Genomic DNA, 55,934 nt, shown 5'->3' on the forward strand with positions numbered 1-55,934 from the left:
GCGCAGCTTGGTGCCGTCCCGCCAGGCGGACCAGATCGCGTGCAGCGCGGAGACGAATTCGCGCATCCGGCGGGCCGGGTGGCTCCACGGCATGCTGAACCGCTTCTCGATGTGCGGCTGGATCTGGGTGCCCAGCCCGAGGATGAAACGGCCCTTCGAGTACGCCTGCAGGTCCCAGCCGATGTTGGCGACGATCATCGGGTTGCGCGCGAACGCCACCGCGATGTTGGTGCCGAGCTCGAGGCGCGACGTGTGCTCCGCGGCGAGCAGCAGCGGCAGAAACGGGTCGTGGCTGGTTTCGGCGGTCCAGCCGCCGTCATACCCGCGCTGTTCCAGGGCGGCGGCCGCGTCGGCCACATCGGCAAGCCGGTTGGGGATGCCCCCGTCGATCTTGAGGCGGGCGGCGTCGGCCATGCGGGTAACTTTACAGTAAGCAATCCAGTATGTGACCCTGCTGATCTAGCTGCGCGACCGAAGCCGCACGAGGGTAGGACGGAAGCATGACAAAACCGCCGGACTGGGCGGAGACGCTCGAGGATCTCGATCGCCGCCGTCAGCATGCGTTGGCCATGGGCGGGCCGGAGCGGCTCGACAAGCACCGCGGCAAGGGCAAGCTCGACGCCCGCGCGCGAATCGAGCGGCTGCTGGACCCCGGCACGTTTCGCGAGCTCGGCATCCTGGTCGGCGGTGAGATCGCGGCCGACGCGCTCGTGGTGGGCTCCGGGTTGATCAACGGCTCGCCGGTGATGCTGGGCGCCGAGGACTTCACCACGATGGCCGGCAGCATCGGGCCAGGCGGCAACTCCAAGCGCTACCGCATCGCCGAACTGGCACTGCGCGACAAGATTCCGCTGGTGATGCTGCTCGAGGGCGCGGGCTTTCGCCCCACCGGCGGGCACTACGGCCGCACCCCGACCGACCTGCTCGCCCAGGCGCAGTGCTCGGGCCGGGTCCCGACCGTGGCCGCCGTGCTCGGCCCGTCGGCCGGGCACGGCGCGCTGGTGGCCCCGGTGTGCGACTTCCGGATCATGAGCGCCCAGGGCGCGATCTTCACCGCCGGGCCGCCCGTCGTCAAAGAGTCGACGGGAGAAGACATTTCGAAGGAGGACCTGGGCGGGCCGGACGTCGCCCTGCCCAGCGGGGTGATCCACAACGTCGCCGAGGACGACGAGGCCGTGCTCGACGACATCCGCCGCTACCTGTCGTACTTCCCGCCCAGCGCCTGGTCGTACCCGCCGTCGCTGCCCGCCTCCGAGGCCGCCGGGCTGCGGGGCACGCCGGAGCTGCTCGACATCGTCTCCCGCGACAACCGCCGCGTCTACGACATGCGCGCGGTGCTCGACGTGATCTTCGACAGCCCGGACTGGTTCGAGGTCCAGCCGCGGTTCGGCAAGTCGATCATCTGCGCGCTGGCCCATCTCGGCGGCCACCCGGTCGCGGTGGTGGCCAACCAGCCCCAGGTGCTCGCCGGGTCGATCGACGCCGACGCCGCGGACAAGGCGGCGCACTTCATCATGGTGGCCGACTCGTTTCACCTGCCGATCGTCTTCCTCGCCGACAACCCCGGCATGCTGCCCGGCAGCCGGTCGGAGCGCAGCGGCGTGCTGCGGGCCGGCGCGCGCATGTTCGCCGCCCAGACTGCGGCGACGACCCTGAAGCTGCACCTCACGCTGCGCAAGGCGTACGGGTTCGGCTCGATGGTCATGTCGCTGCTGGGATTCGACCACCAGGTCGCGACGTTCGCCTACCCCGGCGCGACGATGGGCGCCATGAGCGCGGCGGCGCTGAGCCGGGCGTCGCACGCCGGCGAGGACCTGTCCGCCAAGCTGCGCAACGCGGAGCTGCAGGCGTCGTATCGGTCGGCCGAGCACATGGGCTTCGACGAGCTCATCGACCCCCGCGAGACCCGGGACGCGTTGCTGGCGTCCCTGCTTCGCGGCCTGTCCAGCCGGCAGGCCGCCGCCGAGCCGGTGAGCCGAACCGTCATCATGCCGTAGGTTCTGCGGCGAGCAGACGCAAAAGCTCCCGAAATACGGCGTTTTTAGGTGCTTTTGCGTCTGCTCGCCCTATATGCCGCGACCACCGGCTCGAGCTCGTCGGGTGTCGCCCCGTGCAGGATCACCGCGTCGGCGCCGTAGTCGAATTCCTTGCGGATGCGATCCACGCACTGCCGGGCGGACCCGGTGGCCGAGGGTTCCAGCCATTCGTCGGGTATCAGCGTCGCGATGTGCTCAATCTGCTCGGGTGTGGCCTTGTGATCGATCCCGCCCGCGATCGACGTCACCACCGGGTCTTCGCGGAAGCGTTGCAGCACAGCGGGATCCCAGTTGTTGGTGCGCACCATCAGGTCGCCGTACCCCTGTAGGTAGGTGGCCAGGCGCGCCACGGTCTTCTTCAGCCGCAACGGCTCGGGAAGGTGATCGCCGACCGTGGCGAAGCAGGACCAGACCCGCACGCTAGCGGGATCGCGGCCCGCCTTTTCCGCGGCGGCCTTCACCGTTTTGACGCAGCGCTGCAACGTCTCCGGCGTGAAGTAGGTGTGCAGGATGACGTCGTCGAAAACGCGGCCCCCGAGCGCGAGCGTGCGCGGCCCGAAGGCCACCAACGCCAGGCGAATGTCCTCGTCGAAGTCCGGGTCCAGAAACAGGATTGGGTACTTGCCCATCGGGCCGTCATGGTTGAAGATCACCTCGCCGCGCCAGAGCCGGCGCATGACCTGCGCCCAATCCTCCATCTGCGCGGTCGTCACCGCGGGGATGCCGAACGCCCCGTAGATCGCGGCGATGCCGCGCCCGATGCCCAGGGTGAAGCGGCCGCCGGAAAGTCGGTGCATGGTGGTGGCCCACGACCCGGTGATCAGCGGATGACGGGTGTTGTGATTGGTTGCGGCGGTGGCGATCTGCATCCGGGTGGTCACCGCGCAGGCGGCGCCGACGAGCGACGAGGCCTCCTTGACGTTCCAGCGCTCGGAGATGAACGCGGTGCCGAAGCCCAGCTCCTCGCCCCGGCGCGCCTCGTCCATCAGGGTCGCCGGCCCCTCGCCCCCGGCCCCGGCCAGCAGGTAGTAGCCCAATTCGTCGAGCGCGCGATCGCTCAATTCCAAACCCCTTGCCGGTAGCCGCAATTCCAGACCTCGGTGATCCTGCCGTCGACGACGCGGAACACCTCGATGCTTCCGACGTTGGTCTCGGTCCCGTCCTTGGTGGTCATCGCCGAGTCGTAGACGATCCCGACGTGCTCGCCGTCGTCGCCGGCGATCACGACGTTCAGGTCGAAGCGCAGCGCGTCGAACATCTCCCAGAGGTCCCTGACCCGGTCGACCGCCTGCTCGCGGGTCAGCGTGTGCGCCTCCCCCACCTCGTGCCGAATCACGGTGTCGGCGAACAACTCCCCGGCCAGGGCGAGATCGCGTTCGTTCCAGACCACCAGGTTGTACAGCTCGACCACCTCGCGGGCGGTGCGCGCGGCCGCGCTCACCGTGCCACCTCGCGCAGGAATCGCTCGGTGACCCGCTGCACCCGCCGGGAGAACACATGACCGACGTGGCCGCCGTCGTACCAGTACAGCTGGCCGTCCCAGCGTTCCTGCAGCGCGATCGCGGGCTCGCGCATCGCCATGCGGTCGTGCCACGCCCCGACGATGAGCCTGCGCTGCGGTGGTGGGGCCGGGTCGACGGCGAGCGGGTCGATCACGGAAGTCAGCTTCGAGACCTCCGGGGACCCCAACAGCTCCCGGAACCCGTTGCGGGACGGCCCCCACCGCCCCAGGTGCCGCGCGATCATCGCGTTGAGCCCGAGGATCGGGGTGTACAACGCAACCGCGTCGATCTCCCTCTCCAGATGGGAAACCAGCGCGGCGACGGGCGTGCCCATCGAAATCCCGGCCACCACAACGGCGCTGGCCTGCGGCTGCGCCCATCGCACCACGGCGCGCACCTCTGACACCGCGCGCATCATGCCGGCGACGTTGCCCAGCGGGTCCACGTCGGGGTAGGCGGGCCATTCGCGGCGCCGGCAACCGTGACCGGGCTGCACCGGCATCGCGACGTTGAAGCCCAGCTGGTGATGTATCCGGCCGATCCGGGACAGCACCAGGTCTTCCGTGCCGCCCTGACCGGCGCCGTGCACCCAGACGAGCCAGGGCCTCGGGCCGTCGCGGTGCCGACACACGTGCACCACCGCCCGCGCCGGGCCACCGAGCCCGTCGGCCTCCAGCGTCGTCGGCAGCTGCGGGTCGTGTTCGAATTTCATCCGCTCGTAGGCGAGCCCCGCGATGCGCCGCCGCCGTAACGACGTCACCCGCAACGGTTTCGGCTCGGCATGCGCGCGATCGATGCCCAGCTCCGACAGCTCCTGCGCCGCCGCGGTGCATGCATCAACCGGTCGCAGCGCAGCGGGGGCTCCGCCCAGCAGCGAAAAGCCGCTCAGGACAAGTTCGTCCAGCATGACCTCACCGAACTGGCGCAGCCCGCGCGGCGACGCCGGGGCCCAGCCGGTCGATTCCCGGAGGCCGGCCACCGTGCGCGGCAGCAGCATGCCCAATTCGCGGGCTACGAGACCCAAACCGTTCAATGCCTCAGCCGCCATCACCACTGAGCTTGAGGATGGTTCGGGTCAGGTGCAGGGTCTTGATCCGCCAGTCGCCGTCGCGCTTCTCGTAGGTCTCGTGATAGTGGCCGGCGCCGTGCAACTCGTGGCCGTCGCCGAAGACGATCCAGTCCTCCATCGCCCAGACGCCGGTTGCGGTGGTGGCCGAGGTCAGGGTGATCTCCGGGGTGTGGCAGTGGTGCATGGTGGCCGCGCCCTCGAGGCCGCCCAGCACCATCGGGACGAAGTTGTCGACACCCTCGAGCGGCGGCGCCGTCTGCGGGTCGGCCCCGCCCGTGGAGACCGCCATGTCGAGGTAGACCACCACGTCGGCGGCGAAGACGGAGCGCCAGCCCTCGATGTCTTTGGTGTCCAGAAACCGGCAGTAGCGAGCCTTGAGCGCCCGGATCGCTTCCAGCTCGTCAGCCGCTGTCGTCATCTCTCTCCTTGCCGCGCACCGACCGAACTGCTGAAATCTATACTGTAACGGCCTTAGTATCAACGACCACGGGAGGCGCCGGCGTGAAAGTGCCTTTCACCTGGAAGGTGACCGGGTGGTTCATGGTCGGGTGGTCGCCCGAATTCCCGGTCGGCGAGGTGCGCCCGCTGCACTACTTCGGCGAGGACCTGGTGGCCTATCGGGACGAGCACGGCGAACTGCACGTCCTCGAGGCGCACTGCAAGCACCTCGGCGCCCACATCGGCCACGGCGGCAAGGTGGTCGGCGACTGCGTCGAGTGCCCGTTCCACGGGTGGCGCTGGGGCCCCGACGGAACGAACCGATACATCCCCTACCAGCCGGACCGGCCCAACCGCGGGCTGCGGCTGCGGGTGTTTCCCGTCCGCGAGCAGTACGACTGCGTGTTCGTCTGGCATCAGCCCGACGGCAAGGAGCCGCAGTGGGAAATGCCGGACATCTTCCGAAAGTTCCCCCAGTTCGAGACCGACCCGGCCGCCTATTACCGGGCATATCCGGAGTTCTCCCGGCGCGCGGAGCGCGAACCGGTGCACCCGCAGATCGTCGCCGAGAACGCCCCCGACAGCGCGCATTTCGAGTACGTGCACCACGCCACCGTGACGCCCAGGGTGCTCGACTGGCGGATCGTCGACCACGAATGGCAATTCGTCGCGGGCTGGCCGGACGCGCGCAGCGACAACCCCGAGGATCTCGCGTTGCGGTTCCACAGCCACCTGTTCGGGCTGGGCGGGGCGATCAGCGCCTTCGAGGGTGCGCAGAATCATCGGCTGATCTTCACCTGCACGCCCGTCGACGACGAGTGTTCGGACCTGTTCTACTCGATCTGGTGGCCCCGGACTCCCGGCGACACCGCCGAGGTGCCCGACGGCAGGCTGCGCGAGCTCATCGAAAAACAGTTCCTGTCCACCGTGTTCGACGATCTGCAGATCTGGCGCTACCAGCGGTACGTCGAGCATCCGCCGCTTTCTAAGGTCGACGCGAAAGGCTATATGGCACTGCGTAAGTGGGCCACCCAGTTCTACGAAGTGCCGGCATGACGGCACTCGAGGACTTGGTGGCGCCCGGGCACACCGCGATCGTCACCCAGGAATGCCAGGGCGCGGTCGTCGGCCCGCACGCCGGGCTGGCGCAACTCGCCGAGGAGGCGCGCCGCGTCGCCCTCCCCAACATCGTGCGGCTGCTGCCGGCGGCGCGGGCGGCCGGCGTGCACGTCGTGCACTGCCTGGTGCAGCGGCGCCCCGACGGGCTCGGCTCCAACCACAACGCCAAGATTTTCGCGCTCGGATGCGGTGAAGTGGACATCGTCCCCGGCACGCCGGGAGCGGCCGTGCTTCCCGAATTGGGTCCCGAGCCAAACGATCTGGTGTTGAGCCGGTGGCACGGCGTCGGGCCGATGGGCGGCACCGACCTCGACGCGGTGCTGCGCAACCTCGGGGTGTCCACCATCGTGGTCGTCGGTGTTTCGCTGAACATCGCGATACCGAACGTGGTCATGGACGCGGTCAACGCCGCCTACCGCGTGGTCGTGCCCCGCGATGCCGTCGCCGGCATACCGACCGAGTACGGCGAGGCCGTCATCGCCAACACCCTGTCGCTGCTGGCGACCATCACCACGACCGACGACCTGCTGGGAGTATGGCAATGACCGACACCGCGACACAATTCACGGTGCCCGCCGTCGCGAAAGCCGTCGCGACCGCGATTCCCGATCGCGAGCTGGTGATCCAGGGCGAGCGGCGCTACAGCTACGCCCAGCTGATCGAGCGATCGAGCCGGCTCGCCGCATACCTGCACTCGCGGGGACTGGGATGTCACACGGAGCGCTCCGCGCTCGCCGGCCACGAGGTCGGCCAAGACCTGCTCGGCATCTACGCCTACAACGGAAACGAATTCGTCGAGGCGTTGCTCGGCGCCTTCGAGGCCCGGGTCGCGCCCTTCAACGTCAACTTCCGGTACGTGAAGAGCGAGCTGCAGTATCTGCTGGCGGACTCGGGGGCGACCGCGCTGATCTACCACTCCGCCTTCGCGCCCCGCGTGGCCGAGGTGCTTCCCGACCTGCCGCAGCTGCGCGTGCTGATTCAGATCGCCGACGACTCCGGCAACGACTTGGTTTACGGCGCAGTGGATTACGAGACCGTCATCGCATCCAGCCCGCCCTCGCCGCCGCCGGTGCAGCATTCGCCCGACGACCTGTACGTCCTGTACACCGGTGGCACCACGGGGATGCCGAAGGGTGTGCTGTGGCGCCAGCACGACATCTTCATGACGTCGTTCGGCGGTCGCAACCTGATGACCGGCGAGCCATTCGGCTCCGTTGACGAGATCACCGCGGGGGTCGTCGCGGGCCCCGGCGCCAAGCTGATGATCCTGCCGCCGCTGATCCACGGTGCTGCTCAGTGGAGCGTGATGATGGCGATCACGACAGGACAGTCCGTCGTCTTCGGCTCCGTCGTCGATCATTTGGACGCGGACGACGCGGTCCGCACGATCGAGCGCGAGCGGGTGTCCGTGGTGACCGTCGTGGGTGACGCGATGGCGCGACCTTTGGTGGACGCCATCGAGAAGGGCACCGCGGACGTGTCGTCGGTGGGCGTGGTCGCCAACGGCGGCGCGTTGCTGACCCCGTATGTGAAACAGCGCCTGATCGAGGCGCTGCCCAACGCGGTCGTCGTCGACGGAGTCGGATCCTCGGAGACCGGAGCCCAGATGCATCACCTGTCCGCATCGGGGGCCGTGTCGACCGGAACCTTCAACGCCGGACCGGACACCTTTGTCGCGGCCGAAGACCTGTCCGCGATCCTGCGGCCGGGTCACGACGGCATGGGCTGGCTGGCGCAGCGCGGCTTTGTTCCGTTGGGCTACAAGGGCGATGCGGCCAAGACCGCCGCGACGTTCCCGCTGATCGACGGCGTGCGCTACGCGGTCCCCGGCGACCGGGCCCGCCACCGCGCCGACGGCAGCATCGAGTTGCTGGGCCGTGACTCGGTGACGATCAATTCCGGCGGCGAGAAGATCTTCGTCGAGGAGGTAGAAACGGCGATCGCGTCGCATCCCGCGGTGGCCGACGTGGTGGTCGCCGGGCGGCCGAGCGAGCGGTGGGGGCAGGAGGTCGTCGCCGTCGTCGCGCTGGCCGAGGGCGCCGACGCCAGCGCCGACGAGTTGGTCGCGCACGCCGCCCAGTCGCTGGCGCGCTACAAACTCCCCAAGGCGATCGTGTTCCGCCCGGTCATCGAGCGCAGCCCGTCGGGCAAGGCCGACTACCGGTGGGCGCGCGAGCAGGCCGTGACCGGGTGAAGTACCAAGGCCGCGTCGCCGTCGTCACCGACCCATATTGTCTACTGTAAGAATTACAGTACGATCTTACGCATGGTGACGACCAACGCGCACACTGCCGCCCCCGCCGGCGACGAAACCGTCAGCCTGCGCGACCCCTACCCGTTCTTCGCCCACAAGCGCAGGCAGGGCGGCGTCTTCCGGGGCACCCTCATGGACTACTCGAAGACACCCGAGTCCCTGATGCCCAAACGGGAGTACTCCGCGATGTCGTTCAACGCGGTCAACACGGTGTTCCGCGACGGCCGGGTGTTCAGCTCGGAGCCCTACGACAAGACGATCGGGCTGTTCATGGGTCCCACCATCCTGGCGATGGAGGGCAAGAAGCATCGCGATCATCGCAACCTGGTGTCCGCGGCGTTCAAGTCGAAGGCGCTGGCCCGGTGGGAGCCCGCCATCGTGCGGCCGGTCTGCAACGCGTTGATCGACGAATTCATCGACGCCGGCCACGCCGACCTGGTCCGCAATTTCACGTTCGAGTTCCCGACCCGGGTCATCGCGCGACTGCTGGGTCTGCCCGACGAGGACCTGGGGATGTTCCACACCCGCGCCGTGGAGCTGATCAGCTATCACGTCAACTATGAACGGGCCTTCGAGGCGTCGGCGGTGCTCAAGGACTACTTCGTCGAGCAGATCGAGCAACGCAAATCCAAACCCACCGAGGACATCATCGGCGACCTCGTCACCGCCGAGATCGACGGCGAAAAGCTCAGCGACGAGGCCATCTACTCCTTCTTGCGCCTGCTGCTGCCGGCCGGGTTGGAGACCACCTACCGGTCCTCGGGAAACCTGCTGTATCTGCTCCTCACCCATCCCGACCAGTTCGCCGCGGTGCAGGCCGACCGCGGACTGATCCCCCAGGCCATCGAGGAGGGGCTGCGCTTCGAGACGCCGCTGACCACCGTGCAGCGGTTCACCACCGAGGACATCGAGGTGGAAGGTGTTGAGATTCCGGCGCGCTCGGTGATCGGCGTGTGCATCGGCTCGGCGAATCGCGACGAACAGCGTTGGGAGCGTTCGGAGGAATTCGACATCTTCCGCAAGCACATGCCGCACATCTCCTTCGCGGCCGGCGAGCACACGTGCCTGGGCCTGCACCTGGCGCGGCTGGAAACCCGCGTGGCACTGGAATGCCTGCTGAATCGGTTGACCAACGTCAACCTGCTCACCGATGACGATCCACACATCCACGGGCAGCCCTTCCGTTCGCCGACCGCGCTTCCGGTGACGTTCGACGCGAAGTAGGGTCCGGGAATGGTCAAGGTAATGGAGGGCTTTCGGGTCCTCGAGCTGGCGCAGTTCACGTTCGTCCCGGCGGCGGGGGCCATCCTCGCCGACTGGGGCGCCGACGTCATCAAGGTGGAGCACCCGCTGCGCGGCGACACCCAGCGCGGCTTCCTCAACATGGGTGGCATCCAAGTCGACCCGGACCGGCATCCGCTGATGGAGCATCCCAACCGGGGCAAGCGCAGCGTCGGCATCGACGTGTCGACGCCGGGCGGCCAGGAGGTGATCTACGAACTGGCCAAGGCCTCGGATGTGTTCCTCACCAATTACATGCCGGCGCAACGGCAGAAGCACAAGTTCGACGTCGAACACATCCGCGCGGTGAACCCCGACATCGTGTATGCGCGGGGTTCGGCGTACGGCGACAAGGGCGCCGAGCGCGACGTCGGCGGCTACGACGGGACCGCGTTTTGGACGCGCAGCGGCATCGGGTACGCGCTGACACCAGAGGAGCTGGGCGGCGCACTGGGACAAGGCATTCCCGCGTTCGGCGATTCCATCGGCGGCATGTTCATCGCCGGCGGCATCTCGGCCGCATTGCTGCACCGCGAGCGCACCGGCGAGGCCCTCGAGCTGGATGTGTCGCTGCTGAGCACGGCCTGGTGGGCGGCGGGCGCCAGCGTGACGCAGGGCATGGAGACCGGCGAGGTCATGCGCACGTTCATGCCGGGCTCCGCTGCCGCGATGTCGGTGAACCCCTTCATGGGCAACTACGAGACCTCCGACGGCGGCACGATCAACCTGTGCATCATCAGCCCGACCGGGTTGATCCGCGACACCTTCGAGCACCTCGGCATCCCCGAGGCCGCCGACGATCCCCGTTTTTCGGAGGTGCTGCCGTTGATCCAGAACGCAGCAGCTGCCGCCGAACTGATCGCGAAGGCCTTCGCCGCCAAGCCCTTTGAGTACTGGCGCCAGCACCTGAAATCGATGAAGGGCCAGTGGGCGCCGTTCCAGAGCCTGCTCGACCTGGCCGACGACGAGCAGGCCATCGCCAACGACATGATCAGCGAGGTCGAGCTCGCCAGCGGCGGCGCACCGTTCAAGGTCGTGCGCGGTCCGGTGCAGTTCAACCACGAGCCGCTGGTGACCACCAGGGCGCCGCAGGCCTCCGAGCACACCGAGGTCGTCCTGATGGAGCTGGGCATGGACTGGGATCGCATCGCCGAACTCAAGGAATCGGGAGCCATAGCGTGAATGACGTCGCCATCATCGGCGTGGGACTGCACCCGTTCGGCCGCTTCGAGGGCAAGTCCGCGATGCAGATGGGCGTCGACGCGATCCTCGCCGCGGTCGCCGACGCCGGCGTCGCGTGGCGGGACATTCAGTTCGCCACCGGCGGCAGCTGGACGGTGGCCAACCCCGACGCGATCGTCGGCATGGTCGGGCTCACCGGCATCCCGTTCACCAACGTGTTCAACGCGTGCGCGACTGCCGCCAGCGCGGTGAAGGCCTGCGCCGACGGGATCCGGTTGGGCGACTACGACATCGGCATCGCCATCGGGCTGGACAAGCACCCGCGCGGCGCGTTCACCGAGGATCCGGCGCTGGTGGGGATGCCGCGCTGGTACGCCGAGAACGGGCAGTATCTGACCACCAAGTTCTTCGGCATGAAGGCCAACCGCTACCTGCACGAGCACAACATCTCCGCCGAGACGCTGGCCAAGGTCGCCGCCAAGAACTTCCGCAACGGTTCGCTGAACCCGAATGCCTTCCGCCGCAAGCCGATCCCCGAGGATCAGATCCTGAACTCGCCGATGCTCAACTACCCGCTGACCCAGTACATGTTCTGCGCGCCCGACGAGGGCGCCGCCGCCGCGGTGATGTGCAGGGCCGATATCGCGCACCGCTACACCTCCAAGCCGGTATACCTGCGGGCGGTGGAGGTGCGCACGCGCCGCTACGGCGCCTACGAGGTCAACACCACCTTCGCCCCGGTCGACGAGGACGTTGCGCCGACCGTGTACGCCGCACAGGCCGCGTTCGAAAAGGCCGGCGTGGCACCGGAAGACGTCGACGTCATCCAGCTGCAGGACACCGACGCGGGCGCCGAGGTCATCCACATGGCCGAGTGCGGATTCTGCGCCCACGGCGATCAGCAGAAGCTGCTGGCCGACGGCGCCACCGAGATCGGCGGCGCGATGCCCGTCAACACCGACGGCGGGCTGATCGCCAACGGCGAGCCGATCGGCGCCTCCGGGCTGCGCCAGATCCACGAAATCGTCCGCCAACTCCGCGGCGAGGCGGGCGACCGCCAGGTTCCCGGCAATCCGACGGTGGGGTTCACCCAGCTGTACGGGGCGCCCGGCACCGCCGCGGCGACGGTGTTAACCACCTGACGTCGCCGAGCGTGAAACTGTTGCGACGACAAGCCGATTCCGTCGCAACAGCTTCACTTTCGGCGTCAGGAGGTTTTCGCGTAGGCCGGCTTGCCCAGCCCAAGCGCGTACTGGGCGATCATGTTTCGGAACACCTCCAGCGTGCCGCCGTAGATTCCCACCAGGGGAGCGAACCGGTAGGCGTATTCGGCGCTGCCGTCGTCGGCGGCCCCCTCGGCGCCGAACGGCAGGGCCGACGCGGCCCCGAGTATGTCCATCAGGTCGGGCGAGATGTCCCGCATCGTCTGCGCGATGGCGACGCGGCCGTAGATGTTCGGGGAGGAAAGTGCCGCCTCCAGTCGGGCGACGCTGCGGCCCAGCCGGTAGGCGACCGATCTGTCGTCGACGGGCCGGCGGCCGGCGGCGTCGGGCCGCGTCACCCGCGCCACGGCGTTGTCCACCGCCTCGGCCAGGGAACCGGCCTGGTGCATCATGATCGACGCGTCCTGCAGGCCGTCGGGCGCGGCGGCGACGGCGCCGTGCTCGGTGTTGAGCGGCTCGCGCAGCACGGTCCAGCCCGCGTTCACGTCGCCGAGCCGGTACTTGTCGTCGACGCGGACGTCGCTGTAGTAGACGATGTTCGTCCGGTCGCCGTCCACGGTGCGGATGCCCTGGATTTCGATGCCCGGGCTGTCCAGCGGCACCAGAAACATGGTCAGGCTCTTGTGTTTCGGCGCGCCCGGGGCGGTGTTGGTGATCAGGAAGACGTACTGGCAGTTGTGCGCGCCGGTGGTGAACATCTTGGAGCCGTTGATAACCCAGCCGGATCCGTCGCGCACCGCGCGGGTCTTGCAGGTGGCGACGTCGGAGCCGCCCTCGGGTTCGGTGTAGCCCAGACAGAGCCGGACCTCGCCGCTGAACACCTTCGGCAGCACCTCGTCGCGGACCTCCGGTGACCCGAACTTCGCCACCGAACGCGCCACCATCGCGGTGGTCCCCCACGTCACCCACGGCACATGCGCCCGGCGCTTCTCCAGCTCCCAGATGCGGCGCCGCACCCGGCTGAACCCGCCCTCGGATTCGGGCTTCCACTCCTTTTCCAGATAGCCCGCGGCGCCGAACTTCAGGTGCAGACCCTCGTCGAAGTTGTCGCCGGTCTCGCGGTCTCGTCGCCTGACCTCCTCGGTCATGTGGGTATCCAGAAAGCTCCGCGCCTCGTCGCGGAAGGCCCGATCCGCGTCGGACAGCTCGACCCGGGAGAAATCCATGTGTGGTCCCTGTCTACTCGGCGCTTTCGCGGGCGGTCACGAGTTCGGCGACCCGTTGGGCGGTCGCGCCCGGGTCGCCGGCCGCCAGCGGCCATCCCCTGGCCCGCACCAGATAGGCCGTCGCGGCGGCCTCCGACGAAACCCCAAGCCCGCCTTGGATGTGCACCGCCATGGTCGCGGCCTTGGCGGCCTCCTCGGCCATGAACACGAACGCCGACGGCGCCAGCTCGGGTCGTTCGTCGGACTCGTTGTCCAGGAACCAGGCGGCGCGCCGGGCGAGGTTGCGCCCGCCCTGGACGGTGATGGCCATGTTCGCCAGCGGGTGCGATATCGCCTGCAACGTCGAGATGGGTACGCCCAGTGTGTAGCGCGTCTTGGCGAACTCCGCGGCGATGGTCATGGTTTCCTCGACCAGGCCGACCAGCGCCGCCGCGGTCAGCAGCCGCCATTCGTCCAGCGCGCGTTGATAATTCGCCGTCGCGTCGGGGCCTTCGGCGATGACGGTCCGGCCGTCGGCGGCGGCGGGGTCCACCCAGGCCATCGGCAGCCGGCCGATGTTGTCGACCTTGGCCGGGCGGGTTCCGAACGTCAAGCGCACCACCTGGTCGCCGTCCCGGACGATGATGTGGTCGGCGATCGACCCGGTCGGTATCAGCCGGGCACCGGGTGCATCGTCGAGCCGCGCGTCGAGCGCGGCGAGCTGTTCGCCGTTGGCCACCCCGGTGGTCTCGGCGCCCAGCGCCCCCAGCCGGCCGAGCAGCCGCGCCGCGCACACGTGGTCGATCCACGGCACCGGCGCCAGCGACCGGCCGACCTCCTCGGCCACCAGGGTGAGGTCCACCAGCGTCGCCCCGTCACCGCCGCACGACTCCGGCAGCGCCATCGTGGTCGCACCCATCGCGCACAGCCGCTCCCACAGGCTCTTGTCGAAGCCGGAAGGCTCTGCGGCACGGACGGTTTCGATCGGGCAGTGGGTCTTGAAGAATTGCCGGTAGGCGTTCTGCAGGTCCACGTGGTCGTCGGACAGGCTGTAGTCCAGCCTGCGCAATTCGAAGCGGTCCATGGTCAGTGCTCCCGTCCGAAGAAGAAGTCCCGCGCGTTGTTGTGCAGGTAGTTGTCCAGGATGTCGGCCGGCAGGTCCAGCGCGCGGGCCTCGGGTATCACGCGGCGCATCCGCAGCACCGGCCAGTCGGACGCGTAGATCACCTTGTCGGGCCCGCGCGTGCGCATGTAGTGCAGCAGGCTTTCCGGCAGCCGCTTCGGCGACCACGCCGACGTCATCAACCGCAGGTTGGCGTACTTGAGCAGCAGCCGGATCGCGACGTCCCACCACGGGTCGGCGCCGTGGATCATGCACAGCTTGAGTTCGGGAAACCGCACGCACACCCGGTCGAGATGCATGGGGTGCTGGACCTCCCCGGGGATCGGTGGCCCGGGGATGCCGGTGTTGATGCACAGTGGCAGGTCGATCTCCGCGCACTTGGCGTACAGCGGATAGTAGACGGCGTCGCTGGGCGGATACTGGCCATCGCCCCAAAAACTCGGTCCCACTACGGCATACGCGACCGGCAGGTCGCCGACGATCGCGCTCAGCTCGCGCAGCGGCCGCACCGGGCGCAGCAGGTTGACCCCGCCCATGGCCAGCGCGAACCGATCCGGCTTGGCTTCGACGAACTTGCGCGCGGTGGTCGACGGGTTGGTCAGCGAGTCCATCAGAATCGCCTTGCGCACGCCTTGTTCGTCCATCTCGTCGAGCAGCTCGGACAGGTCGACCGGCGCGAACATCGACTCCGGCCCCTTGAAGTAGTCGTCGCGGACCTTGAGCATCCAGGAGGGCTGGGACTCGGCCTCCCCGAAGTGTACGTTGACCAGGCAGTCGATGGCTCCGGTGCTCATGACACCTTCTCTTCGGCTTGTTCCCGGGCCCAGCGGTAGTTGGGCTTGCCGTTGCCGAGCCGCTGAATCTGCTCGACGAAGATGAACGCCTTGGGCGCCTTGAAGTGCGCAAGCCGGGAGGTGCAGAAGCTGTACAGGGCCTCTGTGGTGGGCTCGGCGCCCGGGTGCGCCGCGATCAGCGCGACGACCTCCTGGCCCCACCGTTCGCTCGGCCGCCCCACCACGAGGGCGTCGGCGACACCCGGATGCGCGCGCAGCACCTCCTCGACCTCCTCGACGAACACCTTTTCGCCACCGGTGTTCACCACCAGCGAATCGCGGCCGAAAAGCCGGATGGTGCCGTCCTTTTCGAGCGACGCCCGGTCGCCCGGGATCACCACCCGCCGGCCGTCGATCTCCGGGAAGGTCCGTTGCGTGCCCTCGGGGTCGCTGAAGTATCCGAGCGGAATCCGGCCGGTCCTTGCGGCCCAGCCGATCTCCTGCTCGCCGGGTCGCAGGAACCGGCTGCGGTCGGCGGAGACGACGGTGGCGCCGGTCCTGGGCTCAAAGGTCTCGCTGGCATGTCCGCCGCGGCTGTGCCCGAACGCCATGTTCCCGGATTCCGACGAACCGTAGCCTTCGATGATCGTGATGTGCGGCAGGCATTCCATTAGTGCCCGTTTGTATTTCGCGTTGGTCGCCGCGCCGCCGGTGCCGATGGCGTTCAGCGCCGACAGGTCGTAGGTGTGCGCCCGCAGTTCTGCGACCAGCGGGCCGGCGTAGGCGTCGCCAACCATCGTCATCATGCCCACCCTTTCCCGCTCGGCGGTTTCCCACACCGACCGGACGTCCAGCTTGTGGCGGTCGTCGTAGAGCACGACCGGCAGGCCGGCGCAGAGCGCAGCGAACGCGGTCCACATCCCGGCCGCATGCATCAGCGGCGAAACCGCGAACCAGGGTGGGCCGCCGCCGCGGACCTTGTCGTGGATCTCGGTGACGCTGTCGTGATCGGCGCCCACCATCGACGACACGTACATGTCGCTTTGGCGCCACAGCACGCCCTTGGGGCGTCCCGTCGTTCCGCCGGTGCACATCATGATCAGGTCGTCGGGCGAGCCCGCCAGGTCGAGGTCGGCGGCGCCGGCCGCCAGGGCGTCATCGATACAGATGGCCCCCGGTAACTCGGGGGCGCCGCTTTCGTCGTCGACGGACACCAGCAACTCGGTCCCGTTGGGCGGCAACACCTCCGCGAACCGGGCACCCAGCGAGCGGTGATAGATGATTCCTCGGGGGCGGATGTAGTCGAGCAGGTCGCGGATCTCGCGGACCGAGTAGTGGTGGTTGACGTTGACCGGCACCACGCGCGCCTTGAGGCATCCGATCAGCATGTCGGGATACAGGTCGTTGTACATGATGAGTGCGACCCGGTCCTGCCCGCATTCCCAGCGCTCGAGTTCCTCACGCGACGCGTAAACGCCGAATCCCTTGTCGATGAGGAAGTTTGCCAGCCGGTTGGTCCGTATCGCCGATTCGGCGAAGGTGCTGCGCCGGTTTCCGCAGGCGGTCATCAAGCGGTCGGGAACGACATCGGCGATGGCGTCGAGGACTGCGCCGACGGTCCATTCACTCACGGTCTGGGCCGCCTAGGCCGGCACCGCGGCTTTGACGCCGAGGAGGTCCAAGGCGTTGTCGCGCATGATTTTTCGAATGTCGGTTTCGCTGAATCCGGTGAGTTCCTCGGTGAACGACACCGGCGACTCGAGGCCCTCGCCGTGCGGCCAGTCGGAACCGAACAAGATCTTGTCGACGCCGATGACGTCGGCCAGCGCCCGCAAATCGTCCTCGTAGTAGGGGGCGATCCACACGTTGTTGCGTAACTGCTCCACCGGGTCCTCGGGGAACAGCCGCGGGTGGTTGTTGGCCGCCTTCTTCAACCGCTTGATCAGCCGGTAGACGAAGTACGAGCCGTTCTCGATGCTGACCGCCTTCAGTTTCGGGTGACGCGTGAACACGCCATGCGCGATCATCGAGGCCATCGTGTCGTGGATCGCGCGGTCGTCGACCAGTATTTGCTCCAGCGGATCCGATCCGCCGAACGCCTCGAACGTCGACTTGCCGCCCCACATCCCCGCCAGCTGTAGGTAGCCGCTGTCGCTGAGGTGGAATCCGACCGGGACGCCGGCCTCGGCCAACCGGGCCCAGACCGGATCATGGCTGGGATCGCCCAGCGAGCGCGGCTTGACCACGCCGGGTACCGGCGCCGGGCGCACGAGCACGAGTTTGGCGGAATGCGCCAGCACGTAGTCGATCTCGTCGACGGCCCTGGCCGGATCGGCCAGCGAGATGATCGGCGCGGCGATGATCCGATGGTCCGGGCGGTCGAACCCCCAGTCCTCGTCCAGCCACAGGTTGAACGCGTGCACCGAGGCCATCGTCGCGTCGACGTCGTGCTTGAGCGCCTCCTCGACACCGCAGCCGAACGTCGGCAGCATGAACACCGTCTCGATGCCCTGGGTGTCCATCACCCGGACGCGCGCGTCCCGGTTCTGATACTCCGGGTGCTCCGCCAATCGCTCGACCTTCATCAGGGAGGCCGGATCGACGCCCTCGGGAATCTCGCCACGGAACAGCAAGTCGAGGCAGCCGGGCACGATGATGGGGTCGAACGTCGGGTTCGGAATGAACCGGTTGACGCGGTCGCCGATGACCGCCTGGGTGTGCTTGCCGTCGCTGAACATCTGGACGCCGCGCCTGCGGAACTTCTTGTCCAGATGCCGGGTGAAGGCATCCAGCGGCTCGTAGTAGTGGTTGTCGACGTCGATCGGCTTGTACGGCAAGTCAGTCATCATGAGTCCTTTCCGGTACCCGCGAGCGAAGGAAACTGCGGCGGCCGCTTCTCGAGAAAGCTGGTGATCCCCTCGATGACGTCCGGCCGCGGCATCGCCTCGTGCAACAGCACCTCGGCACGCGCCGTGGCGTCCACGACGTCGCGGGTGGCGTCGCCGTAGACCTGCCTCTTGATCACCGCCATCGACGCCGGCGAGCAGTTGCGCGCGATGTCCTCGGCGTACTCGAGCGCCCGCTTCATCAGCTCTTCGGGCGCGACGACTTCCTTGACGAGGCCCAGCTGCGCCGCCTCCTCGGCGAGGAAGGTGCGCCCGCTCAACAACAGGTCCAGGGCGACACCCCAACTGGTCAACCGCGGCAGTATCCAGGAGATCCCGAACTCGGCGATCAGCCCGCGGCGCGCGAACACGGCGGCGAACTTCGCTCCGGCGGCGGCGAACCGGACGTCGCACATCAGCGCCTGGGTGAGGCCGATGCCGACGCAGGAACCGTTGATGGCCGCGACGACGGGCTTGCGCAGCGTCGTCACGAAATGCGGCGGGCGTTCGCCGACCAGGTCGGCGAGATTCGTCCGGCCCGCTCTCTCCATCGTTTCGCCCATGTTGGCCGCCGCGCTCGGCGCGCCGAGATAGGCGCCGGCGCAGAAGCCCCTGCCCCGGCCGGTCAGCACGATCACCCGGACGTCCGGGTCCTGCTCGGCGCGGTCGACGGCGGCGTAGAAGCCGGCGGCGATGTCGGGACCCCAGGCGTTGAGGCGCTCGGGGCGGTTGAACGTGAGGATCGCGACACCGGCGTCCGTGGTCTCGTACAGCACCGCGTCTTCGGGTTCGGACGCACCGTCGCTGCCGGGCATCTTCAGCGGCACCTCCTCGCGCGCGGCTACCGGATCTCGGTGGATTTTTTGTACCCATACTGTATACCTATCGGTACCGCATTCCACAACTGCCGTTGCGGGCCCGGGAAACCCCGGCCAAACAGCGAATTTCGGGCGCGGCGAGTCGATGTAGCCGGGTGAGCCGTCGGGTGTGGTGCGTGACACGTCGCGACCACGTTTTGCCCCGCCCGGCGCCCGGGAAACCGAAATCGAGGCATCGATTAGTGAGGGGAGGGAACGCAATGGTTGACATCAACAGCGGCGTGACCGAAGCCGTCAAGGGCGTCGTGGAGGACGTGAAGGGCAAGGCCAAGATCATCGTCGGTGCGCTGATCGGCCGTGACGACTTGTTCAGCGAGGGCAAGGCCCAGCAGGACAAGGCCCGGGCGCAGCGCGACGCGGCGAAGAAGGAGGCCGAGGCCGAATCGGCCCGTGCGGCCGCCAAGGTCGCCGAGAAGCGCCAGCAGGCCGAACAACAATAGGTCGCGACCGCACGGCACGGGCCCGGCCCACCATCGAGGGCCGGGCCTTTTGCCGTCCAGAACCACGGCGCCGCAGTTGTTTTCGGCGGGTTCGCTATGCCTCGATGAGCCCCAGGCGGCGATAGGCCTTCTCGATCTGGGCCTTGGCCTCCGCCGGCAGCTCGACCTGCGGCGGCCGGGAATGCGGATAGTCACCTATCGGCAGCCCCAGCAGCGATGCGGCGTACTTGAACGCGCCGCCCCAGTGGGTGAAGTAATCCGGTCGGCCCGGGTAGCAGGTCCACCAGGATCCGACATCGACCTCGAATTGGTCCAGGCCGCAGTCGCGCGCGTAGTCCATCGCCTCGATGAGCTTGTCGCTTTCGATCAGGTCCCAGTATTCGGAGAACAACCGCCGCTGCGGGGTTTCGTAGAGATAGCCCGCGGTGCCAAGCTGTGCCGGGCAGACGATCCCGGCGCGCAACCAACCGGCGCGGTACACCGTCTTGTCACATTCCCAGAGCACCAGATCGGGCGCCAATTCGTGCAACATCCGGCTGCTCGCCGGGCGGAAGGCGCCCTCCTTGGTGGCGCACACCGCGGGCACCTCGTCATAGATCCGCGCGCTTTCGGCCGGGCTCAGCACATAGCCCGACGACGGCGAATTGAACATGCCCAGCGCGATGTCGGTGCGCGCAGCGATGTAGGAGAAGAATCTCAGCACGCCTTCCCCGCCGTGAACCTCCATCATCGGCGTCTGGATGTAGGCGATGTCGGCGCCGGCGTGCTGAGCGTGCAGCGTCAACTCCAGGCAGTCCTTGGCCGTCATCGCCGCGGTACAGGCCTGCACGACGACGCCGGGGTTGGCCCTGCGCGCCTCCTCGATTGCGACCTCCAGCAAGCGCTTTCGCTCGTCGAGGGTCAACGACCAGAACTCGGCGATGCCGCTGGTGCACCACAACATCGGGTGACCGAGGTCGCCGACGCAGTAGCGGACCAGCGTCCGGTAGGCGTCCCAGTCGATGTCGTCGCCGTCGGTGCCGCAGAACGGCGTGTAGAGGGAGTTGCCGATTCCGCGCAAAGCGCCGCGTGCCCAGGCACGCGCCTCACCGGCCGTCGCCATAGTCCACTCCTTAGGTCAGCATGCAGGTGAAGTCCGAGCCGCCGTCGACGTTGATATTGGCCCCGACCACCCGGGCCCCTTCCTCGGCGATGCAACGGTGTAATCCGTGGCTCAGCGGGAAATTCACCCAATGGGTCGCGTGCGGTCATCGTCGCTTGTCCAGCCTTATTTACCAAAAAGCCTACGATAGGTATTACAGTAGCAGGTGGAAAAACGCACGAGAGCCGAGGTTGACGGCCACAACCGAGCGCCGACACGCGTACGTATGCGCAGGTGGGAGAGGATCTGCCGGTAGATTGATCTCCACGGGTGGCACGATTCTCACGGCCCGGACGCAGAATTTTGATGGAGGTGCCCGTAGTGGCAAAGCAGGCAACCGCTGATAAGCGTCAGCGACGCGAACGCGGATCCATCAATCCGGACGACATCATCAGCGGCGCCTTCGAACTCGCGGAGCAGGTTTCCATAGACAACCTGAGCATGCCGCTGCTCGGCAAACACCTCGGCGTCGGCGTCACCAGTATCTACTGGTACTTCCGTAAGAAGGACGATCTGCTGAATGCGATGACGGATCGCGCCCTCAGTAAGTATGTGTTCGCCACCCCGTACGTCGAAGCGAGCGACTGGCGCGAGACGTTGCGCAACCATGCGCGCTCGATGCGTAAAGCGTTCATGGGTAACCCAATTCTGTGCGACCTGATCCTGATTCGTGCCGCGCTGAGCCCCAAGGCGGCGCGCCTGGGTGCCCAGGAGATGGAGAAGGCGATCGCCAACCTGGTCGAGGCAGGCCTATCCCCCGAGGATGCCTTCGACACCTACTCCGCGGTGTCGATGCACGTGCGCGGGTCGGTGGTGCTGCAGCGGCTCTACGAAAAGAACCAATCGAGCGACGTCGGACCGCGCGCCATCGAGGACGCCGTCGCGATCGATCCCGAGAAAACTCCGCTCCTCGCCCAGGTGACCCGGATAGGTCACCGGATCGCCGCGCCCGATGAAACCAATTTCGAGTACGGCCTCACCTGCATCCTCGATCACGCCAGCCGGTTGATCGAGGAGGGCAAGGCATCGAAGGGCGGCAAGTCGGCGCCGTCCCGGCAGCGCAAGGGCGCCAAGGCCCCCGCTCAGCGGGGGCGCGCCAAGGCCGCCGGGGCGCGTTAGCCTCTCGGGTCGCGAATCGCGTTATCACGCTTCGGGTTCCGGCACGTGGAAGTGTTCGTCGCGTAGCCGGAACGCCTCCTTGGTGCCGTGCTGGGCGCGGGTCTTGACGAAGTTGAACTCGTCCGGCCCGAATTGCAGGTTGGTGCCGAAGGCGTGGAAGAGATAGCTGGCGACCTCCTCACCGTTGTACGCCTGGGTCTGCTCGACGAGGCGGAACGCCTCCTTGGCGATGACGACGCCGTCGGCGGGCATCTTGGCCGCCTTCTCGGCCCAGTACCGGGCGCGGGCGGTGACGGCGCCGGGATCGCATGTGTCGGTGAAGATTCCGAGCTGCTCGACCTCGCTCGCTTCGATGACGTCGCCGGTGAGCAGCAGGCGGCGGGCCAGGACCGGTCCCAACCGATGGAAGAACATGTGCAGGCTGCCCAGCGCGGGCCCAAGAAAGCGGGTTGCCGGCATGCCGATCTTGGTGTCGCGCGCGATGACGGAGATGTCCGTCATCAATGCCATCTCGAAGCCGCCGCCCAGGGCGTAGCCGGCGATCTCCCCCACCGTCACCTTGGGGAAGCCCATGAAGTTGTGGTAGAAGCCAAATGACTTGCGGTCCACAGTTAGTCGCCTGCGCTGGCTGGGGCGGCGCTTGGCCGCGGGATCATCTTGGCCGGCCGGATCGCGGTTGCCATACCAGCCGTATGCGTTGTTCATGTCGGCGCCGGTGCTGAAGACCCCGCCGGCCCCGCGCAGCAGCACCACGGTGAGGTCGTCGTCGTCGGCGACGCGGTCCAGACAGCGGGCGACGGCGTCGCGCATGGCGGCGTCATACGAGTTGCGCTGCTTGGAGTTGTTCAGCGTGATCGTCGCGATCCGGCGGGCCGGGTCGACCTCGAAAAGCACGCGATCGTCCGGGTTGCTCGAGGCTGTCATCTGTCGGATTCCTTTCGCCGCCTGCCGAATTTGAATCCGGTCAGTTTCTCCGGCGGTGAGGCCAACGTGTTGACCTCGCCGGTGCACAGCACTTCATCGTCCAGCAGCAGCCGGGCCGTCGACGTGATCCCCCGTTCGACCTCCGAGCGAACGATGTCGAAGCGCAGCTCGGTCAGCACCGGCGTCGGCCGGCGGAACGTCACGAGCAGTGATCGCGTCTTGCCGGAAAGGCCGGTCACGCAATTGTGGTGCTGTATGACGCAGTCGAAGAAGACGCCGAGGAAGCCGCCGTGCACCAGTCCCGGCGGCCCCTCGTAGACGAGCGGAAAGCACACCGTGCCGCCGGCCTTCTCGGCATCGAAATGCTCGAACCGGTACTCGGGAAAGCACGGGTTGTAGGCGCCGATGTCGGTGGCGTGATTGAGATAGACCCGCCGCGGGTCATCGTCCATCACACCGATTCGGGGCGCGTTGTCTGTCGGAGCGGCCGCGGACAGCTCGCGCTCCCAGTCGGCGAACTTCGCCAGCATCTCGTCGACCGCGGGGTGATCGTGCTCGAGGCTGAGCAGCAGCGAGCTGAGGCGCCGCATGGCGCCGGCCGCGGCGATGGTCTGCGCGAGTGGCTCCTCGCCGAATTTGGCGTCGTGAGTGCTCGTCGAAGCGGGTGTGCCCTCGGCCATGCAACCCTCTTTCGCCCGGCCGTTCCGCCAGGATATTTCCGTCGGGAGCGTTTCCTTGCTAACTTATACAGCGTATCAATCGTATTGCCTACTGTATGGGTAACCGTATCGGCGGAGAAAGGCCGGATTCGACGGTGAGTCAAGGGGCCGAAACGGCCGGGGCCGAGGGTTCGGTAACCGTGTGCCGGGACGGCGCGGTTTTGCGAGTCACGCTCGACCGCCCATCTCGTCGTAATTCGTTGACCCAGTTGATGATCGGAACCCTGGTCGACACGCTGACCGACGCCGCCGACGACGACTCGTTGCGGGCGATTCACATCCGCGGCGCCGGGGACGACTTCTGCGCCGGCGTCGACTGGGTGGCCACCAACGATCGGCAGCGACCCCGGGCCGGTGATCTGGTGCGGCGGATTCCGCATGCGGCCCACCGCGTGATCGAGCTCGTCGGGACCATTCAACTGCCGGTCGTGTGCAGCGTGCGGGGATGGGCCGTCGGGTTCGGTTGCAACCTGGCGCTGGCGGCGGATTTCACGGTGGCCGCGACCGACGCGGTGTTCTGGGAGCCGTTCGTGGAGCGTGGCTTCAGCCCGGACTCGGGTTCGACGTGGCTGTTGCCCCGGTTGGTCGGCGTGGCCCGGGCGAGGCGAATGCTGCTGCTCGGCGAGAAAGTCGGCGGGACGGACGCCGCCGACTGGGGATTGATTCACCAGGCGGTCAACCCGTCCGAACTCGACGACGCCGCCGGAGGACTCGTGAAGCGGCTGGCCTGCGGGCCGACGGTCGCGATCGGGCTGGCCAAGCAGGCGCTGGGTTTCGGTCAGCACGCGACGCTGAGCCAGTCCCTGACGCAGGAGCTGTTCAATTTGGAACTATCCTGTCGGACAAGCGATTTCAAGGAGGGCCTGGAAGCCTTCCGGCAACGACGGGATCCGGATTTTCGTGGTCGCTGACCGGATACGCTGCAATCCCGGGGCGCCGAGTGTGGGCGCTAAGTACGGGAACTGCCCTGAACCCGTTCATATGCCCCACGCTCGTCGATCGCCCCGGGCGTCAAACGGGAGGAGCAGGGATGCCCACTGACTCGTTCGACACCATCGACTACGACGTCGTCGGGCACACGGCCACCATCACGCTGAACCGCCCGGACGCCCTCAACGCGCTCAGCCCGCACATGATCACCGAGCTCCGGGCCGCCTACGACGAGGCGGAAAACGACGACAAGGTGTGGCTGCTCGTCGTGACCGGCACCGGCCGCGCCTTCTGCACCGGCGCCGACGTCAAGGCCATTCCCGCCGACGGCAAGGTGATCTACGAGCAGCCGTACCTTTCGACCTACGAACAGTGGGAGGCGCCGCAGGAGGGCACGCCGCCGTTTCGCCGGATGGCCAAGCCGGTGCTGACCGCCGTCAACGGTCTGTGCTGCGGGGCCGGGCTCGACTGGGTCACCACGTCCGACATCGTCATCGCGTCCGACCGCGCGACGTTCTTCGATCCCCACGTCAGCATCGGCCTGGTGGCCGGGCGCGAGCTGGTGCGCCTGGCCCGGGTGCTGCCCCGGTCGGTGGCGCTGCGGATGGCGCTGATGGGCAAGCACGAGCGAATGAGCGCGGAGCGCGCGTTCGACCTGGGGTTGATCAGCGAAATCGTCGAGCACGAACGGCTTCTCGAGCGGGCCCATGAGATCGCCGGCATCGTCAACTCCAATGCGCCGCTGGCGGTTCGGGGGACGCGGCTGGCCATCCTCAAGGGACTCGACCTGCCGCTGCACGAGGCGGAGATCCTGGCCGAGACGTTCCGCGAGCGCGTCCTGCGCACCGAGGACGCGCAGGAGGGTCCCAAGGCGTTCGTGGAAAAGCGGCCCCCGGATTGGCAGTGCCGATGAACGAGCCGGCGGCCTTCGAAACCATCCTGCTCGACGTCGACGCCTCCGACCACGTCGCCACCATCACGCTGAATCGGCCCGAGCAACTCAACGCGTTCAATCGGGCCATGTGTGAGGAGATGGCCCGGGCCTGGCGCATCGTCAAACTCGACGAGTCGGTGCACGCGGTCGTGCTGCGCGCGGCGGGCGACCGGGCGTTCAGCGCCGGCCTGGACGTGAAGACGCCGTATGGCCAGCCCGAAAACGTCTGGAACCACGAGGATCCCGGTGAAGCGCTGAGCCCCAAGTGGCAGAAGATGTGGAAACCGGTGGTGTGCGCCGTCCAGGGCATCTGTACCGCGGGCGCGTTCTACTTCGTCAACGAATCCGACGTCGTCATCTGCTCGACGGACGCAACGTTTTTCGATTCGCACGTATCGGCCGGGCTGGTCTGCGCGCTGGAACCGATCGGCCTGATGCGGCGCATCGGCCTGGGCGAGACGCTGCGCATCGCGCTCATGGGCAACGACGAACGGGTGAGCGCCGACACCGCGCTGCGGATCGGCTTGGTGTCGGAGGTGGTGCCCGGCGACCAGCTGTGGGCCCGCGCCCACGAGATCGCCGCGGCGATCGCCGCCAAGCCGCCGTCGGCCACCCAGGGCACCGTGAAGGCGATCTGGGAATCGCTCGACAAGCCCTACCGGGCAGCCCTGGAGCAGGGGCTGATCTATACCCGGCTGGGCAACCCGCTCGGCACCGCCGAGCTGGGGGCCCAGCCCGTTGACAGGGGCGAACCGAAGATCCGCTGATGGCCGATCACCCGCTGAGTCAACGCATTGCCGATGTGCTGGGCCTGCAGCCGCACGCGCGCGCCATCGAGTACGACGGCCGATGGCTCTCATGGGGGCGGGTCGGCGAGGCGGCAAGGCGCACCGCGTCAATTTCGGCCGCACACAGCGCTGTCGGGATGCTGCTGCGCAACCGGCCCGGCCACGTGGCGGCGTTCCTCGGTGTGCTGCTCAGCGGCGGGACGGTGGTCACCATCAACCCGTCACGCGGCGACGAACGCACCCGGGACGACATCGCCGCCCTGCGGCTGCCGCTGGTCCTCGGCGAGCCCGACGACCTGGCGAGGCTGGTCACTGCGGAGACCCCGACGGTCGCGATCTCGGGTCTCTTGGACGACGCCCTCGGTCCTCCGCGACCCGCGGGCGGCCCCGCTCCCCGGCCGGGCGTGGCGGTGCGGATGTTGACCAGCGGAACCACCGGCCCCCCCAAGCGAATTGACCTCGGCTACGACATACTGGCGCGCAGCGTGATGGGTCTCGAGCCGAAGCCGGCGCCCACCGAGCCGCGGCGCGGCGTCGCGATCGTCAACTCGCCGCTGGTGCACATCGGCGGCGTGTTCCGGGTGCTGCAATGCGTCACCGAGGCGAGACCCTTCGTGCTGCTGGAGCGCTTCGAGCTGAACGCGTGGGCCGACGCGGTGCGCAGGCACCGGCCCCGCGCGGTATCGCTGGTCCCAGCGGCATTGCGGACGGTGTTGCACTCCGATTTGCCGCGAGCAGACCTGGACAGCATTCGCGCGGTCACCTGCGGCACGGCGCCGCTGTCGGCCGACGACGCCGACGCCTTCACCGAGAAGTACGGCATTCCGGTGTTGACCTCCTATGCCGCAACCGAATTCGGCGGTGGTGTGGCCGGCTGGACCCTCGACGACTACCGGAAGCACTGGAGTGCGAAGCGCGGCAGCGTCGGCCGGGCCAACCCGGGCGCACAACTGCGGGTGGTCGACGACGACGGCAGGACGCTCGGGCCCGATCGGGTGGGCCTGCTGGAGGTCAAGCCGGGACAGCTGGAGCCGTCGTCCACCTGGATGCGGACCACCGACATGGCGCGAATCGACGCGGACGGCTTCATCTGGATCGTCGGGCGGGCCGACCAGGCGATCATCCGCGGCGGGTTCAAGGTCATGCCCGACGACGTGCGCATCGCGCTGGAGGACCACCCCGCGGTGGCGGGCGCCGCGGTGATTGGGCGATCCGACGAACGGCTCGGCGAGACGCCGGTCGCCATGGTGGAACTGCGCGAGCCCGCATCGACCGACGCGCTGGTCGAATACCTGCGAACGCGGCTGGCGCGCTACGAGATTCCCACCGAAATCGCGCTGGTCGACGCGATCCCCCGGACGCCGTCCGGTAAGGCCGATCTGGGCGCCGTCCGGCGCTTCTTCGACGAATCCGCCGCGCAGCACGACCATGCCCGGTGAGCTGACGGTCGGCGGCGTCCTGCGGCACCAGGCCCAAGCGCGCGGTGACCACCCGCTGCTTGTCTGCGATGCCGAGCGCATCAGCTACGCCGAAGCCGATCAGCGGTCGGCGGAGCTCGCCCGCGGCCTGATCGCCCACGGCGCCGGCAAGGGAACGCACGTCGGCCTGCTCTACCCCAACGGCGCCGAGTTCGTCGTCGGAATGCTCGCGGCCGCACGAATCGGCGCGGTGGTGATCCCGTTTTCCACTTTCGTCACGGCTCGCGAGCTGCGCGAGCAGCTGGTCGACGCCGATGTCGAAATACTGTTGAGCGCCCGGTCGTTTCGCTCCCACGATTACGCGGAGCGGATCGCCGAGGTGCTGTCGGACCCCGACTTCGATTCCCGCGAGCGACTGCTTGTCGCCGACACGCCGCAGGCGCGCCACGTCGCGATCACCCACCAACGGTTCTGCCGGCCTGCCCCCGCCGTCGAGCCCGCGCTGCTGGCGGCGATGCAAGACGACGTCGAGGGCTGCGATCCGCTGACCATCGTCTACACGTCGGGCTCGGCGGGCGCCCCCAAGGGGGTGGTGCACACCCACGCCGGGTTGCTCGGGCATCAGCGAAACCTCAACGAGATCCGCGGTTTGACGGCCGCCGACAGGCTGTTCTGCAATTCGCCGTTCTTCTGGATCGGCGGGTTCGCGTTCGGCCTGCTCGCCACTTTGGTCGCCGGGTCGACGCTGGTGTGTTCCAACGCCACCGACGCCGCCGCGACGCTCGACTTGCTGGAGGCCGAAAGGCCGACAATGACCAACGGTTTCGCCGCCGCGATCGCACACCTGGCCCACCACCCGAGCTTCGCCGGACGTGATCTGTCGTCGATGCGGCGCGGCAACCTCTACCCGATCATGCCGCCCGACGCGCGCCCAGCTGACCCGGAGCTGCGACACAACATGCTCGGCATGACCGAGGCCGGCAGCGTCGTGCTGCTCAGCGACGACGAATCAGATCAACCCGAAGCGCGGCGCGGCTCGTTCGGCAAGCCGGCACCGGGATTCCAGACCAAGATCATTGACCCCGATCCCGCGGGCGTCGGCGAGCTGTGCATCCGGGGGCCGTTTGTCATGCAGGGCTATTACCGGCGCAGCCGCGAGGAGTGCTTCGACGCCGACGGCTGGTTCCACACGGGCGATTTGGTGCGTGTCGACGCCGAGGGCTTCTTCTATTTCGTCGGCCGGCGCGGCGCGATGATCAAGACGGCGGGCGCCAACGTCTCGGCGGCGGAGGTGGAGAGGGCGATCGCCAGGGTCACCGGGGCCGAGGCTCACGTCGTGGGCATTCCGGACGCCGAGCGGGGCGAGTTGGTTGCCGCCGTCGTCGTCCAGCCCGGTCTCGACGAAAGCGCACTGCGGGACGGGCTGAGGTCGGAGTTGTCGGCCTACAAGATTCCCCGGCGGTTCATCACCCTGTCCCCTGCCGAGCTGCCGCTGCTGTCCAGCGGGAAGGTCGACGCCCGGCGGCTGAGGGAGCTGTTCGATGCCTGACACCATCGACCAGCTGGTGCGGTCACGAGCGGTGCAGCATGGTGCGAAGCCGGCGGTGATCGACTCGGCGTCCCGGCTGAGTTATCACGAACTAGACACGACCACAAGGGATTTGGCGGCCACGTTCGTCGACGCCGGTGTCGGCAAGGGCACCCGGGTCGGGCTGATCATGCCCAACTGCGTCCGCTGGGTGCAGATCGCCATCGCCCTGACCCGCATCGGCGCCGTGCTGGTGCCGCTGAGCACCCTGCTGACGGCCGGCGAACTCGTCGCCCAGCTGCGCGCCGCCTCGGTGCAATTCCTGGTGAGCGTCGAGGAATTCCGCGGCCACCGCTACCTGGACGACCTGCGGCCCGTGCCGCGACTCGAACTCCCCGCGCTGCGCCAGGTTTGGCCGGCCGACCGGCTCGCGGCACCCAGTGATGCGGCCCGCGGGATCGTCGACGCCATAACCGGAACGGTCACCCCCGCCGACCCGCTGGTCATCATGTTCACCTCGGGCAGCAGCGGAGCACCCAAGGGCGTCATCCACTCCCACGGCAACGCGTTGGGCGCGGTGCGCTCGGGCCTGGCGGCGCGCTGCATCACCCCCGACACTCGCCTGTACCTGCCGATGCCGTTCTTCTGGGTCGGCGGCTTCGGTAGCGGGATACTGTCGGCGCTGCTGGCCGGCGCCACCCTGGTGACCGAGGAGATACCGCGGCCCGAGACCACCCTGCGGCTGCTGGAAGCCGAGCGGGTCACGCTGTTTCGCGGCTGGCCCGACCAGGCCGAGGCGCTGGCCCGGCACGCCGAAACGGTCGGCGCCGACCTGTCGGCGTTGCGGCCGGGCAGCCTGGACGCGTTGCTGCCGCCCGAATTGCGGCCCGCACCGGGAGCGCGGGCCGCGCTGTTCGGTATGACGGAGGCGTTCGGGCCGTATTGCGGCTATCCCGCCGACACCGACATGCCGGCCGCGGCATGGGGAAGTTGCGGAAAGCCGTTCAGCGGCACGGAGGTTCGCATCGTCGAACCGGGCAGCGGCGAGCCGGTCCCGGCGGGAATCGTCGGCGTGATCCAGATCCGGGGACCGCACACCCTGCGCGGCATCTGCCGTCGCAGCCGCGAAGAGCTGTTCACCGCCGACGGCTTCTACCCCACCGGCGACCTCGGCCGCCTCGACGGCGACGGGTTCCTGTTCTATCAAGGCCGATCCGACGACATGTTCAAGGTCAGCGGCGCGACGGTGTACCCCGGCGAGGTCGAGCGGGCGCTGCGCACCATCGGCGGGGTCGTCAACGCCTATGTCACCAACGTGTCCGGGCCGTCGGGCGAACGGGTCGGCGCGGCGGTGGTGGGAGCGGGGACGCTGACGGCCGAGCAACTGAGCGCATCGGCCCGAAAGCTGCTGAGCTCGTTCAAGGTGCCGACGCTGTGGCTGTTACTGGAATCCGACGACGACGTCCCGCGCGGCGGCACCGGCAAGGTCGACGCCCATCGCCTGCGGGAGATGTTGAACGAATCGGGCCGTCCCTAAGGCACGCGCGTCCAGGGCTGACAGTTCTGCGACTCGAAGGCCTTGACCGTTGAATTGATGTTCGCGTACATCGGACCGATAGAGGTATTCGTCTGCAGCACATGGTCCTTGCTCGCATCGGGCGTGCTGTAGGTGAACCACGAGCACATCGACTCCTGGGTCGGCACATTGTTGATCCAAACCCCGAACGCCGACCCCGACCCGCCCGTGTGGTAGAGGCCGGGCGCGATGTCGGGGCCGACGAGAAAGACGCCATTGCCGGGAATCGGGTCGAGCGGGTCGGCAACGGCCGGCGGCGCAAACGCGAGCGTCACCACGCAGGCGGCCAGCGCGGCCGATGTGCGAAGCATTGGGGGCATTTCTTCTCTCCGTATAGTCGCCCCCCATGGCAGGGTATGCCCCCGCGCGCCCGCACACCAACAGCTAATCGCGCGAACGGTTCATGTCCACCACCACCCCGTGGGCGGTGAGGTGGTCGATCAGCGGAACGGCGCCGGCGGCGAGGTGTTCCGACATCGCGGCGCGCGCGAGCGTGTCGTCGTGCTTTTTGAGCGCGGACAAGATCCGGCGATGGTCCTTCATCGACTGTTCCGGCCACCCCTTGATCGCCGGAAACACCGATTCGGGTGCGTAACGGGTGATCTGGGACATCAGCTGGGCGAGCTTCGGCGAATCCGCGGCCACGTTGATGGCGCGGTGGAATTCGTGGTTGAGACGGACGGTGCGCTCGTGGTCGTCGCCGGCGTAGGCATCCTCGAGTTGCGCCTGGATCTCCTTGAGTTCGCGCAACTGCTCGTCGGTGATGTTGATCGCGGCCCGCGCGGCCAGCTCGCCGCCGACGTGAGCCTGCACGTTGGCGACGTCGGCGACGTCGCGCCCGGTCACCGGCAACACCACGAATCCCCGGCGGGGCTGCTGGGCGATCAGCCCCTCGGCGCGCAGGGCAAACAACGCCTCACGCACCGGCGTGACGCTGATCCCCAATTCCGCGGCCAATTGGTCCAGACGAACATAGGACCCCGCGGTGTAGGTGCCGTCGAAGATCCGAGTGCGGACGAAGCGCGCGACGTCCTCCGAAAGCTGGGGCCGCGCGGCGAAATCCGGAACGCTCATCGCCTCACACCTGATACTCGGCGAGCAGTCGCTTGCTGATGATGGACTTCTGGATCTCGCTGGTGCCCTCGCCGATGAGCAGGAACGGCGCGTCGCGCATCAGCCGCTCGATCTCGTATTCCTTGGAGTAGCCGTAACCGCCGTGGATCCGGAAGCTCTGCTGGGTGACCTCCGAACAGTATTCGCTGGCAAGGTATTTGGCCATCCCGGCGGCCACGTCGTTTCGTTCCCCGGAGTCCTTCAGCCGCGCCGCGTTGACCATCATCAGGTGCGCGGCTTCGACTTTGGTCGCCATCTCGGCCAGCTGGAACGCGATGGCCTGATGCTCGGCGATGGGTTTGCCGAAGGTGTGGCGCTGCTGCGCGTAGCGCACCGCGAGCTCGAAGGCACGGATTCCGATGCCGCAGGCCCGCGCCGACACGTTGACCCGGCCGACCTCGATGCCGTCCATCATCTGGAAAAATCCCTGCCCCGGGGTGCCACCGAGGATGTCGTCGGCGCTCGCCCGGTAGCCGTCGAAGATGAGCTCGGTGGTCTCGATGCCCTTGTAGCCCAGCTTGTCGATCTTGCCGGGAATCGTCAGGCCCGGCGCGACTTCGCCGAAACCGACCGGTTTCTCGACGAGGAACGCGGTCAGGTTGCGGTGCGGCTTGTCCGAGCCCTCGTCGGTGCGCACCAGCACGGCCACCAGCGTCGACGTGGCGCCGTTGGTCAGCCACATCTTCTGGCCGTCGATCGCGTAGCTGCCGTCGGAATTCCGTTTGGCCCGGGTGCGGATCGCGGCCACGTCGGAGCCCAGCTCGGGCTCCGACATCGAGAACGCGCCGCGGGTTTCGCCGATCGCCATGCGCGGCAGAAACCGCCGCTTCTGCTCGTCGGTGCCGTGCTGGCGCAGCATGTACGCCACGATGAAGTGGGTGTTGAGCACACCGGAGACGCTCATCCAGCCGCGTGCCAGCTCCTCGACGCACAGCGCATAGGTGAGCAGCGACTCCCCCAGGCCGCCGTACTCCTGCGGAATCATCAGCCCGAACAGGCCCATCTCGCGCATCTGGTCGACGATCTCCTGCGGGTAGGTGTCGCCGCGTTCGAGTTCCGGCGCGTTGGGGATGACTTCCTTGTCGACGAATTGCCTTACCGTGGCGATGATCTCGGTCTGAAACTCGGTCAGGCCGAGGGTTTGCGCGAGTTTGGTCATGCGCTGTCCTTCCGTTGCGCCCTGCTAGGCGATGGTCTTCGCGCTCACCAGGCGCTCGATTTCGGCGGTCGTCAGCCCCAGGCGCTGCGTGAGCACGTCGGCGGTGTCCTGTCCTAGGGCGGGGGCCGGTGCGCTGGCGGGGTGGGCGCCGTCGAAAGCGGCCGGCATGCCGGGCGCGAGATAGTCTCCGACGCCGGGCTGATGCAGCCGCGCGAAGAGCGGATTGGAGGTCACCGCGGGGCTTTCCGCCGCCTCCGCGAAGGTGCGGTAACGCTCGAACAGCACGGTGGTGCCCGCCAGGGCAGCCGTGATCTCGTCGGCCGTGTGATCGGCGAACCAGGTGGCGAACAGGCCGGAGAGCGCGTCGCGGTACCGGTAGCGATCCCCTTCGTCGGCGAAGTCCACGCCCAGGGCCTCCGCGAGTGCCGACACCGCTGTCCCGGTGCCCGTCACCTCGACCAGATCGCGAAAGTGCCTGCCGGTCAACGTCACAACCATGAATGCGATGCCGTCGCGGCTGGTGAAGTCCTGGCCGTACTGCCCGTAGATGGCGTTGCCCAGGCGCTGGCGTTGGGTGCCGTTCACCTGCGGCTCGGTAAGCAGCCCCAAATTGCCCGCCGTCGCCAGTGCGACGTCCTCGAGGGCCAGGCTGATGCGCGCACCCGCCCCCGACCGGTCGCGGTGGCGGACGGCGGTGACGACGGCCAGCGCGGCGTACAAGCCGCAGCACACGTCCCAGGCCGGCAGCACGTGGTTGATCGGGCCCGCGTGCTCGGCGGGCCCGGTTACGAGCGGATATCCGAGCCCGGCGTTCACGGTGTAGTCCACCGCGGTCGACCCGTCGCCGCGCCCGAGCAGCTGGACGTGGATCACGTCGGAACGCTTGGCGGCCAACAGGTCATGGCTCAACCACGACAGCCCCGCGGCGTTGGTGACTACGATGCCGTCGCCCTCGACGATCAGCCGCTGGACCAGCTCTTGGCCCTCGGTCGAGCGCAGATCGATGGTGGCCGAACGCTTTCCCTTGTTCAGCCCGGTCCAATAGATCGACGTGCCGTCCGCGGCCAGCGGCCATCGCTGGACGTCGGAGGCGCCACCGATGGGGTCGACGCGGATCACCTGCGCGCCCAGCTGACCCAGCGTCATGCCGCACAGCGGTGCGGCGACGAAACTCGACACCTCCACGACGGTGAGGCCGCTCAGCGGCAACTCGTTCACGCCGCCGCGACCCGTTCGAAGACGGCGGCCAGCCCCTGGCCGCCGCCGATGCACATGGTTTCCAGCCCGTAGCGCGCCCCGCGGCGGTCGAGCTCCCGCGCCAGGCAGGCCAGCATCCTGCCCCCGGTCGCGCCGACCGGATGGCCCAGCGAAATCCCCGACCCGTGCACGTTGGTGCGGTCGTGGTCGGCGGCGCCGAAGTTCCACTCCCGCATCACCGCAAGCGCCTGCGCGGCAAAGGCTTCGTTGAGCTCGATGACGTCGATGTCGGACAGCTTCAGGCCGGCCTTGGCGAGCGCGGCCTGGGCCGCCGGCACGGGACCGATGCCCATGATGTTGGGCGCCACGCCGGCCAGGCCCCACGACACCATGCGGACCAGCGGCCGCAGCCCGTGTTCGGCCGCCTTCTCGCGCGTGGTCACCACGCACATGGATGCGGCGTCGTTCTGCCCGCTGGCGTTGCCGGCGGTGACGGTGGCGTCTGGATCTTGGGCCAGCAGAACGGGTTTGAGCTTGCCCAATGACTCGACCGATGTGTCGGCGCGGGGATGCTCATCGGTGTCGATGAGTTCCTCGCCGTGCCGGGTCGGCACCGCGACCGGGATGATCTCCTCGGCGAAGACGCCGTCCTTCTGCGCGGCTACCGCCCGCTGGTGTGACCGCACCGCTAGCTCGTCCTGCTCCCGGCGCGAAATGCCATACTGGCGACGCAGATTCTCGGCGGTCTCGAGCATTCCGCCCGGTACCGGGTAGTGCCGGCCGCCGGCGGTGGTGCGTCCGCGGGCCAGCCCGTCGTGCACCCGAATGCCACCGCGGGCACCGCCCCAGCGCATATCGGTGGAATAGAAGGCGACGTTGCTCATGCTTTCGCATCCGCCGGCGATGACGAGGTCGTGGTCGCCGTTGCCCACCTGCAGGCACGCCTGGATCACCGCCTGCAGGCCCGACCCGCAGCGACGGTCGACCTGCATGCCGGGAACCGTCACGGGCAGGCCGGAATCCAGTGCCACCACCCGTCCGATTGCGGGCGCCTCGCTGCTCGGATAGCAGTGCCCGAGGATGACGTCCTGCACCGCGTCGGGCGCCAGCCCGGTTCGCTCGAGCAGCCCCGTCAGCGCCGCGACACCCAAGTCGACGGCGGTCTGCGACTTGAACATTCCGCCGTAGCGGCCGATCGGTGTCCGCACGGGCTCACAGATGACGGCTTCACGCATGGCGACTCCCGTTTCTATGCCGAGCAGACGCAAAAGCACCCCAATTCGGCTCGAATTGGGTGCTTTTGCGTCTGCTCGCGCTACCTGTCATATGTGTCGGCCGCCGGTGACTTCCATGACCGTGCCGGTCATATACGAGGAAAGATCGGAGGCCAGGAACAGGGCGACGCTGGCGACCTCGCTGGGCTCGCCCGCCCGGCCCATCGGAACCTCGGCCTCCTTCTGGTCCCAAATGCGTTGCGGCATAGCCTCCGTCATCGCCGAGCGGATCAGGCCGGGAGCGATCGCGTTGACCCGCACGCCCAAATAGGCGAGCTCCTTTGCGGCGGCCTTGGTCATCCCGATGATGCCGGCCTTGGCCGCCGAGTAGTTGGTCTGGCCGATCATGCCGACCTTGCCGGACACGGACGACATGTTGATGATCGCGCCGCGCTTGTTTTCCCGCATGATCCCCGCCGCCAGCCGGGTGCCGTTCCAGGTCCCCTTCAGGTGCACGTCGATGACCTGATCGAATTGCTCCTCGGTCATCTTGCGCATCGTCGCGTCGCGGGTGATCCCGGCGTTGTTGACCATGACGTCCAGGCCGCCAAAACGCTCGACCGCGGTCTGGATCAGGGTCTCGACGTCGGCCGCTCGAGTCACGTCGCAGCGGACCGCGAGGGCGACCTCGTCGCCGCCCAGCTGCTTGGCGGCGGCTTGGGTCGCCTCGAGGTTGACGTCACCGAGCACGACGCGCGCGCCCTCGGCGACGAAGCGCTCCGCGATCGCCAAACCCAGACCCTGTGCACCACCCGTGACCACCGCGGACTGACCGCTGAGCAACGACATCGAAGACCCCTCATCCGTTGTTTGCATCCGCCCTGGGGGCGCCGTCGTCCGAATATCGTATTTCATATAGGATCGCGCCCGGAGCCGGGGCCCGCCAACGAGGAGCTACATGACTACCGCTGACGTCCACGAACGCGCCGAGGTCGGCGACGACGACTTCCGGCCGATCCTCGAGCAGACCCGTCAGTTCGTCCGCAACGCCGTGATGCCGCGCGAGCAGGAGATCCTGACCGACGACCGGGTACCCGACGACCTCCGCGAGCAGGCCAAGAAGATGGGCTTGTTCGGATACGCCATTCCGCAGCAGTGGGGCGGGCTCGGCCTCAACCTCGTCCAAGACGTCGAGCTGGCAATGGAATTGGGCTACACCTCGCTGGCGGTGCGGTCGATGTTCGGCACCAACAACGGCATCGCCGGACAGGTCCTCGTCGGCTTCGGCACCGACGAGCAGAAGCAGCGCTGGCTGGAGCCGATGGCGTCGGGCGACGTCGTCGCCTCCTTCGCGCTGACCGAGCCCGGGGCCGGATCGAACCCGGCCGGCCTGCGAACCAAAGCCGTTCGCTCCGAACAGGACTGGGTGATCTCCGGGCAGAAGCGCTTCATCACCAACGCGCCCGTCGCCGACCTGTTCGTGGTGTTCGCGCGCACCCGTCCCGCCGACGACCAGGGTCCGGGGATCGCGGTCTTTCTGGTCCCCGCGGATGCCGCGGGCGTGACCGTCGGCGCGAAGGACGCCAAGATGGGCCAGGAAGGCGCGTGGACCGCCGACGTCAGCTTCGACGACGTCCGAGTGGGGGCCGACGCGCTGATCGGCGGGAGCGAGGACATCGGTTATCGGGCGGCGATGACGTCGTTGGCGCGCGGCCGGGTGCACATCGCCGCGCTGGCGGTCGGCGCGGCCCAACGCGCGCTCGACGAGTCCGTGTCCTACGCCGCCACCGCGACTCAGGGCGGGACCCCGATCGGGAGTTTCCAGTTGGTTCAGGCGATGCTCGCCGACCAGCAGACCGACGTGCTGGCCGGTCGCGCGCTGGTCCGCGACGCCGCCCGGTTGTGGGTCACCAACCGGGATCGCCGGGTCGCGCCGTCGGCGGCGAAGTTGTTCTGCACCGAAATGGCCGGCAGGGTGGCCGATCTCGCGGTGCAGGTGCACGGCGGCAGCGGCTACATGCATGGGGTGCCCGTCGAACGGATTTATCGCGACGTGCGCCTGTTGCGGCTCTACGAGGGCACCAGCGAGATTCAGCGCCTGATCATCGGGTCGAACCTCGTCAAGGCGGCGCAGCGATGACCGGCAGGCTTGCGGGCAAGGTTGCGTTCATCACCGGGGCGGCGCGCGGGCAGGGGCGGGCGCACGCGGTCCGGATGGCCCAGGAGGGCGCCGACGTCATCGCCGTCGACGTCGCCGGCAAACTGCCGTCCTGCGTGCCCTACCCGCCGGCGACCGAGGAGGATCTCGCGGAAACCGTTCGCCTGGTTGAACAAACGGGCCGGCGGATCGTCACCGCGGTGGTCGACACCCGCGACTTCGACGGACTCCGCGCGGCCGTCGACGACGGGGTCGCCGCGCTGGGGCGCCTGGACATCATCGTGGCCAACGCCGGGATCGCCGCGCCGCAGGCCTGGAATGACATCACGCCCGAATCCTTCCGCGACGTGATGGACGTCAACGTGGTGGGCACCTGGAACACCGTGATGGCCGGCGCGGACAAGATCATCGAGGGCGGCCGCGGCGGCTCGATCATCCTGATCAGTTCGGCGGCCGGGGCGAAGATGCAGCCGTTCATGGTGCACTACACCGCCAGCAAGCACGCCGTCACCGGCCTGGCCCGCGCCTTCGCCGCCGAGTTGGGCAAACACTCGATCCGGGTCAACAGCGTTCACCCGGGGCCGGTGAATACCCCGATGGGATCCATCGAAATGGTCGAGGCGATCGGCAAGGCCATGGAAACCAACCCGCAGCTGAACCACGTCCTCACGCCGTTCCTGCCCGACTGGGTCGCCGAGCCGGAGGAGATCGCCGACGCGGTGTGCTGGCTGGCCAGCGACGAGTCGCGCAAGGTCACCGCGGCGCAGATCCGGGTCGACCAGGGCTCCACGCAGTACTGATTTCTCGCCGCGCCTGAGCGGGTCAGCGCAGCAGTTCCAGCGTTCCCAGCTCGCGGATCGCCCGGCAGCCGCGGCTGAGCATGGCCAGCACCATGTCGTCGCCACGCTCGGTAGCCGCGGCGAAGGCGAACCCCAGCGCCGAGATCAGCGGCGCCTGTAGCACCCCGAGCCGGTAATCGCGCCAACATGTTTCGCGGTCGTAGCCGGCCACCCCGCAATCCGACAGCGCGCGGTGGTAGTCGGCCACGAGTTCTTCCTCGATACTTGCGCGCAGTTGCGAATTCAGGCTGGTCGCGGTGAAGTAAGCGAGGTCCCTGGCCGGCAGGCCCACGCCGAGCGTCTGCCAGTCGACGACGCTGACCCGCGTCAGGTCCGGATCGAACAGCATGTTGTCCAGGCGATAGTCCCCGTGCAACAGGGCGAACCGGTCATACTCGGCCATCAGCCACGGCTCCACCAAACCCATTGCGCTGCGGAATGTTTCGCGGTCGTCGGCGCTCATTCGATCGCCAAGCTTCTCGAGCGTGATGTCGGCGCTCATCCGCGCCACCTCGCCCATGCCACTGGCCCCGGCCGCATCCGGTCGCCCGAACGCGATGCCCGGAAAATCCAACCAGACCGGGTCGCACCAGCTGGGTGCGTGCAGGCCGGCCAGCGCCCGAACCGCGAGGCGCGCTTCGGATTCACCGCAGCCGGCGAGCTGATCGCCCTGAACCGCCGGCGCCTGGTCGGCGAGCAGCAATGCGAAATCCATTGCGTCCTCGGTGATCTCGCAGTAGTAGCAGCGCGGCGTCGGCACCCGAACCCGGTTGGCCACCGATGAGTAGAACGCGCACTCGCTGCGGTAACCGACGACGACGCGGTCGCGCACGGTGTCGTCCTGAGCCGGCAGCTTGATCACGAAAGTCTGCGGCAGGTCACCGGGGTCCGTCGCGTATGCGGCCGTCACCCGGTAGGTCGCGCCGGTCTGGCCGGTGCCGATGGCGACCACGTCGACCTGCGACACCTCGACCGACGGGTGGCGCTCGCTCAGCGCCGCCGACAGCCACTCGGGCGTCACGTCGCCGGGATACCGCGGAATGGACACCACAGCGCTCATGAACAGCACGCCTCCGCACTCGGACAGCCGATTGACCGATCAACTGTAAGGCATACCGCAAGACCCGCGGTGAACCGCCGTGCCTAGCGGGCGACGATGTGCCAATCGGCCGCATCGTGCTGCTGGCGCCAGAATTCGCTGAACCGGCCGCCGGCGGCCAGGAGTTCGTCCACGGGGCCGTCCTCGACGGCCCGGCCGTTGTCGAGGAAGAGGACGCGGTCGGCATGCCGGATGCTCGCCAGCCGGTGGGCGACGATCACCCGCGTGCGTGGTCGCGGGTCGGCGGTGAGGGCGTCGACCACCGCGGCCTCGTTCTCGGTGTCCAGCGCACTCGTCGCCTCGTCGACCAGCAGTATCGGCGCCGGTTTGAGCAGGGCGCGCGCGATACTGACCCGCTGCCGTTCGCCGCCCGACAGCGCGGAACCGGCCTCGCCGACGATCGTCTCGACGCCGTCGGGCAGCCGGCCGGTCAGCTCGTCGACGCGCGCCAGGGCGACGGCCCGCGCGAACCGTTCGTCGTCGGCGCCGGGATCGCCGGCGAGGACGTTGTCGCGAATCGTGCCGTGGAACAGGTAGGGATGCTGGAACACCACGCTGGTTGCCGCGCGACGGGCCTCGGTGTCGAGCGCCGCGGCGTCGACCCCGTCGATGAGGACACGGCCGCGGCCCGGCTGGTGCAGGCCGGCGATCAGCGCCAGCACGGTGCTCTTGCCCGACCCGGATGGTCCGACGATCGCGGTTGTGTTCCCCGGCTGCAACGCGAAACTCAGCCCGTCAAGCACATGGGCGCCGTCGTAGCCGAATGCGACGTCGTCGAACTCGATGCGCGGGGCGGCGGCCGTGTCGCGCAGCGTCTCGCCGCCCGCGCGGGCGACCGGTGCCGCGAGCACCGCGCGGATGCGGTCCAGCGTGGCGCGGGTGCTCTCGAGGGCCGGCGCCAGCTCGGCGACGGTGGTGAACGGCTCCAGGTAGCGCGCGATCACCACGATCAGCGCGACGGCCTGCGGCACCGCGAGCGTGCCGGCCACGGTCAGCGCCGTGGTCGCACCCGCGAGCAGGATGAGGGCCAGCTGGCTGGCCAGGCTGAACAACAGCTGGCCCGGGACCTGCATGGCCAGCAACCGCATCGTGGCGCCGTGCTGTGTCCTCAGCGCGTCGCCGACCATGCTCCTGGCCGGCTCGACACGCCGCGCGGCCCGCAGCGCCTGCTGGGTGCGGGCGAATTCGATGATCCGCTCGGTGAGCGCGGTGTTGGCGTCGCCGGCCGCGTGATCGGCACGACGGGCCAGCCGTGCGGAGGCCCACAACGCCCCCAGCAGCAGCGGCACGCCTCCCATGGCGGCCACGCCGAGCTGCCACGAGACCGGCAGCAGGGCCAGCGCGATGGCCGCCGGCAGCAGCACCGCGGTCACGAGCGGGGTCAGCAGGTTGACGGCCAGACCGACCAGCTCCGGTCCCGTGGCGGCGATCGCCTGCCGCGCCGTCGCGGTGTTGTCGGCGGTGAACCAATCCAGCCGCACCTCCGGCAGCCGGTCCGCCATGTCGTGCTGGGTGTGGTCGAGCACGGCGAACCCCAGGTCGAAACCGATTCTCGCGGTTGCGGTGTCGATCGCCCAACCGGTCACGGTCGCGGCGGTGAGCCAGCCCAGCCAGACCAACGCGCGCTGCGGCGCGTCGCCGAACAGCGCCCCTACCAAGGGAACCAGCAGCACCGCCGCCGCCGCACGCACCACCACCGAGACCAATGCCAGCGCGGTGTAGGCGATCACCGCGCGTCGCCGGCCCGCCGGAACCAGGCGTATCCAGGTGCGGATCATCGCGCGACCTCCTGAGCCGCGGTCAACGGCTCGCGATGACCGCTCTCCCACAGCCGCCGGTAGCGCCCGTCCGCGGCGAGCAACTCGTCGTGGGTGCCGCGTTCGGCGATGCGGCCTTCATCGAGCACGACGATCTGATCGGCGCCGGTGACGGTGTGCAGTCGATGCGCGATCACCAGCACGGTGCGCTCCCGGGTCAACCGGTTGAGTGCCTGCTGCACAAGGTATTCCGATTCGGGGTCGGCGAACGCGGTGGCCTCGTCGAGGATGAGCACCGGTGTGTCCGCAAGGATCGCGCGGGCGATGGTGAGCCGCTGTCGTTCCCCGCCCGAAAGCCCGGTGCCCGCGCCCAGCACGGTGTCGTAGCCGTCGGGCAGCCGCATTATGCGGTCGTGGATTTGCGCGTCGCGGGCCGCGGCCCGGATTTGGGCGGCGGTGGCATCGGGGACGGCCAGCGCGATGTTCTCGGCGACCGTGCCGTGCACGAGCTGGGTCTCCTGCAGGACGAAGCCGACCCGCATGTAGAGCTCGTCGGCCGTCATCGACCGGATATCCTGTCCGCCAACGTATATCGCTCCCTGATCCACATCGTGGAACCGGGCGAGCAGGGCGGCGAGCGTCGACTTTCCCGATCCCGACGGGCCGACGAGCGCGGTCACCGTGCCCGGCCGCAGCGTCAGCGACACGTCCCGGATCACCGGGGCGCCGGGGCGGTAGCCGAAGCTGACACGGTCGAAAACCACGGTCGCGGGCGCGTCGCCGGGCGCTTTGTTCCGTTCGCCCACGGCGAGTTCCGGCTCGTCGAGCGTGATCTGCAGGCGCCGGGCGGCCAACATCCCGGCGCGGATGCCACCGAGCCCGTACGCTATGCCAAGCAGTCGCGCGCCGAATGTGGTGCCCAACAACAAGAACGGCAACAGGTCGACCGGATCCATCCGGTTGGTGACGACCAGCAGCGTCCCGGTGGCCGCGATGAGCCACAGGAAAGTCGAGGGACGCGTCGCCAAGTCCATCAGAGTCTTCTTGCCCGCCAGCGGACGCTGCCAGGCGACCAGGAACCCGACGTACTCGTCGAGGCGGCGCCGGAAGCTGGACGCGGCGGCACCGCCGAAGACCCGAATCACCGGCTGGCCCTCGAGGTAGGCGCCGGCCTCGCCGTTCATCCTCTCGGCCCAACGCTGCGATTGTGGGATGCGCGGGCCGGATTGAATGGTGATGGACGACGTGAGCACCAGGTAGACCAGGACGGGCAGGAACAACACCAGCGCCACCCGCCAGTCGACGACGAACAGATAGACCATCACCGCCACGGGTGCGACGACCGCGGCGACCGCATCCGGGATGGCGTGCGTGATCAGATAATGCAGCGACAGCGTGTCGTCGGTCACCAGCTGCTTGATCGACCCCGAGCCGCGCGCGGTGAACCAGCCCAGCGGCAGCCGAGACAGCTTGCCCAACAGCCGCGAACGCAGCCCGCGGGCAAACCTCGCGTCGACGACGTGCAGCCACAGCGTGACGCCCGCACCGAGCACGGTGCCCGCGCCCAGCAGCGACACGGCGGCGATTCCGACCGTCCACAGTCGCGACGCCTCGGCGCCCGACACCAACAGCCGCGCCAGCTCGACCAACAGAACGAACGGCGCCAGCTGCAACAGCGTTATCACCGCCTGCAGCACGCCGGAGAGGATCAGCGCCGGGCGCAATGGCGCAAGCAACCGGCCGGCCGCCCGGGCGCGCCAACTGCCACGCGACGGCGGAGCGGGGGCCTTTGGCGCCGCCGGCTTCGGCGCTTCGGGTTGTGGCACAACGCTTTCCAGCTCGTCGCCGCGGCTGGTGCCCATCGCCCGCCCAGCGCTCCAATAGGCCTGGGCGTGTATCTCGGACTTGGGAAACCCGAAGTCGTCGCGCAGCCGCTTGCGGACATGCTTGAGGGTGGTGGCCTCGGGTGTCGCCCAGGCGTACCAGTCGGACCAATCCCGGTTCTCGATCGCGTCGGCCAACGACCTCTCGTCGCGGCGCGCCACCCAATGCAGCCGCAACCGAGGGTGCTGCGCGAGGGGAATCAGCGTGTCGTTGTCGTCGTGCTGCTCGAGGTACAACTCGATCGGGACATCGGCCGGGACCGTTTCGATGATCCCGTTGATCCCGGGAATCGACGCCGAGTCACCGAGCAGCAGGTAACCGGCCGGCTGCTCGTCGGGCGGGTCGAAACGCGACGAACCCATCAGCGATATGACCGCGATCGTCGCGCCGGGTTCGACGGTGCGCGCCCACAACGACGCCGGGCCGGCCGGCTCGTGCAGCACGACGTCGACGGCGAACCGGCCGCTGGGCACGTCCGCCTCGGAGATCGTGTAGGCGCGCTGGAACTCGGTGTTCGACCCCGCCGGGTCGGGAAACCAGAACCGCAGCCACGCCGCCGGCTCGGCGTCGGCGTCGTCGAACAACGTCGGCGATTGCATGCGCACCCGCACGAAATGTGGTGCGATCCGGAGCGTTTCGACGACCGTCGCGGTGTGGTCGCGGGCGCCGAAGCTCCGCAGCATCGCACCCTGGAACCCGCGTGCCATCAACGGTCCTCTCCCGCGGCAATGGACTCCGCCGCGACCTCAAGTTACCCACAAACTAAGGGTTGCCTTACCAAAGGTCAACTTGGGTGGGATGGCACGCCGGGGCCGCAAGCGCGATCGCTTTTCGCGGCAAATCGCCCCCCTGCGATTGCCGGCGCGCGGCCGGGATCGCTACGGGTTGGCGCCGGGAGATAGGTCGGATTCGAACTCTTTGCGCTTTCGCTCGGCCAGATCACGGTCCTCGGCTGCCGCTTGGCGGTGGCGGGTGGCCGACCTGCGGTGTACGTCAGTTTGGGATACGCCTTGTTGGACGGTTTCGTCTTGCACCTGCGCCACGTGCTCGTGACAGCGTGCCGACTCCTCAAAGCTGCGGGCGGCCGAGAGTCCGCGTGCGCGGCGCGCTCCCGCGCCTCTGCGGCCCTGCGTTCTGCGAGGGCGACATCCTCTGCGGTGACGGCTTCTTCGTCTGGGTCCTGCGCGGTGACCATGGCGCCTTCCTTCACTTCGGTGCTTGGCGTTTACCCGCAGGATGGCCAGCAAAACGTGGAGTGCGGGCGGAGGGACTCGAACCCTGTTCAACTACCTCGAGCACCGCGACGAAGGTGGATCCGTCTCGGGAAAGGCATACCTGTGCCGCCCCGGAAAACTGCAACTCGGCATGGATCGTGTCCCCGGTGTGTCGCACCGCAGGAGAACTATGACCGGCCAACCGACCTTCGCCCAGACCGCCGAGAGGCTCAACGTCCGGGCGGGCGGTAGAACGGCCATCCTCGACGTGTGCTGACGGGACGAGCGCCACGATTGGACCCCAATGCATAGCCGCATTGCGCATTCCGACATGCTCTACTGATGAGCCTCATCAGCCGCGTTGCCCAAAAATTCACTGCGGAGTACTGGTATCGCCTCGCCACCCGCCACGGCGGTGATCATCTGCTGTTCCTCTGCTGGGGCTACGAGGAGGATCCGCCGATGGCCCTGCCGTTGACGGAATCCGACGAGCCCGACCGATACGCAATTCAGCTCTATCACCGCACGGCGACCCAAGTCGATCTCACCGGCAAACGGGTGCTGGAAGTCAGTTGCGGGCACGGCGGCGGAGCCTCCTACCTGCTGCGCACCCTGGGCCCGGCCTCGTACACCGGGCTGGACTTAAATCGCGCCGGCGTCGACTTCTGCCGAGAAAGGTACAACCTGCCCGGCCTGGATTTCGTGTACGGCAGCGCAGAGAACCTACCCTTCGCCGATCAATCCTTCGACGCGGTAATCAACGTCGAAGCCTCGTCCTTCTACCCGTCGTTGCCCCGTTTCCTCACCGAAGTGGCCCGCGTGCTGCGCCCGGGAGGCCATTTTCTGTACACCGATGTCCGCAGTCGCCAAGGCCAGATCGCCAAGTGGGAGAAGGAGTTGGGCGACGCCCCCATGCGGCTCATGTCAGAAAGAGACATCAGTGAGCAGGTTGATCGCGGGCTGGAGAAAAATGTACGTTTGAGGGAGACGTTTCCTGTTCTTCCAGCCTTCTTGGTCGATCGGTTGATCGCGGCGTTTCGCAACGGATTGCAAAACGGAGAGAACTCTTACCGGATGTACTGCTTCCTCAAGGAGGAGGCACGTCACACAGCCGGTACATACCCTGACCACCAGCACCACAGGCGACTAACAGAACAGGCCGGCCGACGTCCGGGGTGATGTGTAACCAATGAAGCGACTCTGCTGTAACCCATGACCCGACTCAGCAGACAGTGCGGGCGGAGGTGCGGGCGGAGGGACTCGAACCCTCAAGCTCTTACGAGCACCGGCACCTAAAGCCGGCATGTTTGCCAATTTCATCACGCCCGCGGCGGTGCCGATCGTACCGCTCGGCGCTCCGTGGCCCGGCCGAAGTTGTGAGCGGTACGGTCAAATGGTGTCCACTACCCGTCGTCGCAGACCAGCGCTGATCATCCTGGTGATCGTCGCGGCCTGTGGCTGCCTGGCCCTGGGCTGGTGGCAGTGGACGAGGTTTCAGTCGGCCTCGGGCACGTTCCAGAACCTGGGCTACGCGCTGCAGTGGCCACTGTTCGCCTGGTTCTGCGTCTACGCCTACCGCAAGTTCGTTCGCTACGAGGAAGAGCCGCCGGAGCCGCACAACAGCAGCGAAATGACCGAGCTACCCACCGGGCTGCTCCCCGAACGGCCTAAGCCGGCGCCACCGCCGACCGACGATCCCGCGCTGCGGGAGTACAACGCCTACCTGGCCGAGCTCGCCAAGGAAGATGCCGAGAAGCAGAACAGGACAACCGCATGAGCACACCCGAGACGCCCGCGCCCGCCTTTCCCGTCGAGAAGATCCGCACAGCGCTGCTCGGATATCGGGTCATGGCGTGGACGACGGGTATCTGGCTGATCGCGCTGTGCTACGAGATCGTCTCGCATCTGGCCTTCCACCACGAGATTCGGTGGATCGAGGTGGTGCACGGCTGGGTGTATTTCGTCTACGTGCTGGCGGCGTTCAATCTGGCGGTCAAGGTCCGCTGGCCGATCGCCAAGACCATCGGCGTGCTGTTGTCCGGCACCATCCCGTTGCTGGGCATCATTGTCGAGCACTTCCAAACCAAGGACGTCAAGGCGCGCTTCGGGCTTTAGGGGCCACCACCTGTGCTCACCGAGCGTGTGGCCTATGCACGAATCTGAGGCAGTTGCCGTACCTACGGCCCACGCTCGGCGAAAGGGAAGGCCGACGCTCAAGTCAGCGTCCGCAGCGGCGGCACCAACAGCGCAAGCGCGCGGCCGCGATGCGATACCGCATCCTTCTCCGCCGGGCTGAGTTGCGCTGCGGTGCGGTCGCTTCCGGCGGGAATGAAGACCGGGTCGTAGCCAAACCCGCCGTCGCCGCGCGGCTCCCGCGCGATCGTGCCCGGCCACTCGCCGCGGACGACGACCTCCCCGGACGCCGACACCAGCGCGCAGGCCGACACGAACGCCGCGCCGCGCCGTGCGTCGGGCACGTCGCACAACTGCGCCAGCAGCAGCGCTGTGTTGCCGGCGTCGTCACCGTGCCGACCCGACCAGCGCGCCGACAGCACGCCGGGCATCCCGTTCAGCGCGGCCACCTCTAAACCGGAGTCGTCGGCCACACTCGCCACACCGGTCGCGGTGAACGCGTCCCGCGCCTTGGCCAAGGCGTTGTCCTCAAACGTCGCACCGGTTTCGGGCGCCTCGGCGAACGGTGCCACGTCATTCAGCGACAGCAGCGTCAACCCCGACAGCCCGGCGCCGTCCAGCACGCGGCGCAGCTCGGCCAGCTTCTTGGGGTTGCGGCTGGCGACCAGCAGCCGGGTCAGCTTCCGAACGCCTTCGGCGGCGGGGGTCCTTCCGGCAACACGCCGGGGTACGGCCGCTTCAACGCCTCACGCTGCGCGGCGAACAACGTGTCGCAGGCGCCCAGCGCCATGTCGAGCAGCTTGTCCAGCGTCGAACGCGGGAAGGTCGCGCCCTCACCGGTCCCCTGAACCTCCACCAGGGTCCCGGTGTCGGTGGCCACGACGTTCATGTCGACTTCGGCGCGCGCATCTTCCTCGTAGGGCAGGTCCACCCGAATCCTGCCGTCGACCACGCCGACGGAAACCGCCGCGATGGCGCACGACAACGGCCGGGGATCCGAGAGCTTGCCCGCCGCGGACAGGTAGGTCACCGCGTCGGCCAGCGCCACGTAGGCGCCCGTGATGGCGGCGGTGCGGGTGCCGCCGTCGGCCTGCAACACATCGCAGTCGACGGCAATTGTGTTCTCCCCCAACGCCGCCAGGTCGATGCACGCCCGCAGCGACCGGCCGACCAGCCGGCTGATCTCCTGCGTCCGCCCGGACAGGCGGCCCTTCACCGCCTCGCGGTCGGAGCGGGTGTGGGTGGCCGACGGCAGCATCGCGTACTCGGCGGTGAGCCACCCCAGGCCCGAGCCCTTGCGCCAGCGCGGCACGCCCTCGGTGACGCTGGCGGTGCACATCACCTTGGTGTGGCCGAATTCGATCAGTACCGAACCCGCCGGATGTTCGGTGAACCCGCGGGTGATGACCACGGGGCGAAGCTCGTCGTCGAGGCGACCGTCTTCTCGTTTGGACACCCAGCAACCCTAGCCAAACCTCGAACCGGCAGGCTCAGACCCTCTCGGAGCGGCGGACATCGAACGTCTCGCCGCACACCACCGCGTGCACCGGGCCGTCGAACTCGGCCTTGGCCTCGGTGATCACGTCCTCGCGCGAAGTCCACGGCGGGATGTGTGTCAGCAGCAGCTCGCGAACGCCGGCCTGCGCCGCGGCCCGGCCGGCCTCGGTGCCCGAAAGGTGCAGGGCGGGCGGGCGATCCGGCGCGTGCGTCCAGGAGGCCTCGCACAGGAAAACGTCGGCGTCGCGAGCCAGCTCGACCAGCTGATCGCAGCTGCCGGTGTCACCGCTGTAGACGAACGACGCGCCGCTGGGATCGGTGACCCGCAAGCCATAGGACTCGGTCGGGTGGGCCACCACCCGCGGCATCACCGTCAGCGCGCCGAACGCGACCGGCTCACCGTCGACCCAGTGACGAACGTCGAAGATGTCGGAGCAGTCGTCGATCTCGCCGCCGTAGGGCGACGACGCGGCCCCCAACCGTGACCACGTGTCGCTCGGGCCGTACAACAAGGCTTTGCCGAGCGGGCGCAGCGGGTGGTAGCGGCGCCATACGAACAGGCCCGGCATGTCCAGACAGTGGTCGGCGTGCAGATGCGACAGCAGCACGTGCACCGAGCCGGGGTCCATGTAGCGCTGCAGCGCGCCGAGCACGCCCCCGCCGAAGTCGAGGACCAACGGCGGGGTATCCGGAGCCCGAAGCAGATAACCCGATGCAGGCGAATCCGGACCGACCACGCTGCCCGAGCAGCCGAGCACGGTTATTCGCACGGACACTACTGTGCCATGCCCGATACCCCCGTGGAGAAAACATGGCCGCATTCATGTGACCAGAATCTCGTCGGCACGCTAGTCGATCCGCACCTGGCGAACGGGTTGCACGCCGGTCATCGCGGGACCCAGGAATCGCGCCGCGAGCCTGGTGAACGCCTCCGGGTCGCCGGTCGCCTCGAACACCCGGGTGGCCGGCGGCGCGTCGTGCGGCCGCAACAGCTCGGCCTCGGTGAGCACCCGAAGCACTTCCTTCGCGGTTTCCTCGGCGCTGGAAACCAGCGTCACGTTCTCGCCCATCGCCAGCTGAATCAGCCCGGACAGCAGCGGGTAGTGCGTGCATCCCAGCACCAGGGTGTCGACCCGGGCGCGCTGCAGCGGCTCCAGGTAACCCTCGGCCAGCCCGAGCACCTGACGCCCGCTCGTGACGCCGCGCTCGACGAAGTCGACGAACCGCGGGCAGGCCACCGCGGTGATCTCGGTGTCGCGGGCGGCGGCGAACGCGTCCTGGTAGGCGTGCGAGGCGATGGTCGCCCGCGTTCCGATCACCCCGATCCGCCCGTTGCGGGTGGTGGCGACCGCGCGGCGCACGGCGGGCAGGATCACCTCGACGACGGGCACGTCGTAGCGCTCGCGCGCGTCTCGCAGGCATGCCGCCGACGCCGTGTTGCACGCGATCACCAGTGCCTTGACGCCGCGAGCCACGAGGTCGTCACCGATGGCCAGCGCGTGCGCGCGAACCTCGGAGATGCCGAGCGGACCGTAGGGACCGTTGGCGGTGTCGCCGACGTAGATGATGTCCTCGTCGGGCAGCTGGTCGATGATGGCCCGCGCGACGGTCAGGCCCCCGACGCCGGAGTCGAAGACCCCGACGGGCGCCAGCGGGGAGCTCATGTCGCGCGGCGCCGCGAACCGGCTTTCCTCGACGCGCGGGCCTTGCGCTCGGGGCCGGACAAGAGGTACGCCGCCAGGACTCCCGCCAGGGCACCGCACAAATGCCCCTGCCAGGACACGCCGCCGCATTTGTCGAGCACCGGCACCGCGCTGACCAGGATGCCGCCGTACGCGAACAGCACCACCAGGCCGGTGACGATGTCCCAGAATTTGCGCACGAATATGCCGAACACCAGCAGGAACGTCAGCCAGCCGAAGATCAGGCCGGAGGCCCCGATGTGGTCGGACTCGAAGCGGCAGCCGCCCCAGTTCCCGATGAGCCAGGTGCCGAAGCCGCCGACGATCCAGACGATCGCGGTGGCCCACACGAACCGGGACATGCCGGCCAGCGTCATCAGGAACCCGAGCACCAACGCGGGGACGGTGTTGGCGAACAGGTGCGTCCAGTTTCCGTGCAGGAAGGGCGCCCAGATGATCCCCCACAGCCCGTCGGCCTCCAGCGGCCGGATGCCGTTGCGGTCCAGCGAGTGGTGCATCAGCTGATCGATCAGCTCGATGAGATACAGCAGAGCCACGAACGTGACGATCGTGGCCGCGCCGACCATCCAGTCGGGTCGCTTCTTGTTCCGTGGCGCCGGTGATTTCTGCCGTCCGACCGGCCCGGTCATGCCCATAGCTGCCCTTCCAGAGCGTTCTCGGCATCGTCCAGGCTACCGGCATAGGCGCCGGTGGACAGGTACTTCCAACCCGCGTCCGCGACCACGAACGCGATGTCGGCGCGCTCGCCGGCCTTGAGGGCCTTCGCGCCGATGCCCAGCGCCGCGTGCAGCACCGCGCCCGTCGAGATGCCCGCAAAGATCCCCTCGGCATCGATCAGTTCTCGGGTGCGCCGCACCGCGTCGGCGGAGCCCACAGAGTAGCGGGTGGTCAACACCTCGGGGTCGTACAGCTCGGGCACGAATCCCTCGTCGATGTTGCGCAGCGCGTAGACGCCCTCGCCGTAGCGGGGTTCGGCGGCCACGATCTTGACGCCGGGAACGTGCTCGCGAAGGAATCGCCCGGTGCCCATCAGGGTGCCCGTGGTGCCCAGGCCGGCGACAAAGTGGGTGATCTCGGGTAGGTCGGCCAGCAGCTCGGGCCCGGTGCCGCGGTAGTGCGAGTCGGTGTTGGCCGGGTTGCCGTACTGATACAGCATCACCCACGACGGGTTGGCCTCGGCCAGCTCCTTGGCGGTCGCCACCGCGGTGTTCGACCCGCCCTCGGGCGGCGAGAAGATGATCCGCGCGCCGTAGAGCTCCAGCAGCTGACGCCGCTCGACGGACGTGTTCTCCGGCATCACGCAGACCAGCCGGTAGCCCTTCAACCGGGCCGCCATCGCCAGCGAGATGCCGGTGTTCCCGCTGGTGGGCTCGAGGATCGTCGCGCCCGGCGCCAGCAGCCCGTCCTCCTCGGCCTGCTCGATCATCCGCAGCGCCGGCCGGTCCTTGATGGACCCGGTCGGGTTGCGGTCCTCGAGCTTGGCCCACAGCCGCACGTGCGGCCCGTCCGGCCCGTCAACCCAGCGCGGCGACAGCCGCGGCAGCCCGACCAGCGGGGTGTTGCCCAGGGCCTGTAGCAGCGAGTCGTAACGCGTCATGCGCCCCGCTCAGCCACCCGCCACCGCGGGCAGGATCGTCACCGAGTCGCCGTCGGCGATCGCGGTGTCCAGGCCGCCGGAGAATCGCACGTCCTCGTCGTTGACGTAGATGTTCACGAAGCGGTGCAGCTTGCCCGGGGTGGACGGGTCGATCAGGCGCTCGGAGATGCCGGCGTAGTTGGCCTCCAGGTCGTCGATGACGGCGCCCAGCGTGTCGCCGCTCGCCGAGACGCGCTTCTCGCCGCCGGTGTGCGGCCGCAGGATGGTCGGGATGGACACGGTGATGCTCATGCGGGCCTTTCTAGGACGGGTTCAGTACTGCTCGACGATATCGACAGGTTCCTCGGTGACGGCGCCGTCGACGATGCGGTAGCTGCGCAGCTCGTGTCGCTCCGGGTCGCGGGTGGACACCAGCACGTAGTGCGCGTCCGGCTCGGCGGCCAGGTTGACGTCGGTGCGGCTCGGGTAGGCCTCGGTCGCGGTGTGCGAGTGGTAGATGACGACCGGGACCTCGTCGGCGTCGTCCATCTCCCGCCACACCTTGAGCTGCTCCTGGGCGTCGAAGCGATAGAACGTCGGCGAGCGCTCGGCGTTGACCATCGGGATGTGCCGCTCGGGACGGTCGGAGCCGTCGGGGCCGGCCAGCACCCCACACGCCTCGTCGGGGTGGTCGCGGCGGGCGTGGGCGACCATGGCCTGCACCAGGTCGGCACGGATCACCAGCACGTCAGCCGTTCCCTCTCGTCGACATTTCAGGGGCCGAACGCTCCGGGCAACATGCCGCGGTAGGTGGGTATTCCGGCCACCGGCTCGGCGGCCAGGACACCGGCCAGCACCGCGCGGGCCAGGCAGTCGGCCGCGGCCGCGCCCACCTCGGCGACCAGCGCCGTCTCCGGGGAGAACGCGGCGGGCGGTGGTTTCGAAGCGACCGCCGGCGTCACCTCGACGGCCCCGGTGGCCAGCGCGAACACGGCGTCGCCGTCCAGCGGCGTGTGCGCCGGCCGGATGGTGCGGGCCAGGCCGTCGTGGGCGGCGATCGCGACGCGCCGGCACCCGGCCGGGCTCAGCGCGGCGTCGGTGGCGACCACCGCGATCGTGGTGTTCAGCGGGCTCAAAGCCGACGGCAGCCGGGCGAACGCCTCGACCTGCTCGGCCGGCGGTGGCCGCAGCCCGAACTCATCGATCAGCGCGGCCATCCAGGGCAGGCCGGTGGCCCGGTCGACGACGTCGCCGGCGCAGTTCGCCGCGACCAGCGCGCCGACGGTCACGCCCGACGGCAGCGTCGTCGAGGCGGTCCCAATGCCGCCCTTGAGCACGCCGGCGCGCGCCCCCACCCCGGCGCCGACGGTCCCGACGGGCACGTCTTCGCCGCTCGCGGCGCCGGCCGCCCGATAGCCGAACTCGGCGGTCGGCCGGCAGTCCCAGCCGCCCACCGGCAGGTCGAAGATCACCGCGGCCGGCACGATCGGCACCACGCCGCCGTCCATCGCCACGCCCCGCTCGTGCTCCTCCAGCCAGCGCATGACACCGTCGGCGGCGGCCAGGCCGTAGGCGCTGCCGCCGGCCAGCAGCACCGCGTCGACGAATCGCACGGTGTTGGACGGATCCAGCAGCTCGGTCTCGCGGGTGCCGGGCGCACCGCCGCGGCAATCGACCGCGCCGACGGTCCCCGGCGGGGTCAGCACGACGCTCACCCCGCAGGCCCACCCGGCGCCCAGGGACGCGTCGGGATCCAGTTTCTGGTAGTGGCCGACGCGGATACCCCCGACGTCGGTGATCCCCCCTATATCAGTGATGTGAGTCATCCGGCCGCCATCAAGATCCCCGGGCCCCCATCAGCACCAGGACCAGATACTCCTGCAGGACGGTCAGCCACTGGTAGACGTCGTAATGCGCGGCCAGCGGATGATCGGCCGGCAGGCGATCCGGTCCCTCGGGCCCGATTTCGAGCAGCACCCCCAGCGTCAGCCGAATGTCGTTGACCGCCGCGACCCACGCGTTGGCGCTGTCCTCGGTCAGTTCGAACCGGCCACCGTCGTCCGGCAACGTGTCCAACAACTCCTGTGCGGCAACACGTTTGGCGTTGATGATCTCCGGCTCGTGCAGGCTGCGCAGCGCGGCGTTGAGGCTTTGCGAAGCATCGCCCAGCGGGTCGTCGTCCTCGTCGGATCTGTAGAAATCCGGCAGCAGCCGACGCAGCGTCGACTCGCGCGGCGGTTCGGAGTTCCCGGTCTTGATACCGGTGATCTCCTCGAGTTCGTCTGGCGGCGAGGACGATTCGCGCTCGTCGAGCAGGCCGATCATCGCGCTGACGAGGTTCTTGAGCAGTTCCGCCTCATGCGGATCCAAGGCGGACCGAAAACGGGGACCGTTCGCGGTCTCGACGCGCTTCCATTTGCGCACGCGGAATCCCGGGTGCCCTCGAATCTCACCGGTCCTGCTGCATCGTCGCCCACAAACCGGCGGCGTGCAGCTTGGACACGTCGACTTCCATGGACTCCCGGCTGCCCGCGGACACCACCGCCTTGCCCTCGTTGTGCACCTGCAGCATCAGCTTGGTGGCGTGCGGTTCGCTGTAGCCGAACAGCTTCTGAAACACATACGTCACGTAGGTCATCAGGTTGACCGGGTCGTCCCACACGATGGTGACCCAGGGACTGGCCGTGACGTGTGCCGGAGCGGATTCGCGTTGTCCGGTGGTGCCCGGTTTGGTGGGTGCTGACGCAACAACCATGTTCTCCACGATACCGAGAGATAGGTCCCGTGCCGCCGCCCGCCAGCCGTTACCGTTACGGATTGACGTCCTCCACCGGTTTAAGCCGGTGGATTCCAACCCCGTGGCACCTAGGCAGCAGGAGAACAGAGTTGAGGTTCACGGTTCGCCGACCGGCTAGTGCCGAGGTCTCCCCGTGCTGTCACCGCCCGTCCGGCGGCGATGTTTCGTGCGGCATTCACGTCGGCATTGCACGGGCCCGCACCGCAGGCGACGCACTGAAAAACCGCTTGGCTCTTGCGGTTTTCCGGCGCGACATGCCCACAGTGAGAGCATCGTTGCGACGTGTACGCTGCTGGGACGAATTCGAGCCGTCCCAGGGCCTTGTGCTTCAGGCGGGCTATCAGCAGTCCCCACCCTTGGCGGCTGATGTGGCGGTTGAGGCCCCGTTTCTGCGCGACGTTGGTGCCCGGGCACCCACGAGTGCCGCGCGCCGAGCGGGTCATGGCACGCACATTCAAGTCCTCGACACGGACGGTGTCGAAGCGTCGCGCCACATCGGTGGTGGTTTTCTCCACCCAGTCGCGGCGGCGATCGGTTTCGCGGGCGCGCACCCTGGCAATGGCCAGCTTTGTGCGGGCTCGCCGTCTAGATCCGCGTTGGGCCCGGGCCAGGCGTTGCTGCAATCGGCGCAACCGCTCAGATTCACCAGCACGCAACCCAGGAACACACAGCAGCGCCCCACTGGACAGCGCCACCGATTCCGCCACGCCGCGATCCACACCAACAACGCTGCCGTCCCCGGGGCCTGGAACAGGTTCGGGGACGGCAGCAAAAGCGATGTGCCACCGCCCCGAGCGATCCAGCGTGACTCGGTACGACTTCACAGTGGCGGCGATGGCGCGGGTCCAGCGGAACCGCACCCAACCGACCTTGGGGATCCAAACCTGCCCAGAGCGGCGGCTGACCCTCTTGATATGGCGCAGTTTGAGCCCAACCTGGCGAAATCCTTCATGCTTGCCCGCCTTACGCCACGTCGGGGGCCGGTGGGTGCCGGTGAAAAAGTTGCGCATCGCTTGGGCGAAGTCGCGCAATGCCTGCTGCTGAACGGTCTGCGACCCCGCTGCCAACCAGTCATATTCGGCGCGGGCCGCCGTCAGCTGAGCACACTGCTCGTTGTAACCAGGCGCCCGGCGGCCCGCTTGCCAGTGCTGCAGCTGCTCCACGGCAAGATTCCACACAAATCGGGCATGGCGACAATGCTCAGCCAATGCTGCCGCCTGCTCGACGCTGGGAAGCAACCGAAACCTGCACACTGCAACAACATAAGCCCGACCCACCGACAACCTGACGAAAGGAGGAGGGCGGCGTTTCCTCCCCCGGCTAAAGCCGAGGGTTCCCACGCCGCAAAGCTGATGAACGACCCGGTCTTGGCTGGGCTGCTGACGGACAAATACGAGCTGACCATGCTGGCGGCGGCGCTGCGCGACGGCACCGCCCATCGCCGGACCACGTTCGAGCTGTTCGCCCGCCGCCTCCCCGCGGGTCGCCGGTATGGCGTGGTCGCCGGGACCGGCCGGCTGCTGGAAACGTTGCCGCAGTTCAGGTTTGACGACGACGCATGCCGGCTGCTGGCGCAGTTCCTCGACGACGACACGCTGCGCTACCTCCGCGATTTCCGGTTCGGCGGCGAGATCGACGGATACGCCGAGGGCGAGCTGTATTTCGCCGGTTCCCCGGTGCTGTCGGTGACCGGCAGCTTCGCCGAATGCGTGGTGCTCGAAACGCTGGCGTTGTCGATCTTCAACCACGACACCGCGATCGCGTCCGCGGCGGCGCGAATGGTCAGCGCCGCCGAAGAGCGGCCGCTGATCGAGATGGGATCGCGACGAACCCACGAACGCGCCGCGGTCGCCGCGGCCCGCGCTGCCTACATCGCCGGGTTCGCCGCGACGTCCAACCTGGAGGCCGAGCGGCTCTACGGGATACCCACGGAGGGCACCGCCGCCCACGCGTTCACCATGGTGCACACCGGCGAGGACGGGCCCGACGAGCTGGGCGCATTCCGGTGCCAGGTGGAGGCGCTGGGCGTACACACCACGCTGCTGGTGGACACCTACGACGTGACGACCGGGGTGGCCAACGCCGTGACCGCGGCCGGGCCGACGCTCGGTGCGGTGCGCATCGACTCCGGCGAACTGGGCGTGCTGGCCCGCCAGGTGCGCGAGCAGC

General features: G+C 68.3%; 56 protein-coding genes, 1 tRNA gene and 1 pseudogene (2 of these 58 cut by a window edge). 21 read left to right on the plus strand and 37 right to left on the minus strand.

The genetic code is table 11. The features are described 5' to 3' along the window. Nucleotides 1-414: the beginning of an LLM class F420-dependent oxidoreductase gene (locus OQ968_RS07180; protein ID WP_324676135.1), read on the minus strand. The gene continues 609 nt to the left of window position 1, outside the view; only the first 414 of its 1,023 coding nucleotides appear in the window; its start codon is at nt 412-414; the stop codon falls past the left edge of the window. Between the two features lie 86 nt (nt 415-500). Between OQ968_RS07180 and OQ968_RS07185 the strand changes: the two genes are divergently transcribed. Continuing rightward, nucleotides 501-1,997, plus strand: coding sequence for an acyl-CoA carboxylase subunit beta (locus OQ968_RS07185; protein WP_324676137.1), 1,497 nt, complete (start codon nt 501-503; stop codon nt 1,995-1,997). 44 nt (nt 1,998-2,041) lie between these two features. On the opposite strand, the gene OQ968_RS07190 is transcribed toward OQ968_RS07185, so the two are convergent. The 4 genes from OQ968_RS07190 to OQ968_RS07205 are packed head-to-tail and all read right to left on the minus strand — an operon-like array spanning nt 2,042 to nt 5,025. Then, a complete protein-coding gene (locus OQ968_RS07190) occupies nt 2,042-3,097 on the minus strand; it encodes a TIGR03857 family LLM class F420-dependent oxidoreductase (RefSeq protein WP_324676139.1) in 1,056 nt (351 codons plus the stop codon). Further along, a complete protein-coding gene (locus tag OQ968_RS07195) occupies nt 3,094-3,477 on the minus strand; it encodes a nuclear transport factor 2 family protein (protein ID WP_324676141.1) in 384 nt (127 codons plus the stop codon). Before OQ968_RS07195 ends, OQ968_RS07190 begins: the two co-directional genes overlap by 4 nt. After that, nucleotides 3,474-4,586 (minus strand): PHB depolymerase family esterase, encoded by a 1,113-nt coding sequence (locus OQ968_RS07200; RefSeq protein ID WP_324676143.1) that lies wholly within the window; start codon nt 4,584-4,586, stop codon nt 3,474-3,476. Before OQ968_RS07200 ends, OQ968_RS07195 begins: the two co-directional genes overlap by 4 nt. Further along, nucleotides 4,576-5,025 carry a nuclear transport factor 2 family protein gene (locus OQ968_RS07205; protein ID WP_324676145.1) on the minus strand — a complete coding sequence of 150 codons (450 nt, stop codon included), beginning with the start codon at nt 5,023-5,025 and terminating at the stop codon, nt 4,576-4,578. The genes OQ968_RS07200 and OQ968_RS07205 overlap by 11 nt, the downstream gene beginning before the upstream one ends. An 83-nt stretch (nt 5,026-5,108) precedes the next feature. On the opposite strand from OQ968_RS07205, the gene OQ968_RS07210 reads away from it, so the two are divergent. From OQ968_RS07210 to OQ968_RS07235, 6 genes are all read left to right on the plus strand, one after another. Beyond that, a complete protein-coding gene (locus OQ968_RS07210) occupies nt 5,109-6,101 on the plus strand; it encodes a Rieske 2Fe-2S domain-containing protein (RefSeq protein ID WP_324676147.1) in 993 nt (330 codons plus the stop codon). Further along, the gene (locus OQ968_RS07215) at nt 6,098-6,709 is read left to right on the plus strand and encodes a cysteine hydrolase (RefSeq protein WP_324676149.1); all 612 of its coding nucleotides are present in this window, start codon (nt 6,098-6,100) and stop codon (nt 6,707-6,709) included. The genes OQ968_RS07210 and OQ968_RS07215 overlap by 4 nt, the downstream gene beginning before the upstream one ends. Beyond that, a complete protein-coding gene (locus tag OQ968_RS07220; protein WP_324676151.1) occupies nt 6,706-8,358 on the plus strand; it encodes an acyl-CoA synthetase in 1,653 nt (550 codons plus the stop codon). The genes OQ968_RS07215 and OQ968_RS07220 overlap by 4 nt, the downstream gene beginning before the upstream one ends. 72 nt (nt 8,359-8,430) lie before the next feature. Beyond that, on the plus strand, nt 8,431-9,642 hold the full coding sequence (locus OQ968_RS07225; RefSeq protein WP_324676153.1) for a cytochrome P450: 1,212 nt from the start codon (nt 8,431-8,433) through the stop codon (nt 9,640-9,642). A 21-nt stretch (nt 9,643-9,663) separates the two neighbouring features. Then, nucleotides 9,664-10,881, plus strand: a complete 1,218-nt coding sequence (locus OQ968_RS07230; protein ID WP_324676662.1) for a CaiB/BaiF CoA transferase family protein — start codon at nt 9,664-9,666, stop codon at nt 10,879-10,881. Further along, entirely contained in the window at nt 10,878-12,023 is a 1,146-nt protein-coding gene (locus OQ968_RS07235) for a thiolase family protein (RefSeq protein WP_324676155.1), read from the plus strand. The genes OQ968_RS07230 and OQ968_RS07235 overlap by 4 nt, the downstream gene beginning before the upstream one ends. Nucleotides 12,024-12,088: 65 nt before the next feature. Here the strand turns inward: OQ968_RS07235 and OQ968_RS07240 are convergent, their stop codons facing one another. Genes OQ968_RS07240 through OQ968_RS07265 form a run of 6 tightly spaced genes read right to left on the minus strand, consistent with a single transcriptional unit; the run spans nt 12,089 to nt 18,845 of the window. Continuing rightward, the gene (locus tag OQ968_RS07240) at nt 12,089-13,270 is read right to left on the minus strand and encodes an acyl-CoA dehydrogenase family protein (protein WP_324676156.1); all 1,182 of its coding nucleotides are present in this window, start codon (nt 13,268-13,270) and stop codon (nt 12,089-12,091) included. Between the two features lie 13 nt (nt 13,271-13,283). After that, entirely contained in the window at nt 13,284-14,333 is a 1,050-nt protein-coding gene (locus OQ968_RS07245; RefSeq protein ID WP_324676158.1) for an acyl-CoA dehydrogenase family protein, read from the minus strand. Between the two features lie 2 nt (nt 14,334-14,335). After that, complete coding sequence (locus OQ968_RS07250; protein WP_324676160.1) at nt 14,336-15,166, minus strand: amidohydrolase family protein; 831 nt, start codon at nt 15,164-15,166, stop codon at nt 14,336-14,338. After that, complete coding sequence (locus OQ968_RS07255; protein ID WP_324676162.1) at nt 15,163-16,776, minus strand: acyl-CoA synthetase; 1,614 nt, start codon at nt 16,774-16,776, stop codon at nt 15,163-15,165. The genes OQ968_RS07250 and OQ968_RS07255 overlap by 4 nt, the downstream gene beginning before the upstream one ends. A gap of 12 nt (nt 16,777-16,788) precedes the next feature. Beyond that, on the minus strand, nt 16,789-17,991 hold the full coding sequence (locus OQ968_RS07260) for an amidohydrolase family protein (RefSeq protein WP_324676164.1): 1,203 nt from the start codon (nt 17,989-17,991) through the stop codon (nt 16,789-16,791). Next, entirely contained in the window at nt 17,991-18,845 is an 855-nt protein-coding gene (locus OQ968_RS07265; protein ID WP_324676166.1) for an enoyl-CoA hydratase, read from the minus strand. Before OQ968_RS07265 ends, OQ968_RS07260 begins: the two co-directional genes overlap by 1 nt. 263 nt (nt 18,846-19,108) lie before the next feature. Here OQ968_RS07265 and OQ968_RS07270 point away from each other — a divergent pair, with 263 nt between their 5' ends. Next, nucleotides 19,109-19,348, plus strand: a complete 240-nt coding sequence (locus OQ968_RS07270) for a CsbD family protein (protein ID WP_324676168.1) — start codon at nt 19,109-19,111, stop codon at nt 19,346-19,348. 94 nt (nt 19,349-19,442) lie between these two features. Here OQ968_RS07270 and OQ968_RS07275 read toward each other — a convergent pair whose 3' ends face one another. Next, entirely contained in the window at nt 19,443-20,450 is a 1,008-nt protein-coding gene (locus OQ968_RS07275) for a dihydrodipicolinate synthase family protein (protein WP_324676170.1), read from the minus strand. 345 nt (nt 20,451-20,795) lie between these two features. Between OQ968_RS07275 and OQ968_RS07280 the strand changes: the two genes are divergently transcribed. Next, nucleotides 20,796-21,608 carry a TetR/AcrR family transcriptional regulator gene (locus OQ968_RS07280; protein ID WP_324676172.1) on the plus strand — a complete coding sequence of 271 codons (813 nt, stop codon included), beginning with the start codon at nt 20,796-20,798 and terminating at the stop codon, nt 21,606-21,608. A 24-nt stretch (nt 21,609-21,632) separates the two neighbouring features. Here the strand turns inward: OQ968_RS07280 and OQ968_RS07285 are convergent, their stop codons facing one another. Continuing rightward, nucleotides 21,633-22,532, minus strand: coding sequence for an enoyl-CoA hydratase/isomerase family protein (locus tag OQ968_RS07285; protein WP_324676174.1), 900 nt, complete (start codon nt 22,530-22,532; stop codon nt 21,633-21,635). After that, a complete protein-coding gene (locus OQ968_RS07290; protein WP_324676176.1) occupies nt 22,529-23,212 on the minus strand; it encodes a hypothetical protein in 684 nt (227 codons plus the stop codon). Before OQ968_RS07290 ends, OQ968_RS07285 begins: the two co-directional genes overlap by 4 nt. A 134-nt stretch (nt 23,213-23,346) precedes the next feature. Between OQ968_RS07290 and OQ968_RS07295 the strand changes: the two genes are divergently transcribed. The 6 genes from OQ968_RS07295 (at nt 23,347) to OQ968_RS07320 (ending at nt 30,386) form a co-directional block, all read left to right on the plus strand. Then, entirely contained in the window at nt 23,347-24,162 is an 816-nt protein-coding gene (locus OQ968_RS07295) for an enoyl-CoA hydratase/isomerase family protein (protein WP_324676178.1), read from the plus strand. 119 nt (nt 24,163-24,281) lie between these two features. Next, entirely contained in the window at nt 24,282-25,094 is an 813-nt protein-coding gene (locus tag OQ968_RS07300) for an enoyl-CoA hydratase/isomerase family protein (RefSeq protein ID WP_324676180.1), read from the plus strand. Next, the gene (locus OQ968_RS07305; protein WP_420715855.1) at nt 25,091-25,882 is read left to right on the plus strand and encodes an enoyl-CoA hydratase/isomerase family protein; all 792 of its coding nucleotides are present in this window, start codon (nt 25,091-25,093) and stop codon (nt 25,880-25,882) included. Before OQ968_RS07300 ends, OQ968_RS07305 begins: the two co-directional genes overlap by 4 nt. After that, nucleotides 25,882-27,342, plus strand: coding sequence for a class I adenylate-forming enzyme family protein (locus OQ968_RS07310; RefSeq protein ID WP_324676184.1), 1,461 nt, complete (start codon nt 25,882-25,884; stop codon nt 27,340-27,342). The genes OQ968_RS07305 and OQ968_RS07310 overlap by 1 nt, the downstream gene beginning before the upstream one ends. Continuing rightward, on the plus strand, nt 27,332-28,870 hold the full coding sequence (locus OQ968_RS07315) for a class I adenylate-forming enzyme family protein (protein WP_324676186.1): 1,539 nt from the start codon (nt 27,332-27,334) through the stop codon (nt 28,868-28,870). The genes OQ968_RS07310 and OQ968_RS07315 overlap by 11 nt, the downstream gene beginning before the upstream one ends. Continuing rightward, nucleotides 28,863-30,386, plus strand: a complete 1,524-nt coding sequence (locus OQ968_RS07320) for a class I adenylate-forming enzyme family protein (protein ID WP_324676188.1) — start codon at nt 28,863-28,865, stop codon at nt 30,384-30,386. Before OQ968_RS07315 ends, OQ968_RS07320 begins: the two co-directional genes overlap by 8 nt. On the opposite strand, the gene OQ968_RS07325 is transcribed toward OQ968_RS07320, so the two are convergent. The 6 genes from OQ968_RS07325 to fabG all read right to left on the minus strand — a co-directional run bounded on the left by OQ968_RS07325 (nt 30,383) and on the right by fabG (nt 35,984). After that, nucleotides 30,383-30,745 (minus strand): hypothetical protein, encoded by a 363-nt coding sequence (locus tag OQ968_RS07325; RefSeq protein WP_324676190.1) that lies wholly within the window; start codon nt 30,743-30,745, stop codon nt 30,383-30,385. The two genes, OQ968_RS07320 and OQ968_RS07325, sit on opposite strands and share 4 nt — an antisense overlap. Before the next feature lie 64 nt (nt 30,746-30,809). Next, the gene (locus OQ968_RS07330; protein ID WP_324676192.1) at nt 30,810-31,499 is read right to left on the minus strand and encodes a GntR family transcriptional regulator; all 690 of its coding nucleotides are present in this window, start codon (nt 31,497-31,499) and stop codon (nt 30,810-30,812) included. Nucleotides 31,500-31,503: 4 nt separating this feature from the next. Further along, nucleotides 31,504-32,697, minus strand: coding sequence for an acyl-CoA dehydrogenase family protein (locus tag OQ968_RS07335; protein ID WP_324676194.1), 1,194 nt, complete (start codon nt 32,695-32,697; stop codon nt 31,504-31,506). A gap of 24 nt (nt 32,698-32,721) precedes the next feature. Then, nucleotides 32,722-33,915, minus strand: coding sequence for a CoA transferase (locus tag OQ968_RS07340; protein ID WP_324676196.1), 1,194 nt, complete (start codon nt 33,913-33,915; stop codon nt 32,722-32,724). Then, nucleotides 33,912-35,129 (minus strand): acetyl-CoA C-acetyltransferase, encoded by a 1,218-nt coding sequence (locus OQ968_RS07345; protein WP_324676197.1) that lies wholly within the window; start codon nt 35,127-35,129, stop codon nt 33,912-33,914. The genes OQ968_RS07340 and OQ968_RS07345 overlap by 4 nt, the downstream gene beginning before the upstream one ends. A gap of 87 nt (nt 35,130-35,216) precedes the next feature. Next, a complete protein-coding gene (gene fabG, locus OQ968_RS07350) occupies nt 35,217-35,984 on the minus strand; it encodes a 3-oxoacyl-ACP reductase FabG (protein WP_420715856.1) in 768 nt (255 codons plus the stop codon). Between the two features lie 82 nt (nt 35,985-36,066). Between fabG and OQ968_RS07355 the strand changes: the two genes are divergently transcribed. Then, nucleotides 36,067-37,248 carry an acyl-CoA dehydrogenase family protein gene (locus tag OQ968_RS07355; protein WP_324676201.1) on the plus strand — a complete coding sequence of 394 codons (1,182 nt, stop codon included), beginning with the start codon at nt 36,067-36,069 and terminating at the stop codon, nt 37,246-37,248. Then, the gene (locus tag OQ968_RS07360; protein WP_324676203.1) at nt 37,245-38,066 is read left to right on the plus strand and encodes a mycofactocin-coupled SDR family oxidoreductase; all 822 of its coding nucleotides are present in this window, start codon (nt 37,245-37,247) and stop codon (nt 38,064-38,066) included. Before OQ968_RS07355 ends, OQ968_RS07360 begins: the two co-directional genes overlap by 4 nt. 22 nt (nt 38,067-38,088) lie before the next feature. Here the strand turns inward: OQ968_RS07360 and OQ968_RS07365 are convergent, their stop codons facing one another. From OQ968_RS07365 to OQ968_RS07380, 4 genes and pseudogenes are all read right to left on the minus strand, one after another. After that, nucleotides 38,089-39,165 carry a phosphotransferase family protein gene (locus tag OQ968_RS07365; protein WP_324676205.1) on the minus strand — a complete coding sequence of 359 codons (1,077 nt, stop codon included), beginning with the start codon at nt 39,163-39,165 and terminating at the stop codon, nt 38,089-38,091. 83 nt (nt 39,166-39,248) lie between these two features. Then, nucleotides 39,249-40,982: an ABC transporter ATP-binding protein gene (locus OQ968_RS07370; protein WP_324676207.1), complete on the minus strand. Its 1,734-nt coding sequence runs from the start codon at nt 40,980-40,982 to the stop codon at nt 39,249-39,251. Next, nucleotides 40,979-43,552 carry an ABC transporter ATP-binding protein/permease gene (locus tag OQ968_RS07375; protein ID WP_324676209.1) on the minus strand — a complete coding sequence of 858 codons (2,574 nt, stop codon included), beginning with the start codon at nt 43,550-43,552 and terminating at the stop codon, nt 40,979-40,981. The genes OQ968_RS07370 and OQ968_RS07375 overlap by 4 nt, the downstream gene beginning before the upstream one ends. Nucleotides 43,553-43,723: 171 nt before the next feature. Further along, nucleotides 43,724-44,040: pseudogene (locus OQ968_RS07380) on the minus strand (hypothetical protein). Nucleotides 44,041-44,401: 361 nt separating this feature from the next. On the opposite strand from OQ968_RS07380, the gene OQ968_RS07385 reads away from it, so the two are divergent. Next, nucleotides 44,402-45,238, plus strand: a complete 837-nt coding sequence (locus OQ968_RS07385; protein WP_324676211.1) for a phthiotriol/phenolphthiotriol dimycocerosates methyltransferase — start codon at nt 44,402-44,404, stop codon at nt 45,236-45,238. Nucleotides 45,239-45,304: 66 nt separating this feature from the next. On the opposite strand, the gene OQ968_RS07390 is transcribed toward OQ968_RS07385, so the two are convergent. Then, a tRNA-Leu gene (locus tag OQ968_RS07390) sits at nt 45,305-45,388 on the minus strand. A gap of 67 nt (nt 45,389-45,455) precedes the next feature. Between OQ968_RS07390 and OQ968_RS07395 the strand changes: the two genes are divergently transcribed. Beyond that, a complete protein-coding gene (locus tag OQ968_RS07395; RefSeq protein WP_324676213.1) occupies nt 45,456-45,836 on the plus strand; it encodes a hypothetical protein in 381 nt (126 codons plus the stop codon). Beyond that, nucleotides 45,833-46,174, plus strand: coding sequence for a DUF3817 domain-containing protein (locus tag OQ968_RS07400; RefSeq protein ID WP_324676215.1), 342 nt, complete (start codon nt 45,833-45,835; stop codon nt 46,172-46,174). Before OQ968_RS07395 ends, OQ968_RS07400 begins: the two co-directional genes overlap by 4 nt. Before the next feature lie 98 nt (nt 46,175-46,272). On the opposite strand, the gene rdgB is transcribed toward OQ968_RS07400, so the two are convergent. The 12 genes from rdgB to OQ968_RS07460 all read right to left on the minus strand — a co-directional run bounded on the left by rdgB (nt 46,273) and on the right by OQ968_RS07460 (nt 55,042). Continuing rightward, nucleotides 46,273-46,872 (minus strand): RdgB/HAM1 family non-canonical purine NTP pyrophosphatase, encoded by a 600-nt coding sequence (rdgB, locus tag OQ968_RS07405; RefSeq protein WP_324676664.1) that lies wholly within the window; start codon nt 46,870-46,872, stop codon nt 46,273-46,275. Then, the gene (rph, locus tag OQ968_RS07410) at nt 46,869-47,648 is read right to left on the minus strand and encodes a ribonuclease PH (RefSeq protein WP_324676216.1); all 780 of its coding nucleotides are present in this window, start codon (nt 47,646-47,648) and stop codon (nt 46,869-46,871) included. The genes rdgB and rph overlap by 4 nt, the downstream gene beginning before the upstream one ends. A gap of 34 nt (nt 47,649-47,682) precedes the next feature. Beyond that, a complete protein-coding gene (locus OQ968_RS07415; RefSeq protein ID WP_324676218.1) occupies nt 47,683-48,465 on the minus strand; it encodes a cyclic nucleotide-degrading phosphodiesterase in 783 nt (260 codons plus the stop codon). 72 nt (nt 48,466-48,537) lie between these two features. Further along, nucleotides 48,538-49,353: a glutamate racemase gene (gene murI / locus OQ968_RS07420; RefSeq protein ID WP_324676220.1), complete on the minus strand. Its 816-nt coding sequence runs from the start codon at nt 49,351-49,353 to the stop codon at nt 48,538-48,540. Then, nucleotides 49,350-50,027, minus strand: a complete 678-nt coding sequence (locus tag OQ968_RS07425; RefSeq protein WP_324676221.1) for a rhomboid family intramembrane serine protease — start codon at nt 50,025-50,027, stop codon at nt 49,350-49,352. The genes murI and OQ968_RS07425 overlap by 4 nt, the downstream gene beginning before the upstream one ends. Next, nucleotides 50,018-50,989: a cysteine synthase gene (locus tag OQ968_RS07430; protein ID WP_324676223.1), complete on the minus strand. Its 972-nt coding sequence runs from the start codon at nt 50,987-50,989 to the stop codon at nt 50,018-50,020. Before OQ968_RS07430 ends, OQ968_RS07425 begins: the two co-directional genes overlap by 10 nt. Before the next feature lie 9 nt (nt 50,990-50,998). Beyond that, the gene (locus OQ968_RS07435) at nt 50,999-51,280 is read right to left on the minus strand and encodes a MoaD/ThiS family protein (protein WP_324676225.1); all 282 of its coding nucleotides are present in this window, start codon (nt 51,278-51,280) and stop codon (nt 50,999-51,001) included. Nucleotides 51,281-51,301: 21 nt separating this feature from the next. After that, nucleotides 51,302-51,715: a M67 family metallopeptidase gene (locus OQ968_RS07440; RefSeq protein WP_324676227.1), complete on the minus strand. Its 414-nt coding sequence runs from the start codon at nt 51,713-51,715 to the stop codon at nt 51,302-51,304. A 26-nt stretch (nt 51,716-51,741) separates the two neighbouring features. After that, the gene (locus OQ968_RS07445; RefSeq protein ID WP_324676666.1) at nt 51,742-52,776 is read right to left on the minus strand and encodes a P1 family peptidase; all 1,035 of its coding nucleotides are present in this window, start codon (nt 52,774-52,776) and stop codon (nt 51,742-51,744) included. Between the two features lie 28 nt (nt 52,777-52,804). Further along, the gene (locus OQ968_RS07450) at nt 52,805-53,392 is read right to left on the minus strand and encodes a DUF2017 domain-containing protein (protein WP_324676229.1); all 588 of its coding nucleotides are present in this window, start codon (nt 53,390-53,392) and stop codon (nt 52,805-52,807) included. 25 nt (nt 53,393-53,417) lie between these two features. Beyond that, nucleotides 53,418-53,723 carry an ATP-dependent Clp protease adapter ClpS gene (gene clpS, locus OQ968_RS07455; RefSeq protein ID WP_076060322.1) on the minus strand — a complete coding sequence of 102 codons (306 nt, stop codon included), beginning with the start codon at nt 53,721-53,723 and terminating at the stop codon, nt 53,418-53,420. Nucleotides 53,724-53,833: 110 nt separating this feature from the next. Beyond that, complete coding sequence (locus OQ968_RS07460; RefSeq protein ID WP_324676668.1) at nt 53,834-55,042, minus strand: transposase; 1,209 nt, start codon at nt 55,040-55,042, stop codon at nt 53,834-53,836. Nucleotides 55,043-55,117: 75 nt separating this feature from the next. Here OQ968_RS07460 and OQ968_RS07465 point away from each other — a divergent pair, with 75 nt between their 5' ends. Beyond that, a protein-coding gene (locus OQ968_RS07465; RefSeq protein ID WP_324676232.1) for a nicotinate phosphoribosyltransferase crosses the window boundary here: on the plus strand, nt 55,118-55,934 show its 5' portion. It continues 491 nt past the right edge of the window; the window shows 817 of its 1,308 coding nt (coding positions 1-817); its start codon is at nt 55,118-55,120; its stop codon lies beyond the right edge, outside the window.

It is taken from the genome of Mycobacterium sp. 663a-19 (genome assembly GCF_035616495.1).
In the GTDB taxonomy this organism is placed as follows: domain Bacteria; phylum Actinomycetota; class Actinomycetes; order Mycobacteriales; family Mycobacteriaceae; genus Mycobacterium.

Bases quoted from the DNA above. Each gene is read 5' to 3' on its own strand.
- OQ968_RS07205 (WP_324676145.1), bottom strand. From the start codon at position 5,025: ATGACGACAGCGGCTGACGAGCTGGAAGCGATCCGGGCGCTCAAGGCT.
- OQ968_RS07335 (WP_324676194.1), bottom strand. From the start codon at position 32,697: ATGACCAAACTCGCGCAAACCCTCGGCCTGACCGAGTTTCAGACCGAG.
- OQ968_RS07300 (WP_324676180.1), top strand. From the start codon at position 24,282: ATGCCCACTGACTCGTTCGACACCATCGACTACGACGTCGTCGGGCAC.
- OQ968_RS07280 (WP_324676172.1), top strand. From the start codon at position 20,796: ATGGAGGTGCCCGTAGTGGCAAAGCAGGCAACCGCTGATAAGCGTCAG.
- OQ968_RS07250 (WP_324676160.1), bottom strand. From the start codon at position 15,166: ATGAGCACCGGAGCCATCGACTGCCTGGTCAACGTACACTTCGGGGAG.
- OQ968_RS07375 (WP_324676209.1), bottom strand. From the start codon at position 43,552: ATGGCACGCGGGTTCCAGGGTGCGATGCTGCGGAGCTTCGGCGCCCGC.
- OQ968_RS07185 (WP_324676137.1), top strand. From the start codon at position 501: ATGACAAAACCGCCGGACTGGGCGGAGACGCTCGAGGATCTCGATCGC.
- OQ968_RS07215 (WP_324676149.1), top strand. From the start codon at position 6,098: ATGACGGCACTCGAGGACTTGGTGGCGCCCGGGCACACCGCGATCGTC.
- OQ968_RS07285 (WP_324676174.1), bottom strand. From the start codon at position 22,532: ATGACAGCCTCGAGCAACCCGGACGATCGCGTGCTTTTCGAGGTCGAC.
- fabG (WP_420715856.1), bottom strand. From the start codon at position 35,984: ATGCAAACAACGGATGAGGGGTCTTCGATGTCGTTGCTCAGCGGTCAG.
- OQ968_RS07230 (WP_324676662.1), top strand. From the start codon at position 9,664: ATGGAGGGCTTTCGGGTCCTCGAGCTGGCGCAGTTCACGTTCGTCCCG.
- OQ968_RS07290 (WP_324676176.1), bottom strand. From the start codon at position 23,212: ATGGCCGAGGGCACACCCGCTTCGACGAGCACTCACGACGCCAAATTC.
- OQ968_RS07345 (WP_324676197.1), bottom strand. From the start codon at position 35,129: ATGCGTGAAGCCGTCATCTGTGAGCCCGTGCGGACACCGATCGGCCGC.
- clpS (WP_076060322.1), bottom strand. From the start codon at position 53,723: ATGGTTGTTGCGTCAGCACCCACCAAACCGGGCACCACCGGACAACGC.
- OQ968_RS07240 (WP_324676156.1), bottom strand. From the start codon at position 13,270: ATGGATTTCTCCCGGGTCGAGCTGTCCGACGCGGATCGGGCCTTCCGC.
- OQ968_RS07270 (WP_324676168.1), top strand. From the start codon at position 19,109: ATGGTTGACATCAACAGCGGCGTGACCGAAGCCGTCAAGGGCGTCGTG.
- OQ968_RS07385 (WP_324676211.1), top strand. From the start codon at position 44,402: ATGAGCCTCATCAGCCGCGTTGCCCAAAAATTCACTGCGGAGTACTGG.
- OQ968_RS07320 (WP_324676188.1), top strand. From the start codon at position 28,863: ATGCCTGACACCATCGACCAGCTGGTGCGGTCACGAGCGGTGCAGCAT.
- OQ968_RS07245 (WP_324676158.1), bottom strand. From the start codon at position 14,333: ATGGACCGCTTCGAATTGCGCAGGCTGGACTACAGCCTGTCCGACGAC.
- OQ968_RS07330 (WP_324676192.1), bottom strand. From the start codon at position 31,499: ATGAGCGTTCCGGATTTCGCCGCGCGGCCCCAGCTTTCGGAGGACGTC.
- OQ968_RS07225 (WP_324676153.1), top strand. From the start codon at position 8,431: ATGGTGACGACCAACGCGCACACTGCCGCCCCCGCCGGCGACGAAACC.
- OQ968_RS07435 (WP_324676225.1), bottom strand. From the start codon at position 51,280: ATGAGCATCACCGTGTCCATCCCGACCATCCTGCGGCCGCACACCGGC.
- OQ968_RS07370 (WP_324676207.1), bottom strand. From the start codon at position 40,982: ATGATCCGCACCTGGATACGCCTGGTTCCGGCGGGCCGGCGACGCGCG.
- OQ968_RS07265 (WP_324676166.1), bottom strand. From the start codon at position 18,845: ATGCCCGGCAGCGACGGTGCGTCCGAACCCGAAGACGCGGTGCTGTAC.
- OQ968_RS07220 (WP_324676151.1), top strand. From the start codon at position 6,706: ATGACCGACACCGCGACACAATTCACGGTGCCCGCCGTCGCGAAAGCC.
- OQ968_RS07325 (WP_324676190.1), bottom strand. From the start codon at position 30,745: ATGCCCCCAATGCTTCGCACATCGGCCGCGCTGGCCGCCTGCGTGGTG.
- OQ968_RS07200 (WP_324676143.1), bottom strand. From the start codon at position 4,586: ATGGCGGCTGAGGCATTGAACGGTTTGGGTCTCGTAGCCCGCGAATTG.
- OQ968_RS07305 (WP_420715855.1), top strand. From the start codon at position 25,091: ATGAACGAGCCGGCGGCCTTCGAAACCATCCTGCTCGACGTCGACGCC.
- murI (WP_324676220.1), bottom strand. From the start codon at position 49,353: ATGAGCTCCCCGCTGGCGCCCGTCGGGGTCTTCGACTCCGGCGTCGGG.
- OQ968_RS07275 (WP_324676170.1), bottom strand. From the start codon at position 20,450: ATGGCGACGGCCGGTGAGGCGCGTGCCTGGGCACGCGGCGCTTTGCGC.
- OQ968_RS07260 (WP_324676164.1), bottom strand. From the start codon at position 17,991: ATGACTGACTTGCCGTACAAGCCGATCGACGTCGACAACCACTACTAC.
- OQ968_RS07355 (WP_324676201.1), top strand. From the start codon at position 36,067: ATGACTACCGCTGACGTCCACGAACGCGCCGAGGTCGGCGACGACGAC.
- OQ968_RS07310 (WP_324676184.1), top strand. From the start codon at position 25,882: ATGGCCGATCACCCGCTGAGTCAACGCATTGCCGATGTGCTGGGCCTG.
- OQ968_RS07360 (WP_324676203.1), top strand. From the start codon at position 37,245: ATGACCGGCAGGCTTGCGGGCAAGGTTGCGTTCATCACCGGGGCGGCG.
- OQ968_RS07430 (WP_324676223.1), bottom strand. From the start codon at position 50,989: ATGACGCGTTACGACTCGCTGCTACAGGCCCTGGGCAACACCCCGCTG.
- OQ968_RS07315 (WP_324676186.1), top strand. From the start codon at position 27,332: ATGCCCGGTGAGCTGACGGTCGGCGGCGTCCTGCGGCACCAGGCCCAA.
- OQ968_RS07365 (WP_324676205.1), bottom strand. From the start codon at position 39,165: ATGAGCGCTGTGGTGTCCATTCCGCGGTATCCCGGCGACGTGACGCCC.
- OQ968_RS07425 (WP_324676221.1), bottom strand. From the start codon at position 50,027: ATGGGCATGACCGGGCCGGTCGGACGGCAGAAATCACCGGCGCCACGG.
- OQ968_RS07400 (WP_324676215.1), top strand. From the start codon at position 45,833: ATGAGCACACCCGAGACGCCCGCGCCCGCCTTTCCCGTCGAGAAGATC.